Annotated in this window: 44 protein-coding genes, 1 pseudogene and 2 riboswitches (2 of these 47 cut by a window edge); of the genes and pseudogenes, 9 read left to right on the top strand and 36 right to left on the bottom strand. The window is 34.7% G+C overall.

The genetic code is table 11. From position 1 onward, the window contains the following. From obgE to NTZ27_13175, 5 genes are all read right to left on the bottom strand, one after another. Window positions 1-433, bottom strand: the 5' portion of a protein-coding gene (obgE, locus tag NTZ27_13155) for a GTPase ObgE (protein MCX6175694.1). It extends 554 nt beyond the left edge of the window; only the first 433 of its 987 coding nucleotides appear in the window; its start codon is at window positions 431-433; its stop codon lies off the left edge, out of view. Window positions 434-437: 4 nt separating this feature from the next. Then, complete coding sequence (locus NTZ27_13160) at window positions 438-2,048, bottom strand: hypothetical protein (GenBank protein MCX6175695.1); 1,611 nt, start codon at window positions 2,046-2,048, stop codon at window positions 438-440. A 120-nt stretch (window positions 2,049-2,168) separates the two neighbouring features. Then, window positions 2,169-2,939: a succinate dehydrogenase/fumarate reductase iron-sulfur subunit gene (locus tag NTZ27_13165; protein MCX6175696.1), complete on the bottom strand. Its 771-nt coding sequence runs from the start codon at window positions 2,937-2,939 to the stop codon at window positions 2,169-2,171. Then, a complete protein-coding gene (locus tag NTZ27_13170; protein MCX6175697.1) occupies window positions 2,939-4,849 on the bottom strand; it encodes a fumarate reductase/succinate dehydrogenase flavoprotein subunit in 1,911 nt (636 codons plus the stop codon). The genes NTZ27_13165 and NTZ27_13170 overlap by 1 nt, the downstream gene beginning before the upstream one ends. After that, window positions 4,849-5,508, bottom strand: a complete 660-nt coding sequence (locus tag NTZ27_13175) for a succinate dehydrogenase cytochrome b subunit (protein ID MCX6175698.1) — start codon at window positions 5,506-5,508, stop codon at window positions 4,849-4,851. The genes NTZ27_13170 and NTZ27_13175 overlap by 1 nt, the downstream gene beginning before the upstream one ends. A 237-nt stretch (window positions 5,509-5,745) precedes the next feature. Continuing rightward, window positions 5,746-5,994, top strand: a riboswitch (cobalamin riboswitch). Window positions 5,995-6,100: 106 nt separating this feature from the next. Between NTZ27_13175 and NTZ27_13180 the strand changes: the two genes are divergently transcribed. Beyond that, a complete protein-coding gene (locus NTZ27_13180) occupies window positions 6,101-8,029 on the top strand; it encodes a TonB-dependent receptor (protein MCX6175699.1) in 1,929 nt (642 codons plus the stop codon). A gap of 73 nt (window positions 8,030-8,102) precedes the next feature. Here the strand turns inward: NTZ27_13180 and NTZ27_13185 are convergent, their stop codons facing one another. The 3 genes from NTZ27_13185 to NTZ27_13195 all read right to left on the bottom strand — a co-directional run bounded on the left by NTZ27_13185 (window position 8,103) and on the right by NTZ27_13195 (window position 12,563). Beyond that, window positions 8,103-8,480: a hypothetical protein gene (locus NTZ27_13185; protein MCX6175700.1), complete on the bottom strand. Its 378-nt coding sequence runs from the start codon at window positions 8,478-8,480 to the stop codon at window positions 8,103-8,105. Between the two features lie 300 nt (window positions 8,481-8,780). Beyond that, a complete protein-coding gene (locus NTZ27_13190; protein MCX6175701.1) occupies window positions 8,781-11,360 on the bottom strand; it encodes a M14 family metallopeptidase in 2,580 nt (859 codons plus the stop codon). A gap of 15 nt (window positions 11,361-11,375) precedes the next feature. After that, on the bottom strand, window positions 11,376-12,563 hold the full coding sequence (locus NTZ27_13195) for a galactose mutarotase (protein MCX6175702.1): 1,188 nt from the start codon (window positions 12,561-12,563) through the stop codon (window positions 11,376-11,378). A gap of 243 nt (window positions 12,564-12,806) precedes the next feature. On the opposite strand from NTZ27_13195, the gene NTZ27_13200 reads away from it, so the two are divergent. Next, window positions 12,807-14,111: a hypothetical protein gene (locus NTZ27_13200; protein MCX6175703.1), complete on the top strand. Its 1,305-nt coding sequence runs from the start codon at window positions 12,807-12,809 to the stop codon at window positions 14,109-14,111. On the opposite strand, the gene NTZ27_13205 is transcribed toward NTZ27_13200, so the two are convergent. From NTZ27_13205 to NTZ27_13250, 10 genes and pseudogenes are all read right to left on the bottom strand, one after another. After that, on the bottom strand, window positions 14,108-15,478 hold the full coding sequence (locus NTZ27_13205) for a sigma-54 dependent transcriptional regulator (protein ID MCX6175704.1): 1,371 nt from the start codon (window positions 15,476-15,478) through the stop codon (window positions 14,108-14,110). The two genes, NTZ27_13200 and NTZ27_13205, sit on opposite strands and share 4 nt — an antisense overlap. Continuing rightward, window positions 15,471-17,360 (bottom strand): ATP-binding protein, encoded by a 1,890-nt coding sequence (locus NTZ27_13210; protein ID MCX6175705.1) that lies wholly within the window; start codon window positions 17,358-17,360, stop codon window positions 15,471-15,473. Before NTZ27_13210 ends, NTZ27_13205 begins: the two co-directional genes overlap by 8 nt. A gap of 3 nt (window positions 17,361-17,363) precedes the next feature. Next, window positions 17,364-20,816: a molybdopterin-dependent oxidoreductase gene (locus NTZ27_13215; GenBank protein MCX6175706.1), complete on the bottom strand. Its 3,453-nt coding sequence runs from the start codon at window positions 20,814-20,816 to the stop codon at window positions 17,364-17,366. After that, window positions 20,814-21,119, bottom strand: a pseudogene (locus NTZ27_13220) (2Fe-2S iron-sulfur cluster-binding protein). Before NTZ27_13220 ends, NTZ27_13215 begins: the two are co-directional and overlap by 3 nt. 21 nt (window positions 21,120-21,140) lie before the next feature. After that, on the bottom strand, window positions 21,141-22,904 hold the full coding sequence (locus tag NTZ27_13225; GenBank protein ID MCX6175707.1) for an NADH-quinone oxidoreductase subunit NuoF: 1,764 nt from the start codon (window positions 22,902-22,904) through the stop codon (window positions 21,141-21,143). After that, complete coding sequence (gene nuoE, locus NTZ27_13230; protein MCX6175708.1) at window positions 22,901-23,407, bottom strand: NADH-quinone oxidoreductase subunit NuoE; 507 nt, start codon at window positions 23,405-23,407, stop codon at window positions 22,901-22,903. Before nuoE ends, NTZ27_13225 begins: the two co-directional genes overlap by 4 nt. A gap of 36 nt (window positions 23,408-23,443) precedes the next feature. Beyond that, complete coding sequence (locus NTZ27_13235) at window positions 23,444-24,439, bottom strand: response regulator (protein ID MCX6175709.1); 996 nt, start codon at window positions 24,437-24,439, stop codon at window positions 23,444-23,446. 258 nt (window positions 24,440-24,697) lie between these two features. Then, window positions 24,698-26,704 (bottom strand): transketolase, encoded by a 2,007-nt coding sequence (tkt, locus tag NTZ27_13240; protein MCX6175710.1) that lies wholly within the window; start codon window positions 26,702-26,704, stop codon window positions 24,698-24,700. 35 nt (window positions 26,705-26,739) lie between these two features. Then, on the bottom strand, window positions 26,740-28,191 hold the full coding sequence (gnd, locus tag NTZ27_13245; protein ID MCX6175711.1) for a decarboxylating NADP(+)-dependent phosphogluconate dehydrogenase: 1,452 nt from the start codon (window positions 28,189-28,191) through the stop codon (window positions 26,740-26,742). A 140-nt stretch (window positions 28,192-28,331) separates the two neighbouring features. After that, window positions 28,332-29,489, bottom strand: coding sequence for a galactokinase (locus NTZ27_13250; protein MCX6175712.1), 1,158 nt, complete (start codon window positions 29,487-29,489; stop codon window positions 28,332-28,334). Between the two features lie 539 nt (window positions 29,490-30,028). Here NTZ27_13250 and NTZ27_13255 point away from each other — a divergent pair. Together NTZ27_13255 and NTZ27_13260 are read left to right on the top strand one after the other, a co-directional pair. Next, window positions 30,029-30,502: a hypothetical protein gene (locus NTZ27_13255; GenBank protein MCX6175713.1), complete on the top strand. Its 474-nt coding sequence runs from the start codon at window positions 30,029-30,031 to the stop codon at window positions 30,500-30,502. 23 nt (window positions 30,503-30,525) lie between these two features. Further along, window positions 30,526-31,257, top strand: a complete 732-nt coding sequence (locus tag NTZ27_13260; protein ID MCX6175714.1) for a hypothetical protein — start codon at window positions 30,526-30,528, stop codon at window positions 31,255-31,257. Between the two features lie 24 nt (window positions 31,258-31,281). Here NTZ27_13260 and NTZ27_13265 read toward each other — a convergent pair whose 3' ends face one another. From NTZ27_13265 to NTZ27_13285, 5 genes are all read right to left on the bottom strand, one after another. Then, window positions 31,282-31,497 (bottom strand): hypothetical protein, encoded by a 216-nt coding sequence (locus tag NTZ27_13265; GenBank protein MCX6175715.1) that lies wholly within the window; start codon window positions 31,495-31,497, stop codon window positions 31,282-31,284. A 14-nt stretch (window positions 31,498-31,511) separates the two neighbouring features. Further along, window positions 31,512-33,188: a sodium:solute symporter family protein gene (locus tag NTZ27_13270; GenBank protein ID MCX6175716.1), complete on the bottom strand. Its 1,677-nt coding sequence runs from the start codon at window positions 33,186-33,188 to the stop codon at window positions 31,512-31,514. A gap of 48 nt (window positions 33,189-33,236) precedes the next feature. Next, window positions 33,237-34,415 (bottom strand): thiolase family protein, encoded by a 1,179-nt coding sequence (locus NTZ27_13275; protein MCX6175717.1) that lies wholly within the window; start codon window positions 34,413-34,415, stop codon window positions 33,237-33,239. A 112-nt stretch (window positions 34,416-34,527) separates the two neighbouring features. After that, a complete protein-coding gene (locus tag NTZ27_13280) occupies window positions 34,528-35,148 on the bottom strand; it encodes a hypothetical protein (protein MCX6175718.1) in 621 nt (206 codons plus the stop codon). Between the two features lie 22 nt (window positions 35,149-35,170). Beyond that, window positions 35,171-36,016 carry an aminotransferase class IV gene (locus NTZ27_13285; GenBank protein MCX6175719.1) on the bottom strand — a complete coding sequence of 282 codons (846 nt, stop codon included), beginning with the start codon at window positions 36,014-36,016 and terminating at the stop codon, window positions 35,171-35,173. 212 nt (window positions 36,017-36,228) lie between these two features. On the opposite strand from NTZ27_13285, the gene NTZ27_13290 reads away from it, so the two are divergent. The 3 genes from NTZ27_13290 to NTZ27_13300 are packed head-to-tail and all read left to right on the top strand — an operon-like array spanning window position 36,229 to window position 37,087. After that, window positions 36,229-36,519 (top strand): EutN/CcmL family microcompartment protein, encoded by a 291-nt coding sequence (locus tag NTZ27_13290; protein ID MCX6175720.1) that lies wholly within the window; start codon window positions 36,229-36,231, stop codon window positions 36,517-36,519. A gap of 8 nt (window positions 36,520-36,527) precedes the next feature. Further along, a complete protein-coding gene (locus NTZ27_13295) occupies window positions 36,528-36,800 on the top strand; it encodes a EutN/CcmL family microcompartment protein (GenBank protein MCX6175721.1) in 273 nt (90 codons plus the stop codon). Continuing rightward, window positions 36,797-37,087: a EutN/CcmL family microcompartment protein gene (locus tag NTZ27_13300; GenBank protein MCX6175722.1), complete on the top strand. Its 291-nt coding sequence runs from the start codon at window positions 36,797-36,799 to the stop codon at window positions 37,085-37,087. The genes NTZ27_13295 and NTZ27_13300 overlap by 4 nt, the downstream gene beginning before the upstream one ends. A 7-nt stretch (window positions 37,088-37,094) precedes the next feature. Here the strand turns inward: NTZ27_13300 and NTZ27_13305 are convergent, their stop codons facing one another. Genes NTZ27_13305 through zwf form a run of 3 tightly spaced genes read right to left on the bottom strand, consistent with a single transcriptional unit; the run spans window position 37,095 to window position 39,780 of the window. Then, complete coding sequence (locus NTZ27_13305) at window positions 37,095-37,439, bottom strand: cupin domain-containing protein (protein MCX6175723.1); 345 nt, start codon at window positions 37,437-37,439, stop codon at window positions 37,095-37,097. Between the two features lie 44 nt (window positions 37,440-37,483). Beyond that, window positions 37,484-38,221 carry a 6-phosphogluconolactonase gene (pgl, locus tag NTZ27_13310; protein MCX6175724.1) on the bottom strand — a complete coding sequence of 246 codons (738 nt, stop codon included), beginning with the start codon at window positions 38,219-38,221 and terminating at the stop codon, window positions 37,484-37,486. A 35-nt stretch (window positions 38,222-38,256) separates the two neighbouring features. After that, window positions 38,257-39,780, bottom strand: coding sequence for a glucose-6-phosphate dehydrogenase (gene zwf / locus NTZ27_13315; protein MCX6175725.1), 1,524 nt, complete (start codon window positions 39,778-39,780; stop codon window positions 38,257-38,259). A gap of 278 nt (window positions 39,781-40,058) precedes the next feature. On the opposite strand from zwf, the gene NTZ27_13320 reads away from it, so the two are divergent. After that, window positions 40,059-40,637, top strand: coding sequence for a DUF2911 domain-containing protein (locus NTZ27_13320; protein ID MCX6175726.1), 579 nt, complete (start codon window positions 40,059-40,061; stop codon window positions 40,635-40,637). Window positions 40,638-40,670: 33 nt separating this feature from the next. Next, the gene (locus NTZ27_13325) at window positions 40,671-41,444 is read left to right on the top strand and encodes a class II aldolase/adducin family protein (protein MCX6175727.1); all 774 of its coding nucleotides are present in this window, start codon (window positions 40,671-40,673) and stop codon (window positions 41,442-41,444) included. Window positions 41,445-41,491: 47 nt separating this feature from the next. Here the strand turns inward: NTZ27_13325 and NTZ27_13330 are convergent, their stop codons facing one another. From NTZ27_13330 to NTZ27_13375, 10 genes are all read right to left on the bottom strand, one after another. After that, window positions 41,492-42,505, bottom strand: a complete 1,014-nt coding sequence (locus NTZ27_13330; protein ID MCX6175728.1) for an ABC transporter ATP-binding protein — start codon at window positions 42,503-42,505, stop codon at window positions 41,492-41,494. A 4-nt stretch (window positions 42,506-42,509) separates the two neighbouring features. Next, window positions 42,510-43,562, bottom strand: coding sequence for an iron ABC transporter permease (locus NTZ27_13335; GenBank protein ID MCX6175729.1), 1,053 nt, complete (start codon window positions 43,560-43,562; stop codon window positions 42,510-42,512). Window positions 43,563-43,565: 3 nt separating this feature from the next. Further along, window positions 43,566-44,744 carry an ABC transporter substrate-binding protein gene (locus tag NTZ27_13340; protein ID MCX6175730.1) on the bottom strand — a complete coding sequence of 393 codons (1,179 nt, stop codon included), beginning with the start codon at window positions 44,742-44,744 and terminating at the stop codon, window positions 43,566-43,568. Between the two features lie 110 nt (window positions 44,745-44,854). Then, a riboswitch (cobalamin riboswitch) is annotated at window positions 44,855-45,055 on the bottom strand. A 102-nt stretch (window positions 45,056-45,157) separates the two neighbouring features. After that, entirely contained in the window at window positions 45,158-46,780 is a 1,623-nt protein-coding gene (locus tag NTZ27_13345; protein MCX6175731.1) for an ATP-binding protein, read from the bottom strand. A gap of 278 nt (window positions 46,781-47,058) precedes the next feature. Further along, window positions 47,059-48,579, bottom strand: a complete 1,521-nt coding sequence (locus NTZ27_13350) for an AMP-binding protein (protein ID MCX6175732.1) — start codon at window positions 48,577-48,579, stop codon at window positions 47,059-47,061. Window positions 48,580-48,802: 223 nt separating this feature from the next. Continuing rightward, window positions 48,803-49,663: an SDR family oxidoreductase gene (locus NTZ27_13355; protein ID MCX6175733.1), complete on the bottom strand. Its 861-nt coding sequence runs from the start codon at window positions 49,661-49,663 to the stop codon at window positions 48,803-48,805. A gap of 10 nt (window positions 49,664-49,673) precedes the next feature. Next, complete coding sequence (locus NTZ27_13360) at window positions 49,674-52,295, bottom strand: glucosidase (protein MCX6175734.1); 2,622 nt, start codon at window positions 52,293-52,295, stop codon at window positions 49,674-49,676. Window positions 52,296-52,941: 646 nt separating this feature from the next. Then, window positions 52,942-54,210: a hypothetical protein gene (locus NTZ27_13365; protein MCX6175735.1), complete on the bottom strand. Its 1,269-nt coding sequence runs from the start codon at window positions 54,208-54,210 to the stop codon at window positions 52,942-52,944. A gap of 59 nt (window positions 54,211-54,269) precedes the next feature. Then, complete coding sequence (locus NTZ27_13370) at window positions 54,270-55,292, bottom strand: DUF5050 domain-containing protein (protein ID MCX6175736.1); 1,023 nt, start codon at window positions 55,290-55,292, stop codon at window positions 54,270-54,272. A gap of 48 nt (window positions 55,293-55,340) precedes the next feature. Beyond that, window positions 55,341-57,671 carry the 3' portion of a M20/M25/M40 family metallo-hydrolase gene (locus tag NTZ27_13375; GenBank protein MCX6175737.1) on the bottom strand. 1,059 nt of this gene lie beyond the right edge of the window, so 2,331 of the gene's 3,390 nt are visible here — the last part of the coding sequence; its start codon lies beyond the right edge, outside the window; it ends in the stop codon at window positions 55,341-55,343.

Consider the following 57,671-nt stretch of genomic DNA (forward strand, 5'->3'; position numbering starts at 1 on the left):
GTTTTCCAGGTTCTGCAAAACGCGGAGTTTGATTTGTCGGAGTAGCAAAGTTACTGTTCCCTTTACCGCCTTTGCCTCCTTTTACTGCAACAAATTCTTTTTGATCTTTATCCAAATCAAAAATTAGTTCATTTGTTTCGGCGTCTTTTATCAGAGTTCCAACCGGAATTTTTATAATAATATCCTGGCCACTCTTTCCATCTTTTAGTGAAGATCCGCCCGGGTCTCCATCATCAGCGATATATTTTCTTTTATATTGGAAATCTAAAAGAGTTGTAAAATTTCGATCGGCAAGGAATATTACACTTCCACCGGTGCCGCCGTTTCCTCCTGCCGGACCGCCTTTGGGAACATATTTTTCTCTGCGGAAAGCCACTGCACCATCGCCGCCATTACCGGCTTTTATATAAATTTTTGCGTAGTCTATAAACATTGTTTTATTTACCGCCGAAATATTCTGAAATGATTGATCTAAATGTTTCTGCCTCTTTTGAGTTGCGATTAATGCGGCGGGCTATCAGCGTTTGGTTGATCACCAAATGCGCATCATCTGCATTCTTGCAGTTTGAGATTTCATCAAGAGTTTTAGCAAAGTCTTCAATATCATAATCATAAATGACTTCAATTATTTTTGTCATCTCTTTATGCTCAAGAATTTCAGCAAGATCAACTTTGAAAGGTTCATCACTTTCCTGCTGTAAGTTTGTTGCTAACTCATTAATTTTATCTACATATTCAAATTCTTTTTCCGATTCGATATTATCATCGCTTTCAACAGAATTTTCATTATCGGTTGAATCTTCTTCATTTATCTTTTCGTTTTTAACTTCTGTTTGGTCACCATCTTTTTGTTTAAGTATTAATGAGAGGTGATCCGGTCCTTCGTTTTCTTCTTCAGAGTTTTCAGTTTCATCTGACAAATCTTCTTCGGACTCATTCAATTCATCATTGTCTTCTTCACTCTCCTCAGTTTCTTCTATTGTACTTTCAGCAACATTTGCGGTTTGTTCTTCATAAACTGGTTCAATTCTAATATCCTCATCCATTCTGATTCTCAGCTTAGCAGATTGAGGAACTGAAATTTCTTTTTCTTCAACAATATCTTCATCTGTTGATTCTTCTTTTTCTTCAGCATCAACTTCTTGATCTTGCTCAAGTTTTTGTTCTCGCTCGTGATCTTCTTCCAAATCTACTTCTGCTTCAACCTCTGCAACCTTTGGTTTTTCTTCTTCGATCTTTTCGGTCTCAAATTTCTCTTCTTCTATGATCTCAGATAATGGTTCTTCCTTAACAATCATAACATTTTTCATAACTTTTAAAATATCGCTGATTTCAATCTTTGTATTTTCATCCTTACCGAATGTTTCGTTGACTTTTTGTAAATGTGATAATAATTCTTTTTCTTCTAAAAACATTTCAACTGCCGAAAGAGGCACTTTCGATTTCTTGATCTCGCCGATATTTAAGAACTCAGCCATAGATTTAAGTGCATTAGATAAAATTGCCTCCAAGTAAGTCTCAACCCCAAGTTTATCGGCTTTATTCAGCAGTTCTTCGAACTCTTGTGAGTTCATTGATAAGATCTTTTTTGTGTTGATATATGATATTAGAATTCTGTTTGTGTATTTGCAATAATAAACATAATTCAGAATCTGTTTGATCTCATTTGTTGTTTTGGTTGGAGATTCATCAAATATAAATTTTTGCAATGTCCACTTTGGATGAATAAGATAATTTACCGTGAACGATGAAGCATGCAGTACCAACTTTGCAATGTACTCAAGTGCAAAACGTTTTGTCTTTTTAACTTCTTCCGATATCTGGTTAAAATGATAAGAGATTTTCTCACCCGAGTAATCAAAGACAGAATTTTTAAGAAGTTTCTGCCTGTCCTCAAAAATCAAGTAATCAATTTCTGCTGAAATATATTGAAGGATTGCCGGATGCAGATCGGAAGCAAGAAGTTGTTCGAATGTGAAAAAAGGTCCGAGTTTATTAACCTTATTCAGATTGAAATCATATATGAATTTTATTTCTCTTTCGAACATGAATCAGTAATTCTCCTTTAACAACATCGTAAAATCAAAGTGCACGGTCAATAATACCAAAAAGCCATAAAAAAATCCCGACTTAATTAGTCGGGATTTTATATCTAAACAATAACTATATCAAATATCAACATTTTGAGATTTAACCTTCGCCATAAAATATTCCCGGTTCATACGCGCAATGTTCTTAACGGAAATTCCTTTCGGGCATTCTGCTTCACATGCATAAGTGTTTGAGCAGCTTCCGAATCCGTATTCATCCATCACTTTTACCATTGTTTCTACACGCTGATAACGCTCCGGCATCCCTTGAGGCAGCAACGCAAATTGTGAAACTTTTGCACTTACAAATAACATTGCCGATGCATTTTTACAAGCTGCAACACACGCACCGCATCCGATACATGAAGCTGCATCCATTGCTTCGGATGCAATTTCTTTCGCGATCGGAATTGCATTTCCATCCGGAACACTTCCGGTATTTACAGAAATAAATCCGCCGGCTTCCATAATTCTATCCATTGCGGAACGGTCTGTCATTAAATCTTTGATGATAGGAAATGCTTTTGCGCGGAATGGTTCAATATAAATTTTATCGCCTTCGTTGAAATTTCTCATATGCAATTGGCAAGTTGCAATTCTTGGAATTGGTCCGTGCGGTTGTCCGTTGATTACTAATCCGCAAGTTCCGCAAATTCCTTCGCGACAATCGCTTTCAAAAGCAATCGGTTCCAGATTTTTACTTTCGAGATCATTATTAATATCATCCAGCATTTCTAAGAAGGATGAATCCGGTGAAACAGCAACTTTATATTCAACAAAACTGCCGGGTGTTTTAGGACCGTGCTGGCGCCAAATCTTAAGAGTTAGATTTATTTTTTTATGTTCCATTATTTATAACTCCTTGTAGCTAATTTAACAGAAGTGAATTCAAGAGGTTCTTTGTTCAATTCCCATTTACCAACATCCTTAAATTCCCAAGCCGAAACAAAAGCATAATTTTCATCATTTCTTAAAGCTTCGCCTTCTTTAGTCTGATATTCTTCTCTAAAATGTCCTCCGCATGATTCGTTGCGAGTTAGTGCATCAAGAGCTATTAATTCTCCAAGCTCAAGATAATCTGCAACTCTTGCACCGCGTTCCAGACATTGATTAACATCTTTCGAATCACCGACAACATTTACATCTTTCCAAAATTCTTGTCTTAAAGCTTTTATCTCAACCATCGCTTCTTTCAATCCTTTTTTATTCCTACCCATTCCAACTTTATTCCACATAATTCTGCCGAGTTGTTTATGTATATCATCAACGGTTCTTTTTCCTTTGATTGAAAGAAGTTTTGTAGTCATATCTTCAACTTCTTTTTGAACTTTGTTAAATTCTGCATGATCAGCTTTAACTAAAGAAGGTTTATCCCCAGCAAGATAATTTCCGATTGTGTAAGGAATAACAAAGTAACCATCGGCTAATCCTTGCATAAGAGCACTTGCACCCAGGCGGTTTGCACCGTGATCTGAAAAGTTTGCTTCACCGGCTACAAATAATCCGGGAATTGAACTCATCAAATTGTAATCAACCCATAAACCACCCATTGCATAATGCGGTGCAGGATAAATTTTCATTGGTGTTTCATAAGGATTTTCTCCGGTAATCGTTTGATACATTTCACACAAATTTCCGTAACGTTCTTCAATTACATTTTTGCCAAGACGGTTTATTGCATCCTTAAAGTCGAGATACACTGCTTCTTTTCCTTGTGCACCCCGTCCGTCATCAAATGCTTCTTTTGCGGCACGTGATGAAATATCACGCGGACTTAAATTACCATAAGTTGGATATTTTCTTTCGAGATAGTAATCGCGTTCTTCTTCAGGAATGTCATTCGGTTTCCTCATATCATTCTTTAATTTGGAAACCCAAATGCGTCCGTCATTTCGTAAACTTTCGCTCATTAAAGTTAGCTTCGATTGATTCTCTCCGTGAACAGGTAAACATGTTGGATGAATTTGTGTATAGCACGGATTTGCAAATGCGGCTCCGCGTTTGTGTGCACGCCAAATAGCTGTTGTGTTACAATTCATGGCATTTGTAGAAAGGAAATAAGCGTTCATGTATCCGCCCGTTGCAAGAATAACTGCGTGAGCAGAATGTTTTTCAATTTCTCCTGTTAACAAATTTCTGACTACAATTCCTTTTGCAATTCCGTCAACAACAACAACATCAAGCATTTCCCTGCGTGTATAAAGTTTTACTTTTCCTGTTTTGACTTGTCTATTCATTGCAGTGTAAGCTCCAAGAAGAAGCTGCTGCCCGGTTTGTCCTTTCGCATAAAAAGTTCTTGATACAAGAGCACCGCCGAAAGATCTGTTATCAAGCAATCCGCCGTACTCACGTGCAAACGGAACTCCTTGAGCAACACATTGATCAATAATATTATTGCTTACTTCAGCAAGACGGTAAACATTTGATTCTCGCGAGCGGAAGTCACCGCCTTTTATGGTATCGAAAAATAATCTGTAAACCGAATCGCCGTCATTCTGATAATTTTTTGCTGCATTGATTCCGCCTTGTGCTGCAATGCTGTGAGCACGTCTTGCACTATCATGAAAAGTGAATGCCTTAACATTATAACCAAGTTCACCTAACGATGCAGCCGCTGATGCACCGGCTAATCCTGTCCCAACAACAATTACATCGTACTTACGTTTGTTTGCAGGGTTAACAAGTTTCATATTGAATTTGTGGTTCGTCCACTTCTCTTCTAATTTACCCGCAGGTACTTTCGCATCTAATTTTATCATCACTTACCTCCGAAGAAAAATAAAAAGTAAATTGGAATCGAAGCAAAACCGATCGTTATAATCACTACGTAGATAGTTCCAATTCTTTCGATCAATGGAAAATATTTTTTATGATTCCATCCGAAAGTTTGAAACGCACTTTGGAAACCGTGATTAAGATGAAATCCCAAAAGTAATACTGCAATGAAATAGAGAGCAGCATACCACCAGACTTGCAGCCATTCGGTTGTAATGGTATAAAGATCCAACTCACTACCTGAGTAATTGAACTTATACCAAATTGTTTGCAGATGAATTACTAAAAAGATAAATATGATGCTTCCGGTTATGAAAGCAGTGCGTGAAAAAACAGTTGTGTTCTTTCGTGATCCATTGACGGAATATCCTTGCGGTCTTGCCTGCTTATTTTCAATCCATAGACGCGTACCATTAAAAATGTGGAAAATAAAAATTGAAGCGAGAATAATTTCGATAACTCGAATAAATGGTTTAATACGCTCGAGTAGTCCCACATAATTGTTGAACGCATCTTTACCGCCGTACAAACTCATGTTTCCGGCGAGATGAACGATTAAAAAAAGCATAAGAGTCACACCGGTAATTGCCATCACCAATTTTTTACCAATGGATGAATTCAAGCTTTTCCAGACCCAGCCCATTAATTTTCTCCTCTTTTAAGATAGTTTGTTTTTAGAATAGATGTGGTTTGCTGAAATAATTTTTTGAAATGACTTTTTTCTGAAAAGAATATTTTTGCCACAGCGCTGGACTATAATTTTTAATCTCTACTTTAAGATAAAGCTAATAATGTTTTTTTTCAAAGAAGAAGTAGCTTTGTTTAATATTTAATTTTCTATCATTGCACAATTTTCCTTTCTTTTCTATCTTGCATCCGAAGTTCTTAAACATTTTGCGGTGTTCGTTTTGAACTCAATAGGGAAACCGGTGAAAGTCCGGTGCTGCCCCGCAACTGTAAGAGACATAAAAAGTCGTTTGACATAATGCCACTGGTACTTCGAGTGAAGAACGTAGAACGAAGAGTATTAAAATACTCGGAACTCTACACTCATCGTTCTACACCCAATCCGGGAAGGCGTTAAACGATGTCTCAAGTCAGGAGACCTGCCGCAGATATCACAAATTTATAAACCTTCGCGGGTAGAGGTTTTGGTTCATGAGTCTCCAGATCAATATTTCGAATCAATCTTAACATCACGCGAAGTTACAACTTTCTTAAAAGGAGTAACTTCTATGAAATATCTTCATTCATTTTTACTAATCTTTTTTCTGTTTCAGATTTTTATCTCAGCACAGCAATCAGATTCTGTTAAAACAACTTTATCGGAAATTGTTGTAACAGCTAATAAAACAGAAACCCCGTATTACGCTCTTGGCAGTTCTGTTTCAATTATTACTTCAGAAGAAATATCACGCCAAAATTTGCGAACTGTCGTTGATGTTCTTCGGGAAATGCCGGGACTTACCGTTACACAGCAAGGTGGACCGGGAAAACTTGCATACGTTTACATAAGAGGATCAAATTCAAATCATACGCTGGTAATTATTGACGGCGTTAAAATGAATGATGCTTCTTCTCCAAATAATGCATTTGATTTTTCTACGCTTAATACCAATGATGTTGAAAGAATTGAAATTGTTAGAGGTCCTCAAAGTACATTGTATGGTTCAGAGGCTATAGCAGGTGTAATAAACATAATTACAAAACGAGGAACTGATAAACCACAATTTAATTTTTCTGAAGAAGGCGGCTCCAACAATTATTACAGAGGAAATCTTTCCGCACAAGGGAAATATGGAATTCTTAGTTATGCAGTTACAGCAACCCGAAATGGAAGTGATGGTGTTTCTGCAAGCGATGCCCGTTTTGGTAATACAGAAAAAGATGGATACACGAACAATTCAATCTATTCACGTTTAGGTTTAGATCTATCATCAACTGCAAAGCTTGATATGATCTATAAGTTTACAAAAATGGAAACGGCGCTGGATCAAAATGAAAAATTTGGAGATGATCCTAATTTCAATTTTAATATTGAAGAACAACTTTTCAAAAGCGGATTAAATTTATCTTTCTTTGAAGGAAGATGGCAGCAGCAAATCAATGCTTCATTAGTAAAACGATTCAGCCATTCACTTGATCTTGTGGATCAAGCTCATCCTAATCTATCTTCAGACGGATTTAATAAAGCAGATCGTGTAAAATTCGATTGGCAGAACAATCTTCGTTTCATTGAAAATAATTTGGTTACGTTTGGAATTGAAACTGAAAATGAAAAAACAAATTCCAGTTATGTATCTACAAGCGATTGGGGACCGTTCGAAAGTATTTTTCCGGAACAATCCATAAGAACAACTGGCGTTTATTTACAAGATCAATTCAGTTATGAAAATTCATTATTTATCTCAGCCGGAGTTAGATTAGACAACAATCAAAAATTCGGAAGTGTAGCAACTTACAGAATTGCACCCGCTTATTATTTCAATTCAACAAACACAAAACTTAAAATGTCCTTCGGAACCGGCTTTAAAGCGCCCTCTCTCTTTTATCTTTTTGATCCGGTATTTGGTAATCCGGATTTACAGCCCGAGAAAAGTATCGGTTGGGATGCGGGTTTTGAACAATATTTTTCACAAGGAAAATTCAGCATTGCACTTACATATTTTAATTTGAAACTTGAGAACATGTTTGGATTTGATGCTAACTTTAGAACAGTAAATATTGCAAAAGCATCTTCACAAGGTTTTGAAGTTGTGGCATCGGTTTTTAATCTCAATAATTTTTCGGCAAATGCTAATTACACTTTTACAAAAACAAAAGATGAATATGAATTAAGTGCCGATTACGGAAAAGCTTTATTGCGAAGACCAAAACATCAAGCTTCTTTCAATATAAATTACAAGTTGAATGCAAATATGAATTGGAACATGCAGTTCCTTCATGTGGGCGAACGGGAAGACAAAGATTTTTCAACTTTTCCCACAGAACGGGTTGTTATACCTGATTACACTTTAGTTAATTTATCAGTATTGTATAAATTATTTAGTTACTTAGAATTAACAGGTAAGATCGAAAACCTATTTGATAAGCAGTATGAAGAAGTGTTGTATTATGGTACGCTCGGAAGAAGTTTTTATGTGGGACTGAATTTAAATTTATAATTAACTACTGATACTAGGTACTTGATGCCGGTATTTTCCAGCATCAAGTATCCTGTATCTAGTACCAATAAAATTAACCTCGACCCATTCCTTGTCTTCTTTGAGCCGCTTCTTCTTGAATCTTTTTAAATTCTGCTTTTTGTGTATCATCCAGAAGTGTTTCAATTTTCTTATTAGTTTTTTCTCTTAAACCCATCATTGCTTCTCGCATTGACTCCCTATCACCGCCGCTATTATCTCTAAGTTTCTGCATTTCGCCCATTTGATCTTTAAGAATAGTATCAACTTTATTGAATTGAGCATCTGTGAGTTTCAGTCTTTCTTTGTAGTTTTGGAGTTGCTGCTTCATTCGTTCTTGCGGATTCATACCTCCCATACCCTGAGAAAATGATTGAGTTGTAAAACCGAATAAGAAGAGTACCGACAAAATAACTACGAATTTTGCTTTCATGTTGCCATCCTATTTGTTGTATGTGATTAAAATAATTAACGTGATCTATTCAAACAATTTAAAAAGTGTTAAATCTATTTAATAAGAATCATCTTTTTAACAATTTCTTCGGAACCAGCTTTTAGTTATTCTATGATTAATTGACATTTGATGTTAACAGAAAGTTTAATCACGTTAGAGATAAATTATTATAGACGTTTAAAAATGTGATGTACATTAATTTTTCAAAGATTGAAAAGTATTGTTTTAATAGAATCAGTTGCCCGAGTCGTAATAACCCGGGCAATTAATCATTAACAATTATTGCTGCATACCTGCTAAGTGAATTGCGTTGAAGAGTAGTTTAAATGTCCCGAATGTTTGATGACGATTCTGAACTTTGAAACCAAATAAAATTACATGGCCATTTTTTTGTTTAACATCAACTACTGCATTTCGTTTGAATAGATAATCTTCGCCTAACAAAAATCCAGACTTTAATAAATTACTTGCTGGATACCTTGCTATAACGCTCCGATCAAAAGGTCCGAACGGTGTTGATGTTGTAAAAGCCATATTATCACTTAAATAACCGATTGACTCTCTATCCATTCCGTAACCAATTGGGTTTGTATTATCAACACTAATTCTAATTAAAGAACCGGGACAATAAAAATCATCGCTCTTAACATTTCTTAAAACATTAGTTACTTTCAGACCCAAGTCTTCAATTGCAAAATTACACGCCTGTCCAAGAGTTAATACATAACCGCCGTCTTTTTCAATAAATGTTTTTAGATTTTCAACTCCCTCTTTTTCAATTCCTCCTTCATATTCCGGCGGTTTTGGTCTGGAGAAACGTGCATTGTCACCACTTGGTTTTCCGGTTTTAATTATGTCTCCGGACATATCGGGAAATATGATAACATCAAAATTATCTTTTAGTTTTTTATTCTTGAAATCTTTGTTCACGATAGATGAAAATTCAAACTGATAATTTTCCAAAAGTAATCTTGTCCATCCTTCATCCATACTTGCAGAATAAGATTTATACAATCCTACGCGAACTTTTTTTAATTCTTTTAATTTTGATTTATCAGTTATATCTGTAGAAATTAGTTTTAAGTGAAGTTCATTTGCTAATTCTTTAACTGCTTTTGTTGATTTATCATTTACAGGAACAAAAACAGATCCGTCATCAAACTCGTTTGAACCGCTCTTGATTTTTTCGTTATTCCAATAGACTTCAATATTTTCTTTTTGAAGTCTGTTAATAAAAGTCGAATTTGCATTTAATCCTGCTGGAGAGACAAAGTAATTCCCCTCCGAAGGTATTATTGCTGATTGATATAGAGGACCATTTATAATTTTCGCATCAATTTGAACTGGATCATTAACTGTAAAAAACTTTACACCCATTTGATATGGAAGCGTCCAGCCGGCAACATCATAGGGACGCAACGGGGTTTCGTTTCTTGTTCTTCTAAGATCGGGATAAGTTTGTTCTTCGAAGAGATCTTTAACATATCTTCCATTCGGTTGTGCTAAAAATATTAAATAACTGTTTGCCGGATAGATTGTGTTACCAACTTTAAATTCCTTTTCAGAAAATTGAACTTCAACACCTCCCATTTGAAGTTTTTCGATCATCAACGAAGTGGTAACGGGATCTTTTTGATCTCTTGGAATTATATACGCATAAGGATTTCCTTCTTTTCCTTTTTCAATTGCATCTTTACACATTGTATAATAAGTTTTTAGTAAATCTTCCTTGAACATAGCAGATGTTTCAAGCAAACTGTAAGTAAGACCAAGTTCATAATCAACGATATCAAGCAGCCGCCACCAGCCGCCGCGCCATGGCGAAGGATAATTTGTTCGAATATCATAAGTTGTAATTTCTTGAGTTGCTTTTACTTCGGATGAATCAATAAAGATTGGACTTGCAACATTACAGCTTGCCATTTCTGATAGCATTCCGATTTGATTATGCCACAAAGAATTCTCAGTTGCACCTTCCCAGTATGCATCATATAAAGCTTGATCTATCACGCCGGTATATTTTTTCTTTTCTAGATCAAGTGCAGACATTCCGCCAAGAATTTTTTGCCATCTCCAAATAAGCGGATTCACATTTGGATTTATCGGATCTTTATAAGGTACTACAAAAAGTCTTGCACCATTACTGCCCATTTGATGTTCATCTAGCCAGATCTGCGGAAACCATTCTTGAAATGCAACCTTAACAACATTTTGTGTTTCTTTTAGATTGAACATAAACCAATCGCGGTTGTCATCATGCCCGGCATAAGGATGATATAAGAATGGTAATGAAGCTCCGTCATATTCGGTATTTAAATATTTGTTATACCAATCAACAACCATCGTAGTACCATCGGGATTTATTGAAGGCATTATGATAAAGATAACATCGTTAAGAGCTTTATTGGATTTTTCCGGAGCCGTTCCGCTTGCAAGTGTGTATGCAAATTCCATAGACATTTGTGATGAAGCAATCTCCGTAGAGTGGATGTTGCAAGTAACTAGTACTACAACTTTTCCGTCTTTGGTTAACTGTATAGCATCAGCATCATTTATTTTGCGAGGATCGGAAAGTTGTTGAATTATTTTTTTGTATTTATCAATTAACTTTAAATTCTCGGGCGAACTGATTATAGCCATGAACATTTCTTTACCGAGAGTTGTCTTACCGATAACTTGATAAAGAATTTTATCGGAGTTTTCGAAAAGGTGCTTAAAATATTTTGTGATCATTGCATAGTCAGCAATTTTATAATCAGCGCCAACTTTGAATCCAAGAAATTCTTCTGGTGATTTTAAATTCTGTCCGATTACAAACGAGAAAGAAACAAGTAACAAAACTGATAACAGCTTTCGCATTATTCCTCCGTCTAATTATTTCGTTGAGAACTTATAAGTAGTTGACTGTCTATAAGGTAATATCTTACTTGCTTTCAAAACAGTTGAAGGCCAATCCGGTTTGTTTGGAGAATCCGGAAAATGCTGGGTTTCTAAACACAATCCAGTTCTATATTGATACATAACTCCATTCTTACCTTTTACTTTTCCGTCAAGAAAATTACCGCAATAGAATTGAATGCCCGGCTGATTTGTCCACACTTGCATAAATCTTCCGGAAGTTGGTTCATATACAGTTGCAATCATCGGTTCAAGTTCTTGATGTTTATTCAAAACCCAATTATGATCGTAGCCAAGACCAAATTTTAATTGTTCATAATTTTCATTTATACGTGCACCAATCTTTGTCGGTTTGCGGAAATCCATAGGTGTATTAGTTACATCGGCAAACTTACCTGTAGGAATCAAACCTTTATCAACAGGAGTAAATTTATTGGCATCAATCATTAATTCATGATCAAGAATTGTTTTGTTTGGATCTCCAGTTAAATTAAAATATGAATGATGTGTGGGATTTATGATCGTGTTCTTATCACTCAATGCTGTATAGTTGATTGAAAGTTCATTGTCTTTAGATAGATTATAATTAACTGTTATTTCAACTGTACCGGGATATCCTTCTTCACCATCCTTACTTATATATTTCATTGCTATAAAAGAACCGCCCATTAAATTATTGTACTTAATATTACTATAACCAAGAACTTGCCAAACTTTTTTATTAAATCCGTTCGTTCCACCATGAAGATGATTTTCTCCATTATTGATTGAGAGTTGATATTCTTTTCCATCCAATTTGAATTTACCTTTTCCAATTCTATTTCCATATCTGCCAACAATCGCACCGAAATAAGATTTGTCAGCTTCATATCCCTCAATGTTATCATACCCTAAAACAACATCTTCATATTTTCCATTTCTATCCGGTGCTGTTAATGAAACAACCGTTGCACCGTAATTAGTAATTTTCACCGTCATACCGTTTTTATTCGTAAGAGTGTAGATATAAACAGTCTGTCCGTCAGCAGTTTTACCAAATAATTCTTTCTTCACTTCCATTTCTGCACTTGTCTCCTTATTCTTGCATGATGTTGAGAAAAGATTAACTAATAGAAAGAAACTTACCAAAGCATAATTCATAAATATTTTTGAAAATGATTTCATAATTATCCCTCGCCATTTTATTTATTTAAGAAAGATTTTTCACTGAGAATAATCATTTTTTGCTGAAAGATGAAATGTTAAGTTATCAATGTATTTACTTTCATGAGCTTTCAGAAATATATTTTCTCTTAGTGAACTTCCTATTACCCCTACAAAAATAATGATTTAATTAAAATCCGCTATGCATTTTCCCGATTTATTTTCTTTTGATTATCTTTAATCTTAATAAAACATTGAATACAAATGAAGTCACAAAGCAAAATTTTGTTGATCTTATCAGTAGCAGTATTGTGTTTTCTCTTTCTATTAATACATTTGCTTAATATCCAGCCGATTATAACTTACTCAATCATTTATATATTTTCCTCCATTATTTTTGTTTTCATTAGTTGGCTGATTCTAAAAAACGAGATCCCTTTCAGTTATGTCGTCGGGCTGGTTGCGGTTGGAATTTTGCTTAGAGTAAGTTTTGTTTCGATTAATCCAATTGGTTCTGATGATTATTACAGATACATGTGGGATGGAAAAGTTCAGTCAAGCGGAATCAATCCTTATCTTTATTTGCCAAATGATCCTTCATTGCAAAACCTCCATTCAGAGACTATACCAAAATTTGTCAACAATCCTGATATGAAAACAATTTATTTCCCTTTGAGTCAATGGTTGTTTTATGCGAGCTACTCATTAAGCGGAGAAGCTATCTGGGGATATAAATTATTATTGCTCATTTTCGAATTGATAACTTTATCAGCTCTATTTCTTTTAATAAGGAAAATGAATCTCCCCGATAAAAATATTTTACTTTATGCATTATGTCCTCTGCCCATTATACAATTTTCCCTCGATGCTCATCTTGATGGTTTTGGATTACCTCTTTTAATCCTTGCATTATTCTTCTATTTGGATAATAAAAAAATACTCTCATTAATTTTTCTCGGATTATCTTTTTCAATAAAACCTGTAGGACTTCTTTTTCTTCCTATTCTCTTTTTCTACGAAAAAAAATTACCGGGAAGAATTAAAGTTATATTTATTCCAGCAATTGCATTTAGTGTCCAGTTTATACCCTATATTTTTTCTTCCAATCCATTTGAAGCATTTTTTATTTACGCTAAGCATTGGACATTCAACGGAATTGTATTCAATATCATAGATTCATTCATTCAGAATAATCAAACGACAAGAATTATCTGCGGAATACTTTTAGTGATTTGCCTACTTCCGTTTATTTTCAATAAACTTGATTTGCTACAAAAATATTATTATTCGTTATTACTTCTTTTCATTTTCTCTCCGGTTGTTCATCCGTGGTATATTGCTTGGCTTGCAGTGCTGCTTCCTATACTTCCAAGATGGAGTGGAATTTTCTATGTTGGTTTGAGTTCTTTAACTGTGTTTACAGTTTTGAGTTACCAACTAAATGGTCTGTGGAAGGAATACCCGATTGTATTGATATTGGAGTACATCCCAGTCATTTCAATTTTTATTTACGAACTAAGGAAAGAAACGAAATTGTTTTTTGGAAGGCAAAATAAATTAATCGGCTAATGCTCAATTTTATACTTTTTGATTTTCGAAATTAAATTTACTCTTGATATATGCAGTATCTCCGCTGCTTTTGAACGATTCTTGTTAGTAAATTCTAGAACATGCTTAATATGATTTTTTTCCATTTCTTCTAAAGATTGTGGTATAATTTCTCCGTCTAACTCACCATAGGAATTATTATTCTCCAAGAAGTAATTCGGAAGTGACTTTTTATGCAGTTCGTTTGTACTTTCAACAATTATGGCGCTGTTAATTAAATTCATTAGCTCTCGAACATTACCCGGGAAAGAATAACTCATAAAACAATTTAATACTTGTAAAGAAATTTTTTCTACATTCTTTTTGTACTTTTCATTGAACATATTAAGAAAATAATTTGCCAATAATTCGATATCACCTTTTCTTTCTCTTAACGGAGGAAGGTTGATCGAATTAATGTTCAGTCTGAAAAATAGGTCTTTTCTAAAATTTCCTTTTTTAATTTCTTCAAAAAGATTTTTATTAGTTGCGGCGATGATCCTTACATCTGCCTTGATATTCTTTATTGAACCGAGCCGATAAAATTCTTCATCCTGCAGTACTCGCAGAAGTTTCACTTGAATAGGTAAAGACAGTTCGCCAATCTCATCTAAAAATAATGTGCCTCCGTTAGCATCTTCAATAAAACCGACTTTATCACTAGAAGCTCCGGTAAATGCGCCTTTTTCATGACCAAAAAATTCTGATGAAAATAGTTCTTGAGCAAATGCGCCGGCATTAACGGCTACAAATTTTTTATTCCGTCTGTTGCTAATTTTATGAATTGCTTGAGCAATCAGTTCTTTCCCGGACCCGCTTTCTCCCCAAATTAAAACGCTGTTATCTGTTATGGCAAATTTTTCAACGTAATGAAAAATTTTAACCATCTTTTCATCTTTAGTTATTATATTTTCAAAAACATCTTTATAAGCTAGTGTATTTAATGATAATCGCTGCGTTATGCCGCCTTCGTTCAATTCAAGTTTTCTCTTATCTAACGCTGTCTCGATAGTTTTGATTAATCTTTCTTCCTCAATTGGTTTAAGCATGTAATCGTAAGTTCCCAACTTCATTGCGGAAATAGCAAGATCAATATCTTCAACGCCTGTAAGTACAATTGTTGTTATGTTAATTTTATTTTCAGTGATATGTTTTAAAATATCTAGTCCGGTTATGTTCGGCATATCCATATCTAATAATAATAGATCATATTTCCCGGAATCCAAAAGATTAAAAGCCAGTGTGCTGTCTTGCAAAGTTTTTATTTGATACTTTCTGGTTTGCAGCAAGAAAATATTTAAGAAATTAAGAACTGCTTGATTATCATCAATAACTAAGATTTTATTCATCTTTTTCTGCATATGTTTTGATTGGGAAATGAATTGTAAATGTAGTACCAACTCCTAATTTTGAATCTACATTTATATATCCGTTATGATCTTTAATTATTCCATAAGTGATTGATAATCCTAATCCAGTACCGCCTTTATTTCGCTTAGTAGTAAAAAACGGGTCGAAAATATTTTTTATTGTAGTTTCATCCATGCCGCAGCCGTTATCCATAATAGTCAATAATACTTCTTTTTTATTTTCTTCATAACCGGTTTTTATTACAATTTGTCCTTCACTTTTTTCAATTGCTTCAGAAGCATTCATCACTAAATTTAATATCACTTGCTCAATCTTATTAATATTACCCTTAAACGCTGGTAAGTTTTCTGCAAGAATCATTTCCAACTCTGCGTATTTCTTTACATGTTTTCTTGTGAGAGTAAGATTATTTTTAATGATATAATTCAGATCAATATTATCAGTTAGCGTTCCATCATCTTTTTTGGCAAAGTTTCTCAAATCACCAACGATTTTTTTTGTCCTGTTGGCACCATTAATCATATCCGTAATTAATGTAGAAATGTTATCCTTAAAAACATCGTAATCTAATCGTGCAATTTTTAAATCCCTTTTAGTTGAATAATAATTATCAAGAACCGGAAAGATATCATCTAATGCTTCTTGTATGATTTTTAAATTTCCAAGTATAAACGTATTCGGATTGTTGATTTCATGAGCAACTCCGGCAACAAGTTTACCCAGTGATGCTAATTTATACGATTGTAAAAGTTGGGCTTCCATTCTTTTCTGAACTGTTATATCTCTGCAAACTTCCAAGACTCTATCAACTTTGCTGTCCTGATCGAAGATTGGATATGATCTTAGTGTATAATAAATATCGCCTCCATCCTTTTCTTCCAAACAATTTTGTGCGGATTTAAAAGTATTTAAAGCCGGACAATTTGCGCATTGTTCGTTTTGTCCAAACAATTTATTATAGCATTTGCCTGAATCGCCTATATCATCTTTATTCGACATTATAATATTGAACTCATGATCTATAACAACTATGCGGTCTGAAATTGCGCTGAAGAAAGTACGAAGTTTCTCTTGTTTCTGATGGCACTCTTCTGTTAACCTTAATAAGGTTTCATTTTTGGCAAGTAATATTTTTTTCTGTTTTTCAAGATTTATTGTTTTCTCCGATTCTTCTATAGCCCTTGCAAACTTACCTGCGATCTCATTTATCATACTCTGTTCTTCTTCGAGAAAACCAACATTACTTTTTAGTAATACTTTAATCTCTCCATGTTTTTTATTATTAACATTTATATCAGAAAAATAAATCGAATTAATTGTTTTGGGATTCCACGAAGTATCACCAAATATCTTTTTACCAATTTCAAAATTGATTATCACATCATTAGGAAATTGAAAGGCGGCTTGAACATGCCTAATACATTTTTCCAACGCTTCGTTAATTGATTGAGGGGCTTCTAATTCCTTGCTAACATTATATAGGCAACGTAATTCTTTTACTCTTTCTTTCAGATCATGTTCGATTCTTGTTATCTCTACAACTTTATCTTTCGGTGTTAAAAGAATGTGCGGGTCCAAATCAAAATTAAGAGGGAATAAAATATATTCTTCTTTAATTCCGTTTAATTTAATTGTATGCGGTTCTAGATCAGACTTGACTTGTTCAATAGTTTCAAAAAGTGTTTTCGATTTATAGTTAGATTGGTGAGAATCATATAATAAACCGGTAATATTTTTTTCAGAAATATTTAATAACCGTTTAAGAGCATTACCTTCAAATACTACTTCATTGTTCCGATCGAATATTAACACATGATCAAATAATTCGTAAATCAATTTGTAGCTGGTTGTTTTTAGCATAATCTAAACTAATTGCATTTTGACATTTGAAACATAATAATTCTCTGGGAAATGAATTACAGGTTTGATCGCTTCAAAAGTTGTTAAGTCTGATTTGTTTAATGAGAATTTTAATTTCTTTTGCGTAAAATCATTATCAGTCACGTTTTCAATCCATGATTTTTCAATTTCAATTGAACTGTAAAATTTATTTACTCTTTTTATTTCATCAAAAATTTCATCTATTGTTCTATGCTGAAATCCCGATGAAAAGTGGTTGGCCAGTTTCTCAATTATTTCCCAATTCATGATTTCATTATTATCAATAAATTTTTTCGCTTTTTGCAGTGTATTATCGCAGCGTGTGAAAGTTCCATCTTGTTCCAGATATGTCCGAGCAGGCAATACTACATCAGCTTCATAAACGGAGTCGGTGTAAAATGAATCACTTACAAGTAAAAATTCTAAATTGCTTAGGAATTTTCTATTGATATTAAATGCAACCGGGTCTTCTCCAAAAACTATTGCAGCTTTTATTTCACCATGATTCATTTTATTTTCAAGATCAACTTTTTTGAAAATTGAATTCAGATTTACTCCCCACTTATTTCCGATCCTTTCTATCTCACCTAATTCATCATGTTTTACGTAACCGGGCAAGTAATTAGGATTAACACCCATATCTAAAAGTCCGGTTGAGTTACAATTATCTCTTAGTAAAATTATTCCGTTGTTTTCCCGATTAATTCTTCCAGTCATTAATAAGAAATTGCCAATTGCTCTAAGATCATTATTTGATTTCTCCCTTGTAGAATCCTGATTATAAATGAAAACAATATTCGAATTTATGTTTTTGGTTATATCAAAAAGCTGATTGAATTTATCACGATCAATATTTATCAATTCCATAGCTTCATCCAGATTCATCATCTCGAGTTTGTTTTTAAATTTATCGAAATGTTCTGTTTTAGAATTAATAAAATTGTTGTCAATTGAATCACATTCAACAAATAATTTCATTAAAGCATCAAGTAAAAGTGTATTTGTTCCTTTTGTGCTGTCTAACCAAAGGTCAGAATGTTTAACTAATCTCATCTCTGATGAATTTATAACAACTAATTTTGTCCCTCCTTTTTGAGCGTCTTTTATCTTCAATTCCATAATCAAATTTTCTTCGGAGAGATTTGAATTTATTACCACAATCACATCAGCATTTTTCAAATTGTCCATGGTAGTTGTTGAAATAGTATAATTTAGAGACTCATCAAGTACATCTAATTCTTTATTCTGAAACAGATTGGAAAAACTGGAGATATTGTTATTCTTTAGACTAACACGTGTAAATTTTTGAAGTAGATATAATTCCTCATTAGATAAATTCGGAGATGCAAAAACCGCAACAGAATCTTCTCCATATTTATTAATTATTTCTTTTATTTTTTTCTCTGAATAAATAATTGCTTCGTCAACTCCAACTTCGTGCACCAAATTATCTCTTCTAATAATTGCGTTGTTCACTCTATTTTTATTCATCAAATAACGGTGTCCGAATCTTCCTTTAACACATAGATAGCCTTTGTTATGAGTATTTATTATTTCCTCTGTAGAATTGGATACGTAGAAAATATCATCATTAATTTTTTTGAAATTGACTTTGCATCCGACAGAGCAAAAACCGCAAACAGTCTCATGATTTTCTTTTGGTAATGTTCCCATAACTTTAAATGGGAATTTTTCGCTGATCGCCCCGGTCGGGCAAACATCAATGCAGTTACCGCAAGTAATACAATTCGTATCCAGCAGCGGTTTTTCCATTGCGGGTTTAACCACCGATTTGAATCCTCGGTAAACAAACCCAAGTGCAGATACTTTTAAAATTTCCGTACATGTTCTTACACATTTGCCGCAGTTAATACATTTATTCGGATCTAAAGAAATAAAAGGATGTCTGTTGTCAACTAAATATTTTTTAGTTTCACCAATGTATTCCGAAATGTCCAGATTAAATTCTTCCGAATATTTTCTAAGGGCGCAGTCGTAATATTCTGCACAGCCGCATTCCAAACAACGCGCACATTCATTCAGCGACTGCTCTTCAGTAATTCCCAAATCAACCTCATCAAAAGTGTGAATTCTATCGGTCACATTTAACTCTGCCATTTTTTCTCGTGCTAACTTTTTGATCTGAGAAAATTCCCTTTCGGATAATTCACCAAATCTATTTTTCGAACTCAAGAAATTTTTTTCAAATATTTTTACCGTTCCAAATTCTAAGTAACTCATAATTGATTGTGCCGCTTGTTTGCCTTGAGCAATAGAACTGATTGCAGTTAATGGACCCGTTACTGCATCACCTCCGGCAAATACTCCGGGAATTGAGGTGGCGAGAGTTTTTTTATTTACCGTTATGGTTCCCCATTTTTCAAGTGAGCAGTTTTTATCAAGATTTACAAAAGCTGTATCCACTTTCTGACCAATCGCACCGATAAGAAAATCGCATTCAACAATAAATTCCGACCCTTCAATCGGAACAGGCTGCGGCCGCTCTCCGGGTTTTGCTGCTTCAAGTTTTTGCCTTAAGCATTCTATTCCTTTTAATTTTTTATTCTCAGCAACAATTGCTTTAGGATTTGTTAAAAATAGAATTTCAATTCCTTCTTTTTGTGCTGCTTTAATTTCTTCATGATGTGCAGGCATTTCTTTTATACTTCTTCTGTAAACGATTTTTACTTTTTCAGCACCGCATCTCAACGCAGTTCTAGCAGCATCAATTGCTGTGTTGCCGCCGCCTACAATTACAACTGTTCCATTTAGTTTAGGAACATTTCCATTTTCAACTTCACGCAAGAAACCTATTCCGTCAAAAACTCCTTCGGTTTCATTTTCACCTTTAAGTCCCATTGTTGATGCTTTGTGCGCACCGACTCCGACAAATACAGATTCAAATCCTTTATCCATCAATTCTTTTATTGAAATATCTTTACCTAATTCAATTCCGGTTCTTACATCAACACCAAGATCAAGAATCCAATTGATCTCGTCATCAAGAACTTTTTTCGGCAGACGGTATTCTGGGATTCCGTACCGCAGCATTCCACCAAGTTCAGGAAGTTTTTCAAAAATTGTAGGAGAATAACCTTCGAGGGTAAGATAGTATGCGCAAGTTAATCCCGCCGGACCACCGCCGATGATTGCAACTTTTTTATTCTTTCTTGGTTTTAATTCAGGAATCCATTTGTCGCTGCTGTCAATATCCGCTATATATCTTTTCAAATAATTACAGCCGACCGGTTCATCAACAAAATTTCTGCGGCAGGCAGTTTCGCAATCTCTAACGCAAACTCTTCCAATTGATTGAGGCAGCGGATTATTTTCTTTTACCAATTTGATTGCATCTTTGTATTTACCGACAGAGATTAATGCGATGTATGATTGCGCATCAACTCCTGCAGGACAATTACTTTTACATGGACCAATACAATCTGCATAATGATTTGAAAATAGAAGTTCCAGCGCAGTTTTTCTCGCGCTCAAAACACTTTGGCTGTTTGTGTGAACTTTCATTCCATCGCGAACAAATGTCGCACATGATGGAGCGTGCTTATTCATTCCTTCAACTTCAACAACACAAAGATAACATGATGTAAAATGTTCAAGACGTTTATCGTGGCAGAGTGTTGGAATCTTATCTATTTTATTTTCATGAACAACTTCTAATATTGTCTTATCCGGAGTTGTTATAATTTCTTTATCGTTAATAATTACTTTTACATTTTCCATAATTCAGTCCTTAGAAGAATTTCAGTTTTTTATTACCGCGTCTAAATTGCATACATCGAAACAGCGACCGCACTTAATACACAATTCTTGATTGACGTAGTGAACCGCTTTCTTGCTTCCGGTAATTGCATTGGATGAACACGCTTTGATACAAAGTCCGCATCCTTTACAATTCACTTCGTCAATGGTATAATCAATTAATGCTGAGCAGCTATGCGCAGAACATTTTTTGTTTTGTATGTGTGCTTCGTATTCTTCCCTAAAATATTTGATAGTTGTTAAAACCGGATTTGGTGCAGACTGCCCCAGTCCGCAGAGACTGTTCTTTGTAATTTTGCTGGCTAAGTCTTGAAGTATTTCAACATCATTTTCTTTTCCTTTACCGATTGTAATTCTTTCTAGAATCTCCAGCATTCTTTTTGTACCAACTCTGCAGAATGTGCATTTACCGCAAGATTCATTTTGTGTAAAGTTTAGAAAGTAACGTGCTAGATCTACCATGCAGGTTGTTTCATCTAGTACTATCAATCCACCGGAACCCATTATTGCACCGGTGCGGACGATCTCATCATAATCTATTTTAAGATCTCCCATACTTGCCGGAATGCATCCGCCGGATGGTCCTCCCATTTGTACAGCTTTGAATTTTTTATCGTTCTTAATTCCGCCGCCGAGATCAAAAACAATTTCATTGATCGTCATACCCATCGGTACTTCTGCAAGCCCGCTTCTTTTTATTTTTCCAGCAAGCGCAAAAACTTTTGTCCCTTTACTTTTTTCAGTTCCCAGAGAAGAATATTTTTCCCATCCGTTATTAATTATCCATGGTATATTAGCAAATGTTTCAACGTTGTTGATGTTTGTCGGTTTATCCCATAAACCTTTGCTCGCAGGAAACGGAGGACGAAGCCGGGGAACTCCGCGCTTTCCTTCTATCGAAACCATCAGCGCAGTTTCTTCGCCGCAAACGAATGCACCGGCGCCTTCTTTAATTTTTATTGTGAAGTTGAACTTCAAGCCTAAAATATTTTTTCCTAAAAATCCTTTTAACTCGCATTGTTTTATTGCTGTCCGTAATCTTTTAATTGCAAGCGGATATTCTGCACGGCAGTAAATGTATCCTTCATCCGAGCCGATTGCATATGCTGCTATCATCATTCCTTCAAGGACAGAATGCGGATCTCCTTCCAAAACACTTCTATCCATAAATGCGCCGGGGTCACCTTCATCGGCATTGCAGATAATATATTTCTTTTCGCTTTTTTCTTGATTAGCAAATTTCCATTTCATCCCCGTTGTAAATCCGGCACCGCCTCTTCCGCGCAAACCGGATTTAATAATCAAATCAATAACCTCCTGTTGTGTAAAATTTTTCAATACTTTTTCTAAAGCTTTGTACCCGTCGTGTCCAATGTATTCGTCTATTGATGTTGGATCTATTACACCGCAATTACGAAGAACAATTCTTTTTTGATTTTTAAGAAAAGCATCTTCTTTTGAAACATCATTGCTTTTAATAATCCATTCAATAACAGGTTTATTATTTATTAAATGTTCATTTACTATTCTACCAACTTTATCAACAGTAACGTTTGAATAAAGGAAGCTATCGTTATCATCTACAACTTCAACCAACGCTTCTTCGTAGCACATTCCCATACAACCGGTTTCGTTAATCTCGATTTCAAGATTTTTTGTTTTTATCTCTTCTTTGAGTTTATTGAAAACCAATTCTCCGCCAGCAGAAATTCCACAAGTACCTAACCCAACTTTTACTTTTTTCATGACGCGATCCGGATTTTTTCTTCTGTTTTGTACTTCTTCAATATTTTTTTGACCTTATCCATTGTAAGATTTCCGCGCGTATCATCGTTTATCATAAGCACAGGGGCTAAAGAACAGCAACCTAAACATGCTACTGATTGCAAACTGAAAATGCCGTCATCGGTAGTTTCTCCAACAGTAATACCTAACTCATCTTGAAGAGCAGTTAGAATACTTTTAGCACCGTTAACATGGCAGGCTGTACCTTCGCAAATTCTTATAAGATTTTTACCGAGCGGTTTTAACCGGAATTGTGAATAGAAAGTTATTACGCCATAAATTTCTGCGGCGGGTATCCCAACTAATTCACTTATATAATAGATAACTTTTTCCGGAATATATCCGTATGAATCCTGCGCAGCTTGAAGCAGCGGAATGAGCGAACCATTTTGATGTCTCTTGTTAACAAGGTCAATTTTAAAATTTACAATGCTTTTTTTCTCTTGAACTTCTGTATCGTTCATGATTTTCACTCACATTAGTAGTTGATTAAGTGATTTTTACATTTCATAAATATTGATGATCGGATATTTTTTAATTTTTACAACGCCATCCAAGTTGACTAATTTATTTTCGAGAAATTTATCAATCTGGCCAAAGTGAGTTCCGCTTACCATCATTATTAAATTGAATTTCCCGGAAATGAAATCACAATAAACTACATTTTCCGTGAGTTTCAGTATTGGATAAATATCTTCGATCTTCTCTTTTTCAACTTCTACTAATACATATGAACAGACAGATTGACTTGAATCCCTTGCAGCACCAAGACTGGGAATCTCATTTGAAAGAGATATACCCGCCGAATTGATTATTTCTTTAATATTATCTGTCATCATCGGTACACTAACAGGAAGAAATTCAGCTTCTTTAATTCCATCCAGAGTTTGAATCTCTTTCTCAAATAGCTCTTTACATTTTTCGATGGAGTCAGATTGTACCAATAAAAAAATATCTACGTCGCCTTTTGTAGCATCACAATACAATACGTTTTCCATAAAGTATAATTTTTTATAAACTGCAAAGAAGTCGGCTTTAGGATCAACCTTCAAGAGCATATAGGCCGCAATTGTTTTTTCTTCCTTCTTTTCATGAATCTCTTTGTTTGGAGATTTCGGCTGCTTCTCAAGTATTCGGTTAATCTCAGCAGTTAGATCATCTACATCAAATGGTTTTTCGAGAAATGCATCTACCTTCAAATTATCAATCTCAGTCTCTTCAAGTTTATTAGCATAACCGGTAATGTAAATCATAGATGTGTTTGGATATTTTGATTTAATAATTTTACCGAGTTTGATTCCGTCTATATCCGGCAGTTGAATATCAAGTACTACAGTATCGAGTACAATATCATTCTTTTTGTAGAGATCAATTTTCTTTAGGGCATTAATACCGTTTTCGCTCAGATCAACATCAATCCCTCTCTGATTTAATCCGAGAGAAAGTGATCGCCTTAATGAGGGCTCATCATCAATTAATAAAATTCTCTTTTGCATTTTAGGTTTCTCCTTGTTGAATAATTGCACTTATTCAAGCAAGGAACATACCAGCTTGTAATACACAAATTGAGTTGATAATGAGAAGTTCTTGATGATGATGATTTTCAGGAGTGTTAAAATATTTTGCAGTTATTCTGTAAGACTAATCATGTCAATAAGATAGATGATGTAAAATAATTTTACATCGTGTAAACAAAAAAGCCCGACTAATTATGTCGGGCTTTACAAAAAATGAAATGTTCATTTTATCAAATCTTATTTAAGCCATTCTTCAATTTTCTTAGCTACTTGTTCCCCAGTAAAGCCAAATTTTTCTGCTAAAGTTTGATAAGGAGCCGAAGCACCGAATCCAGTCATTCCAATGGTTAATAATTTATTTCTAAACAAATCTCCCCAACCGGTCATAGATGCAGCTTCGATTACTACAACCGGAACATTATCGGGAACAATTTTCTTTTTGTAATCTTCATTATGTCTTTCAAAAATTTCTTTTGAAAGAATAGAAATGACTCTAACTGATAATTTGCCTTCCAGTAATTTTTGTGCAGCAATAGCGACTGGCAGTTCAGAGCCGGTAGATGCAATAACCAAATCAACATTCTTTCCATTTTCTTGTGATACCACATATCCGCCTTTCAAAACTTCTTTAGGATCAAAATCTAGTCCTCGAACAATCGGATCAATTTTCTGTCTTGTAAGAATTAATGCAATCGGTCCACCTTTATGATATAAAGCATAATACCAAGCGGCGGCAGTTTCAATTCCGTCTGCCGGTCTTAAGACGGTAACGTTTGGAATTGCACGAAGTACAGCTAAATGTTCAATCGGCTGATGAGTAGGTCCGTCTTCACCGAGAAAAATACTATCGTGAGTAAAAACATAAACAACGGGTAATCCCATAATAGCAGCAAGTCTAATTGAAGGGCGCATGTAATCTGAAAAAACTAAAAAAGTTGCACCAAAAACTTTGAAGCCGCCGTAAAGTGTAATGCCGTTAAGAATTGAACCCATCGCATGTTCACGGATTCCAAAATGAAAATTTCTTCCTTCAAATTTTCCGGGAGCGATTGCGCTGTAGTTTTTCATTAAAGTATTTGTTGAAGGAGCGAGATCTGCAGAACCGCCGATAAAATTAGGAACAAGCTCTGCAATTTTCTGAATTACCTTACTTGATAATACGCGTGTTGCATTTGCTTCCTTACCAGCGGCATTTAATAATTCTTCATAAAGATTTTCAGGCAACCATCCATTCTGATATTTGTTAAACAATTCTGCTTTGTCGGGATTTTCTTTTTCCCACGATTCGAATTTATCAGTCCAATTATAGTATTCATTTATTAATAACTTTTTTGTCGCTCCAAATAAATTTTTAACTTCATCAGGCACATAAAAATCTTGCTCGTAATTCCATCCCAAATTCTTTTTGGTTTCAGCTAATTCTTCTTTGCCTAAAGGTGAACCGTGAACTTCAGGCGTATCAACTTTATGCGGACTGCCAAACCCTATGTGAGACTTTGTTATGATGATAGTTGGTTTTTCTTTTTCGCTCTGTGCAATTTTAATTGATCGGCGAATACCATCATGATCATAAGCATCAATCTGCAGAGTTTGCCATCCGTAAGCTTCAAATCTTTTTGCAATATTTTCCGAAAAAGTTAGTTCAGTATTTCCTTCAATTGTTATGCTGTTATCGTCATAAAAGTAAATTATGTTACCGAGTTTCAAATGTCCGGCAATCGAAGCAGCTTCGTGAGAAATTCCTTCCATCAAACCGCCGTCACTAACAATTCCGTAGATGTAATGATTTCCAAACAATTGATTTTTATCATCGTTGAATCTAGCGGCAATCATTTTTGATGCGATCGCCATTCCGACACCGTTTGCAAATCCTTGTCCCAACGGACCAGTTGTAGTTTCCACTCCTGGAAGATGATTGTACTCGGGATGACCCGGTGTTCTGCTTCCCCATTGCCTGAAAGATTTTAAATCATCAATTGTTACAGCATATCCGCTAACATGTAGTAAAGAATATAAAAGCATTGAACCATGACCTGCAGACAAAACAAAACGGTCCCTGTTCACCCATTTAGGTTCATCGGGATTATGTTTTAAAAATTCGCTCCATAAAACTGACGCAACATCAGCCATACCCATCGGCATTCCGGGATGACCTGAATTTGCTTTTTGAACACCTTCAGCCGCAAGGAGTCGAATTGTATTCGCAGCTAATTTTTCTACACTCCCATCTAAATAATTTTTCATTTCCATAAAAAGTTAACCTTGTTTTGGATTTAAAATTAAACTGAATAAGTTGTTGATGCGGTTTTTCCGCCGTGTCCCGTCCAATTTGTATGGAAAAATTCTCCGCGCGGTTTATCAATTCTTTCATAAGTATGCGCACCAAAAAAATCCCTTTGCGCTTGCAACAGATTAGCGGGTAATTTTTCAGTTCGGTAACCGTCAAAATAATTTAACGCTGTTGTCATGGAAGGAATCCAAATTCCATTTAGAACAGAAGCGGCAACGACTCTTCTCCAAGCTTCTTGAGAACTTTCAATTTTCTCTTTGAAGAATGGATCTAACAATAAATTTGAAAGTGCCGGATTTTTATCGAATGCTTCTTTGATCTTGCCGAGAAATACTGAACGAATGATACAACCGCCGCGCCACATCAAAGCAATTCCGCCATTGTTTAAATTCCATTTGTATTCTTCCGCGGCAGCTTTCATCAACACGTAACCTTGAGCATAAGAAACTAGCTTCGAAGCAAATAACGCTTTGCTAATATCTTCGATGAACGCTTTTTTATCACCTTCAAATTTCGGTTTTGGTCCGTGTAATATTTTTGATGCTTCAACTCTTTCATTTTTCATTGCAGAAAGATTACGGCCAAAAACTGCTTCCCCGATTAAAGTTAAAGGAACACCGGCATCAAGCGAAGCATTCACAGTCCATTTACCTGTTCCTTTTTGTCCTGCCGTATCTAAAATTTTATCAACCAACGGTTTTCCGTCTTCATCCTTGAATGCAAGAATATCTCTTGTAATTTCTATTAGATAACTATTCAACTCGCCTTTATTCCATTCCTTAAAAACTTCATGCATTTCATCTGCAGACATTCCAAGCAAGTTGCGCATAATTAAATATGCTTCGGTAATTAACTGCATGTCGCCGTATTCAATTCCGTTGTGAACCATTTTAACAAAATGTCCCGCACCGTCTTCACCAACCCAGTCACAGCACGGAGAACCGTCTTCAACTTTTGCAGCGATTGATTGAAAGATAGGCTTAACAAATGGCCATGCAGCTTTTGAACCACCAGGCATAATTGACGGACCTTTTAATGCGCCTTCTTCTCCGCCGGAAACTCCAGTGCCGATGAACAACAAACCTTTGCTTTCCAAATATTTTGTTCTTCTAATTGAATCCGTAAAATGTGAATTACCGCCATCAATAATAATATCGCCTTTATCAAGATGAGGAACTAGCATTTCAATTAGATCATCCACGGCTTGCCCGGCTTTTACCATCATCATAATTTTTCTGGGTGAGCTTAAACTATCAACTAATTCTTCAATCGAATGAGCACCAATAAATTTTTTTCCCTTACCGCGTCCGTTTATAAAATTATTTACCTTGTCAACAGTTCTATTATATACAGCTACAGTAAAGCCATGACTTTCCATATTTAATACAAGGTTTTCTCCCATTACGGCAAGACCTATCAAACCTATATCTGCTTTATTCATATTATGTTATTCCTGTTTCTAAATTAAATAATAAAATTCAACCTTTGTCCCACAAAGTTTAAGTATAAAAATTTTTGCAATCAAATATTCAATGACCAGAGGTGTTTTATATCTTTTTAAATATATTTATTAGTGGGTTTTTAATTCGATTCTATCACACTTGTACCATTACCAATTGAAGTAATGTATGTTTTCAAATTCAGATTAAATTTTTGTTTATACTTCTCAGAAATAATTTTCTTAGTCTCATCTACAACATTATTTTCTATCAGATTAATTGTACACCCACCAAATCCTCCGCCCATCATTCTTGAACCGTAAACACCGGGATTATCCGTTGTAAGCTCTACCAAATAATCTAATTCTTTACAGCTTACTTCGTAATCTTTGCTTAATCCTTCATGAGTTTGATACATTAACTTACCGAACGACCTTAAATCTTTTTTATTCAATGATTCACATGCTTTCATCATTCTGTCATTTTCTTCCACTACATATTTGCAACGTTGGAATATTTTTGAATCCAATTTATTCTTATAATCGTTTAACATCGTTAAAGTTACATCTCTCAAGCTTTTAATTTGAGAATGATCTTTTTTTATTAACTCAACTCCTTCAGTGCATTCCTTTCTTCTTTGATTATATTCTGATGAAGCTAAAGAGTGTGAGACGCCAGTATCAAATAAGACAATAGAAATATCTTTGTAATCGAAAGGGAAATAATCATACTCAAGCGAGCGGCAATCAATGCGAAGTACGTTCCTGGACTTTCCAAAAATATTTATGTACTGATCCATTATACCGCAATTAACACCAACAAATTCATTCTCTGCTTTCTGAGCAAGTTTAACAAGGGAAAGTTTATCTAATCCTAAATTGAAAATGTGATTGAGTGCGAATGCTAACCCCGCTTCAATAGCGGCTGAAGAAGACATACCCGCCCCGATCGGAATATCCCCGCCGAAGACACAATTGAATCCTTTGAGATTACAGCCAAGTTTTAAAATCTGATCAACAACACCCATCAAATAATTTGGCCAATGTCTTTCTGTAAACTGCAAACTGTTGACTGCAAACTCAAAATTTTCATTCATATCAAGAGCAAATAAATTACACTTCTTATCATCACGCGAAGAGATTGCAAAATAAATTGCTTTATCTATTGAGGCGGGAAGAACAAATCCTTCATTATAATCAGTATGTTCTCCTATTAAATTTACTCTTCCGGGTGAGCGGACAAGCAGCGGTTTCTCATTAAATAATTCTTGGAATTTTTGCGAGACAAGTTTGGATAACATAATTTCTTAAATTTTAGTTATTACAACTTATTTAATATCTGTTTTGATTACAATTATTTCATGAAGATGCACAACAAATTAAAATGTAGAGACGGGATATATCCCGTCTTTACAACATAGATTGTTTCGTCGTCAAGGATTTTTTGATGTTAAGAACCTCACCCCATCCCTCTCCTTATAAAGGAGAGGGTGCCCGGTTAATCCGGGCGGGTGAGCTTGCCCGCGTCTTTTTGGCTGGGTCAAGAAAACGGTTGACTAAAATTTTCTTTTACACTAAGTTGAAGCAGTACCAATAACGCTTCTATAAATGGGGTACTTTGTTTGGGAAATTGAGAACAAAGAAAATAGATTTCTGCAAAGGTTAATAGGTTAAAAAAGCTGATTGTGCAAAGGACGATAGATATGCACACACTATTTTTAAATTGTAAGAAATTAGATTGTTTTGTAATAAATTGGAACGTAGATATGCAACTGCATGCATATCTATGTTCTTTGGCTAATAATTTCATGCAGTATAAGTAATAGTTAGGCATTACATTATGAATAAGGTTTCTTTTTTATTAAAAGTAAAAAAACACAGCATTTTAATTGTGTCTCTCGTCAGCATTTGTTTGCTTATAACAGAAGCAAATCTTGTTTCATTTTCATTGTGGCTTATTTTGCCAGCTTGGATTACTCTTGGTATTTGTATTGCAATCCGTTTCAGTTCAATTCCAAATGAAAGTCCTTATAAAAAAGCATTTTACTTATTGTGTTTACCATTACTTTTCTATTTTGGGTTTTGGGAAACAGCATTTCGCGATTTGCTAAATTTGATTTTTGAACCATCTTTTCAACACTTATTAAATTTTATAACAAATAAACCATTCCTTGTTTTAATTATACTTTACCTTGCCTTCGTATGTTTTTTCCAAAGCATCGAGCTTCAAAAACAACGGGATAGTCTTGAGAGATACAAAAAGCAATTTATGGAACAACTTCATCAAGACTTCACGGAAAAAAATATTGAATAATATCATTTATTAAATTGTGCATTATGAAAGATCCTAAAAATGAGTTGAGAGACTACTTACAAAAACTTATCCGACGGTTGCTTTATATAAAGGGCTTGAATAAGCAATTAATATTATTAAAAGAATGGGAGACACCATCTAGAATAGTTGCGTTAGAGATTGGTTCATATTTTTTTAAACTCGTCGGATATAGTTTCTATCGAACTATATTAATTGAATTATGTATGCTTCTTGATGACCGAGAAGAAAAGTGTATTGTTGATTGGTTAAATAAAGCTAAAGAACACGCGAAAGCACTTGAGCCAACCATTTATAATTCCGATAGTGGGAAAAGGGAAATAATAAATCCAGAACCATATCATAAGATTATAATTGAGCAGCAAGAATTAATTAATTCAATAATGGAAATAATCAGTAATATCAAAGGGCGACGAGATACTACTTTAGCTCACTCTGACGCAAAATATTTTAATAATCCTGAAGACACCTATGAGAAATTTCCTTTAACTAATACTGATATTGAACGTGTTATAGAAACAGCAACTCAAATATTACGAATGCAACACGTTTATTTGTTTGAATCCGATTTAGATATTCAAGTTCACGCAACCAGCAATATAGATACTATTTTATGGCATACACGTGGATTTAAAAGAGTTTGGCAAGACAAAAGAGCAAAATCACTTTATCCATATTTTTATAAACTTGATGATTATGAAGAAAAATTGAAAGAACATTTAACTAAAAAAGCGTAAACGCCTAACATGTTCTTCAAGCTGTTACACAGTCTGCTTTCTTGTTTTCCAAAACATTAATCCGCCGAATAAAAACATTACCGCACCCCACCAAATATTAGGATGTGTTTCACTAAGAACAGTTGCTCGTTCCGGCGGATTAATAATTTGAAATATCCCGGTTAGAAATATTATTCCGCCCATTGCTAATAAAATTAATCCAACAAAAAACCAGATCGGTTTCATTTTATGTTCTGTCATTTTATAATCTCCTTTTACCAGAATAATAAGTTTAAGATAACTAAAACTATCAAAGCAATAATTGCAACAAACTCGGGACGTTTTACAAACGGCAAATGCTGATCGTGTTTTTCATCAGTCAATCCTTTAACTAAACCAACCAATTCCTCTTTCGGTTTTCTCTTTGTGAAGAGACTAATTACAATTGTAACAACTGCACAAATAACCCAAGCCCACCAAGCCCGCCAAAAATTTGCAGCCATATCACTTTGAACGCCGGACATTGTAATTATACTTTCATGGAACCAATGAAACTTTACAGCCATCCACATAAAAAATGATGAAGTCATTCCTGTTACAAGTCCCCAGAAAGCGCCGTTAGGTGTTATCCACCATACAAACATTCCAAGAAGCATTGTTGCAAATAGCGGTGCGTTCACCCAAGAAAAAATTGCCTGCATGTAATCCATTATACTTGGAAAACTTTTTGCCCAGTATGCTGTGCCGAGAGAAATTAAAACTCCAACAATTGTAGAAACGCGCCCCATCCAGAGCAAATGTGAATCCGTAGCTTTTTTATTCAAAACTGATTTATAAATATCGTAAGTCCAAACAGTGTTGAACGCGCTGATGTTCCCCGCTTGCCCCGCCATGAACCCGGCTAGCAATGCCGTTACACCTAATCCGACCAAACCGGAGGGATAATATCGTGCGATCAAAAGAGGAAGTGCAGAATCATAATTTACTTGTCCTCCATCATTTAATAATTTAAATCCGCTGTTAGGATCAATCGAAAGTGCAATAGCTATTAATCCGGCAAGTATAACTAGAAACGGTAAAGCCATTTTAAAAAATGAAGCAAGCAACGGTGTCATTCTTGCTGACCGCAAATCTTTTGCAGAGAATGCTCTCTGCACAACAAGAAAGTCTGTAGTCCAATAACCGAACGATAAAACAAATCCAAGTCCAAGGACTATTCCGCCCCAATGAATGAACATTCCGTTTTGCATTGGGTTGGAAGATGTTGACCAAAGAGTTGTTAATGAGACTTGAGAACTGTATTCATTTATCCTTGCCATAATTTCTTTTAAGCTTCCTATCTCAAGAATTCCAAAAATGGAAACGAGAAACAATCCAAACCAGATCAAGAAGAATTGAATTATCTCAGTAAAGATTGCGGACATTAATCCGCTTAATCCCACATAACATGCGACAGTAATTGCAGAAGCCCACATGGCGTAATCCCAATTCCAACCGAGAAATGTATGAAGCACAAGAGCCATTGCGTAAAGATTTATTCCGGAAACAAGCAGCGTCATAATTGCAAAAGCAATTCCGTTAAGCACTCTTGTCTTTTCATCGAATCTTAATTTTAAATAACCCGGAACTGATTTGATCTTACTACTATAATAGAAAGGCATCATGTAAATACCGAGGAAGAGCATTGCAGGAATTGCACCGATCCAATAAAAATGCGCAACGTACATTCCGTATTTAAAAGTATTGCCAGTCATTCCTAATAGTTCAAGTGCCCCAAGATTGGCTGAAAGAAATGCGAGACCGGCAACCCAGGAAGAATTTTTCCTTCCGGCAAGAAAGAAATCTTCTTCGCTCTTTGTGAATTTCCTTAGATACCACCCGATGCCGAGAACAAATGCAAAGTAGATCAGGATAATTACCCAATCAATAAATGTTAGCCCAATTGCTTGCATAGATTTTCCTTATAGCGTTGAAAGAAATTATTATTCTAATGTTTACAATTATTGATAACGTTTAACTATAACGGCAGAAGCTTCTCCTCCGCCAATACATAAAGAAGCTAATCCATATTTTGAATTTCTTTTTTTCATTTCGTACAGAAGTGTTGTCATTATTCTTGCACCGCTTGCGCCAATCGGGTGACCCAATGCAATTGCACCGCCATTAACATTTACATTATCAGAAGATAATCCCAATAATTTACTAACTGCTAATGATACAACTGCAAACGCCTCGTTTATTTCGAATAGATCAATGTCGGTAAGTTTTATCTTTGCTTTTGCCAAAACTTTATTAATCGCATCAGCCGGAGCTGTGGTAAATTCAATAGGCAATCTTGCGGCTGAACTCTGAGCAACTATCTCTACTAAAGGTGTATATCCAAGTTCTTTTGCTTTTTCTTCACTCATAATTAATAAAGCCGCAGCACCGTCATTTAACTTCGATGCATTCGCAGCAGTAACCACTCCATTTTTATCAAACGCGGGACGTAGTGAAGATATTTTTTCAAAATTTACTTTTTCAGGTTCTTCATCTTTTGTTACAACAGTTTCTCCCGTCTTCGATTTTATTTTTACTCCAACAATTTCATCATTAAACTTTCCTTCTTGCTGAGCATTGATTGCACGCTTGTAGGAGAGAACAGCAAATTCATCCAATTGTTCTCGTGTAAAGTTGAAATCTTTTGCACAAGCTTCAGCACAATTACCCATATGAATATTGTTATAGACATCAGTAAGTCCGTCAACTAAAATGGAATCATAGATAGAAGAATTACCTAAGCGGTAACCGTTGCGAGCATTCTGTAAAATGTAAGGTGCATTAGACATACTTTCTTGTCCGCCTGCGATAATTACATTTGCATCTTCACAAATAATTGCTTGATGAGCAAGCATAACAGCTTTCAATCCGCTGCCGCACATTTTATTTATAGTTAAACATTCTGTTTTTTCAGGAAGACCTGCAAACAACGCCGCTTGGCGTGCTGGTGCTTGACCTAATCCGGCGGCTAAAACATTCCCCATAATAACTTCATCAATATTATTCTTATCTATTTTAGATTCTTCAAGAAGAGATTTGATAACAATACTTCCTAACTGCGGCGCACTGAAACTGCTTAACGATCCGTTAAACGATCCGACTGGAGTTCTCTTAGCGTGTGTAATAACTACTTTTTTCATGTTATGCCTATTTTATGTTTATATAATTTAGAACCGATTTTAACTGGTTTAATTTAAGTAAAGTTGATTTTTTATTTCACAATAATTTTTCTCTTTCGAGGATACAATAACTTTAATTCTTTCTACTCTTTTTTGGTTTGAACAATCCGTCTTCAATTGAACCGCTGAAACATAGATCAACAACTTCTTTATCGGCAATATTTAATGATCGTATAGATTTTGAATTCAAAATCTTATGGTGTTTAATTGTATAAAGGTAATCTCCGATGAATTCTAGGTCATCATCGGTTGTCATCCAATTATATTTATCAAATCTGGAAAGATTAACCGGATTAGAATAAGAGCGCAAAGATTTTTCACCTAATGTGTTAAAATAAAATTCGAAGTAAGAAATTATTAATTCTCTTAAAGAACGGTAAACCGGTTCTCTGAACCGCAAAAGGGTTGTGTTTGATTTTGCAACTGCACCAAAACAATTGTTCTGTTTATAAATTGCGATTACATGGTCATCGTCATTTTCAGCAACAAGATCTACGATAAGCGGTTTATGTCCCATTGATCTTAAAATCGCTGCAGCAAATAGAGCTCCCTCAAAACAATTTGCTTTTTGTTTTAAGAATACATTCTTAGGAGAGTTCGTTACATATTCTGAATTGTAAAGTGACCCATTTAAGAATATTTGTATATCAATCGGTTTCTTAAATTGTTTTGCAAAATTCAATTTGTTATTCATTATTCCCTATAGTTTAAGATTATCAATTTTCAGTATTATATAATTTTTGATATTCACTTTGAAGTAAACTACAAATTGGACCCGGAACACCGCCATTAATAATATTTCCGTCAATCTCAATAACAGGAGTTACCTCAGCCGTCGTACTAAGCAGAAGTATTTCATCAAAATGGTTTAGTTCGGATAGTTTAATATCTCTTTCCGTATATCTAATTCCTAACTTCTTACATAATCTCAAAACAATTCCGCGGGTGATGCCGGGAAGTATTAAGTTACTAAGAGGTGGAGTGATCAACTCACTATTTTTGATAAAGCATACATTCGTTTGAGTTCCTTCAGTTATGAAACCATTGCGGTGCCAAATAATTTCAGTCAATCCATTCTTTACTGCTCTTTGTTTTGTTAAAATATTCGGTAATAAGGAAATTGTTTTTATATCACAGTGCATCCATCTTATATCTTCTTCCAGTCCAACTCTAACACCGTTTTGCATCTCTTCATGTCTGGCAGGAAATTTTTCAACATACATAAAAACTGTCGGTTCCATATTATCGTTAAAATAATGTCTGCGCGGAAATTGTATCCCTCGTGAAATCTGGATATATGCTATTGATAACTGATCATCCAGATTATTCTTCTGAATAAGTTCGTATAAAATTTTTTCTACGTTTTCAAAAGCCGAAAAAGAAATTTCAATTTTCTTCAAGCTGCTTTTTAGACGATCAAGATGTGTCTTATATTCAAAAAAGAATTTCGGGTAATATCTTATTACTTCGTAAACTCCATCTCCAAATTGAAAAGCTCTGTCAAATGGAGATACTGTAACATTTTCCAGATCTAAAATCTTACCGTTATAAAATACCAGCATACTCTACCGGACATCAGTTGTGTCATAATGAATTAACTAAGTAATTCTAAGAATAAATTAAGCTATACTTGATTATAAATTCAAATGGTTTGATCGAATTTTTAAGAACCGTTATCTTATATAATCTGTGATTAGATTTTCATTGTTAACAAAACAATTGAGTTTTGTATCAGAAAAAGTTAATTATAGATAGAAAAATAAACGGTGATTAAATGGAATTAGCAAAAGTTGAAGGAACAATTGTATCCACAGCAAAATCGGAAAAACTTCACGGCTACAAATTACTTTTACTTAATCTGATTAATCCGGATATGAGTTCATCAAATAATTATGTTGTAGCGGTTGATGCTGTTGGTGCAGGAGAAGGCGAAGTTGTTATTGTTGTTCGCGGAAGTTCTGCCCGTCAAGCGGAAAAACTTACTAATGTTCCAACCGATTCGAGTATTGTTGCAATTGTAGATTCAGTTGAATTTAAGGGTAAAGTAGTTTTTAGAAAAAGTTGAGCTAATTTATGAAACTCGGTAGAATTCAAGGAAAAGTTTGGGCAACTGTAAAAGATCCTAAATTAAATAATTGCACTCTATACATTCTTCAACCGGTTGACGAAGATGAAAATCCAATTGGTATGGCACAAGTTGCAGTTGATACCGTGAGCTGCCGCGAAGGTGATTTAGTTTACTGGGTTGGCGGTGGAGAAGCAACATTCGCTTTCCCTGATAGACAAATACCAAGCGATGTTACAATTGTTGGTTTAGTAGATAGACTGGATTTGAAAAAATTATGATCCTCGGCAAAGTAATCGGAAGTATTGTTTCTACAATCAAACACGATTCCTATAGAAATAAAAAAATCATGCTTGTTCGTCCTATAACTCCAGATGGTAAATTGAAATCCGGAACAATGGTTGCAATAGATACTGTCCGTGCCGGTGAAGGAGATACTGTACTTGTAATGTCTGAAGGAAGAAGCACAATGGATATTCTTGAATTAAAGAATCGTGAACCTTTAAGAAGTATAATCGTTGGAGTTGTTGATAGAGTTGATATAATTTCAAGTCAAAATAAAAAATAGAATAAGATCAAATAAAATCTTCTCTGTAAGGTGTAAACACATCTATTAACATACTTTCTTCTAATGCAGTAACACCGTGATCAAGATTTGGCAGCACAAGAAATACATCGCCTTCTTTCATAATTTTCTTCTCATCATTTATAGTAACTTCAAACGAACCTTTAACCAAATAACTAATTTGTTTATGCGGGTGTTTATGAAGGTTACCTACACCTCCTTTTTTAAATTCAACAGCAACAAGCATAATATCTTTTTCATAACCTAATATTTTTCTTCTAACTCCTTCGCCTACGTTTTTCCATTCGTGATCTTTGCTAAAAATAAATCCGGTCATTCCGAACTGATATTCCATGAAGTTCTCCGTTATTAAGAAATATTTCTTATCAAAAGTAATGATTAAAGATTCAATGCCGCATCTTTATCTAAATACCAATTCAGTTTTCCATTAATTGGTTTAATATATGCGGCAGGAAATGAATTTGATATTTGTGCACTATTTATTATATCTGAAACAACTTTTGATTTATTCTTTCCGGTAACAAAAAAAATAATCTGCGATGAGTTGTTGATTATTGTCCCGGTTAGTGTAATTCTTTTTTGAAATGTCAACGGATGAATTGCTGTCTCACAAATCCTTTCAGACTTAATCAAATGAAGTTGGTCCGGAAAAATTGATGCAGTATGTCCATCGCTTCCTATTCCAAGCATTGTTAAATCAAATGATGGTAAGTTATTTCTTTCCGGAACAATATTTTTTATAACTGAAGAATATCGTTCTGCTTCTTTCAACTGATCATTCTCACCTTGAATTCTGTAAATATTTTCTGCCGGTATTTGAATTTTGTCAAGCAGATATTGTTTTGTCATTCTGTAATTGCTGTCGCTGTCGGTCGGTTGTACACATCTCTCATCTGTCCAGAAAAAACAAATGTTCTCCCATTTGATTTTCTTTTTATATTTTTCTACAAGTTTATTAAAAAATATTTTAGGAGTATTCCCGCCTGAAAGAGCTACATAAAAATTTTTCTTATTGCGGAGATATTCTTCACTCATTCTAAAGAAATCTTCAGCTAAACATTCAGCAGCGTTTTCAGTAGTAGAAAATATTTTTATGTCTGGGTTTTTAGAGATCATTCATTAAAGATGTTAGAAAAGTATTTCAAAAATTATTATAGCTCGCAATAATTTCCATCATCAGCAAGATTTTTACATGGATAGCGCCATGTTTTATCTTCAGCAATCAAATCGTCTGCTTTATCAGGTCCCCACGTTCCTGCCGGATAGCCATGGATTTTTATGTTACTATTATTTCCCCAAGCTTTTTGAATCGGTTCTACAAATTTCCACGCAGCTTCAACTGCATCTGCTCTTGTATACAAAGTTGAATCACCAACCATAGCATCATAAAGAAGTCGTTCGTACGCACCCGGAACATGAACATTTGATAAATCCGAATAATGAAAATCCATGTTCACATTTTTAACATTGAAACCGGCACCGGGAACTTTCATTCCAAATTTTAACAGAATTCCTTCATCAGGTTGAATACGAATTATAAGTTGATTACTTGAATTACCCTCTTCTTCTTTTGAAAATAAATAATGCGGTGTTGGTTTGAAATGAATTACGATTTCTGTAACACGTGTAGGAAGTCTTTTGCCTGCGCGGACATAGAATGGTACTCCGCCCCATCTCCAATTATCAATATAAAATTTGACAGCAACAAATGTTTCTGTTCGGGATTTCGAATCAACGCCTTTTTCTTCTCTGTATCCGGCAACTTTTTCACCTTTTATTTTTGAAGAAATGTATTGACCCCGTATAACATTTTTATCAACATCTTCTTCTCTAAAAGGACGGAGTGATTGAAAAACTTTTAATGTTTCATTTCGAATTGAGTTTGAATCAAATGTTGAAGGCGGTTCCATAGCTGTTAAACCGACCATCTGCAGTAAATGATTTTGAACCATATCACGAAGAGCACCGGATGAATCATAATATCCGCCTCGGCTTTCAACTCCAATACTTTCGGCGGAAGTTATCTCGACATATTGGACATAATTTCTATTCCAGAGCGGCTCAAATATTCCATTTGCAAATCTTGTAACTAATAAATTTTGTACAGTCTCTTTTCCAAGATAATGATCTATTCTGTAAATCTGTTCTTCATTAAACGTTTCATGTAATTTTAAATTTAATTTTATTGCCGAAGTTAGATCATAACCAAAAGGTTTTTCAAGAATTAGTCTTCTATACCCATCACATTCTTTTTGAAGCTCAACCGATCCAAGATTCCCGGCTATTTGTTCATACAAAATTGGCGGAGTTGCTAGATAGAATAAATAATTTCCGCCGGTTTGATGCTCAGAATCAAGTGATTCTAATTTTCTTTTTAATAATTCAAAATCATTAACATACTCTGTATTTATAGAAACATAGTATAATTTTTCGAGGAATTGATGAAGTGTTTCATTGTTATAATTTTTATTCCCGGAGAAATTCTTTAAACCTACTTCCATTTTTTTCCGGAAACTCTCATCAGTCATTTCTGTTCTCCCCACACCAAGAACTACAAATTTATTAGGAAGAAGATTTTGGTTTAGCAATTCAAAAATTGCCGGAATTAATTTCCGATTGGTAAGATCGCCTGAAGCGCCAAATATTACTAAAATACAATCAGCAGGTTTTTCCATAACAATTTTTCTTCCAAGTTAATACTTTAATAAATTGCTCTTTTTCATCAGTTTGTACAACTTGATCTGTAAATTTTCTCTGTTTTATTAAGTCTTAATTTATGGATTAAAGTTATAACTTATAAATGTTAATTTGAAGAACTAAACTATTGAATTAAAACAATGATATATTTCCATTAATACGGTAAAAAAAGTAATGTATATTATTATATAAACTGATTTTGTTTGAATCAAAAATCTAATAAATTCAATACATAAAAAAAAACAAAGGTGAAAATATGAGATTTAATAAATTCTTTATAGCAGCAATTTCATTTCTAATAATTCTTTCAATTACAACAATTGCTCAACAAGAAAATAAACCGAGACAAAGTCTTAAAGCCAGTGTCTCTCAAAGAATTGGAGTTGACAACGATATTACAATCATTTACAGCAGACCTGGTGTTAAAGGAAGAAAAATTTGGGACGATCTTGTTCCTTATGGATTAGCTCCGGGTAATAAAAACTCCAACAATAATCCTTTTCCATGGAGAGGCGGCGCTAACGAAAATACTACAATTGAATTTGGTAAAGATGTAACTGTTGAGGGAAATAAATTACCGGCAGGAAAATACGGTCTTCATTTTATTCCGGGAGAAAAAAATTGGATAATTATTTTTAGTAAGAATAACTCAAATTGGGGAAGCTTCACTTACAATCAAAAGGATGATGCTCTTCGAATTACCGTTACTGCAGCTAAAGCCCCGTTTGAAGAATGGCTTACTTATGGTTTTGATGATTTAAATGGTAATTCTGCAACAGCATTTCTGAAATGGGAAGAATTAAAAGTTCAATTTAAAATTGCGACAGTTAAATAAAAATTAATTCCTAATATTTTAATTAAGATACATATGAGACAAAGTTTATTTACACTTAAGCAAGATATAGTTGAGGTTGGAAGAAGAATGTATGCCCGCGGGTATGTTGCCTCGAATGACGGCAATATAAGTGCGCGTCTTGATGAAAACAAATTTTTAGTTACTCCAACAGGCGTCAGCAAAGGGTTTATGAAACCCGAAGATCTAATTGTTGTTAACATGGAAGGAAAAGTATTATCAGGAATTAAGAAACCTTCTTCTGAAGTTTTCATGCATATCCAAGTTTATAAAGACAGGCCCGATGTTAACAGTGTTTGCCATGCTCATCCACCTTATGCTACAGGATTTGCAGTTGCCGGAATACCATTAGATAAATGTGTTCTTCCCGAAGTGATTATAACGCTAGGATCAATTCCACTTATTGAATACGGCACTCCGGGAACGGAAGAACTTTACCGTCCGGTAACAAAACTGTTAAAAGATTACGATGCATTTCTTCTTGCAAATCACGGTGCACTTACAGTAGGTACAGATGTAATTAATGCTTATCACAAAATGGAAACGCTGGAACATTTCGCACAGATTGCTTTTGTTGCTAACCAGCTTGGTTATCTCAATACACTAAATAAAGAACAAGTGCAGAAACTGAAAGATCAAAGAGAGAAATTTGGAATAAGAACTACAGTCGGATGTGTTACCAGTGAAGATGACTCGCGCTCTACAGAACATACGCCGCAATCAAATATGATGAATGATGATCTCATAAAAAAAATAACAGATGAGGTGTTAAGACAAATTCGTAAATAATTTTTTAAGAGTCGTATTACTTCTTTTAATAATAAATGATTCTGAGCTTATTTATTTTTTAAGTATTTAATTAATCCACCAATAGAATAAAATAAAACTGATTGCGAATTAAGATTGAGATTCCAAATTAATTTTCCATCTTTATTATCAATTTGAATTAAACCATTTACTTTTTCATTACCATCGGTTGCAATCCCGATTCTTTCGAGTGCGCGTTCAGTCCAAATCACATCAATTTTACTTCCCAGTACTTGAATCCTTGTGTCTGCTACCCGATTCATTTTGAACATTCCCCGCAGAGGATGGAATTTAATTTCTTTTTTGTTAAAAGCTTTTTCAAAATGCCCATTCAGCACCAGATCTTCGGGAGAATCAACTTCTATTTTTTGATCTTTTGTTATGAGCCAAATTACATCAGCAGTTTGTAATGCAAGATCGAGATCATGAGAAGAAAAGATAATTGATTTATTAAACTGTTTAATCAAATACCTGAGCATATTCAAAATTTCAATTCTGGTTGGGATATCGAGAAATGCAGTTGGTTCATCTAAAAGAATTATGGAAGTATCTTGGGCAAGAGCTCTTGCAATCATAACTTTTTGTTTGAACCCGTCGCTAAGTTCGCTAAACAATTTTTCTTTGTAAGGAGTTAAGCCGGTTATTTCTAAAACATTATTAATTACCTTATGATCCTTCCCGCTTAACATTCCCAGCCAATTGTTGTGAGGATAACGACCCATACTAACAACAGAATGAACAGACACCTCTCCAATATTTAAATTATCAGTCAGCACAATGCTCAGGGCTTTTGCCAGTTGAGATCTTTCGTATGAATTGATTGATTTTCCATTTATAAAAAAATCACCTTTGATTGGTTTTTGAACTCCGGTTAAAGTTCTTAATAATGTTGATTTCCCAAAACCATTTTGTCCGAGCAGACAGATTAATTCTCCACTTTCAACTGACAGATTTAAATTATCTAACAATATTAAATCGGTAGATTTTTTTCTCTTATAACCAATAGCTAAATCTTTTGTATATAATATTGTAGTGGATTCCATCATATTATTCCATTGCAAAAGAGTGTTTAACTTTTCTCTGTTGAATAATAATCCAGATCACTACAGGTGCGCCAACAAGTGAAGTTACTACGTTAATTGGAATGGTCTGTTCGTGCCAGATTAATTGTGAGATGATATCACAAAGAAGTGCAAGAATACTTCCAACGAGGCAGACAGCTGGAATTAATATTTTATGATCGAACTCACCTAAAGTTTTTCTCGTAATATGCGGAACAGCTATTCCGATAAAAGCAATCGGACCGCAGAACGCAGTAATAACACCGCCGAGAATGCCAACAGCAATAACAATTAATAATCGTATTACTTTTATATTGACTCCCATGCTTATTGCATAATTCTCTCCGAGCAAAAGAAGGTTCAATGATTTTGATAAAAGGAAAGCTATAACAAGACCGATTAAAATTATTGGGATTAGAAGGAATAAATCATTCCAGATTACATTCCCAAAATTACCCATGCCCCATATTACATATCCTTGCAGATTTTCCGGCGAGCTAAAATATTTTAATATACTTTCCAACGCGCCGATTATATATCCGAGCATCAAACCGAAAATTAGTAATGTAATATTGCTGCTTACTTTCTTTGAAACAAAAGTTATTAATAATAATATCACTGCCGCACCAATTCCAGCGGCAATAGTAATACCAATTTTATTTAATAATCCGCTTAAGAAAAACAGATTTATACCTATCGAACCGGCGGTTAATACTACTAACGCAACGCCAAAGCTCGCACCGGAGCTTATCCCAAGAACAAATGGATCTGCCAACGGATTTCTAAAAAAAGTTTGCATTAATAATCCGCTAACCGAAAGAGCACTTCCCGCAAGAATTGCTGTTATTGCTTTTGGAATTCTAAATTCGATTATGATTGTATTCCAAACTGGATTTCCGGAAGATGAACCTGTTAATATGCTCAACGCTTCACTAAACGGTATTCTCACTGAACCAAGAACTATATCAAAAAAGAAAGATAGCCCTAGTAATAGAAAAAGAAATGCAGCAATATTTTTTTTTCTTTTTAGAATAGACATTAATTATTCCGAAATTCTTTTATAATATTTGAATTTATATTCCCGCAATAGTTCAGGGTGAAATATTTTTATTAGATCACTTAATACCAGATCGCAATTGATAACACCTGTTTCCCAATATTCATAAAAACCGAATTTGTTTAACGAAGCGTTGTTGTTATAAATATTTTTTGTACGGAACGCTTTAAATTTAGAATTACGCGGATCATTTTTTAGAACATCACTTTGTTTATTCCAAAAAAGAACGTTCACCCAAAAATCAGCATCGTGAGCTTTTTCAAAAATTTGTTCATAATTCAGTTTAAGACTTCCTGTTGATTGATCTTGTTTCCACAAATATTCCGCACCTGCATCGTTTAATAATTTTGACATATAACTATTCCCGCCGGGTTCGTACCAAACTCCTCCTAATTCTGCTTCGGTAAACACCGTAGGTCTGAAAGTAATATTTTGAGTAAGCTTGATCAGTTTGTTGTAACGTTCCGAAATACCATCAAAAACATCGTTGGCTTCTTTTTCTTTATCGAAAAATGCTGCTATAAATTTTATCCATTCAGCTCTTGCCAAGGGAGAATTTTCTAAATGAAATGTCCCCGATGCAATATGAATTCCATTTTGAATTAGTTTTGGATCGCCATCAACATTTGGATTGCCATTACCATAAGTGAACAACAAATCAGGTTTGAGACTAAAAACTTTTTCAATATTTAGACTGCGAGAATCGCCAACTTCAGTAATTTTTCCGCTCTCAATTAATTCTCTTGCTTTTGCTGAACAGATATATTTTGAATTATCTACTGCGAGAATTTTGTCTGTCAGATTTAGTTTATCAAGAAATCCAACATAAATAGAAGTTAAAACTATTGCGGTATTGATAGGCGTCCTAATTACTTGTGCATGTTCATAACCTTTAGGGATACTAACATTTTTAGGAAGTAGGAGATATTGAAATATTTCTTTTCTGCTTATATCAGGGGCAAAAACATTAATTACTTTTGCACTATCAAGATATTTTATTTCAAAACTTTTAGAGTATTCAATCTTTAACTGATCCTTGTAGATTGATTTATTGTTCTGTTTATTTTTAATTGAGTTGTCGGAAGTTTTTGAATCGGTACAAGAATTGAAGAAATAAATAAGACCAATAAGAATTACAATTCTAATATTTCTGAAAAGATTCATATTACTTTAATCACTTTAAGAATTCAAAAAAAATCGCTGGTATAAAGTTTTAGAAGGATTTAAGTATGTTGTTAAGATATAAATCATTCTTAGCTTTTTTACCCGAAAGCATTCGATTAAACAATAACGGCAGGTCTTCTGACTCGCTTCCTTTTACCGGCCTTCACATTCCTTAAATGGAACATTGACCAAGGTTGGTAAACAGTTTCGATGAAGCTTACAGCAGCGGGTACTGTTAAGGATTTTCACCTTATTCCCTTTTAACTCAATTGCAAGAAATGCAATGGACGACCATTATTTGTATGCGAAATATATATTTATCTTATTCTTCGAACAAATACTTTTAATTTCATCTTACTTTACTTCTTGCTTTTTTTTATTCAAAAGAAAAATGATCGATCGCTTTTTTGACTTTACAATAATGGAAGCGTGAAAATAAATTTACTTCCTTTCCCGGGTATGCTTTCAATCCATATTTTACCATTGTTCCGTTCAACAAACTCTTTACATAGGATTAATCCTAATCCAGATCCACTTTCGTTTTCTGTTCCGGTTTTAGAGCGAGTTAAGTCCAGCCTAAAAAGATTATCAATTGTATTTTGATCCATTCCAACGCCGGTATCTTGTACCCCGATTTGTACAGAAGTTCCTTGTCGAATTGCATGAACATTTATTGATCCACCTTTATGACTAAACTTAATTGCATTTGTTAAAAGATTTCGCATCACTGTATTGAGCATATCTTCATCTGCAGTAACAAATAAATCGGATGCAATTTCGTGGAAAAGCTGAATCTGTTTTTTTTCTGCGGTCTTGCTTAAAAAAACTAAATTATCATCTACAATTTTCTTTAGTTCAATCTTTTGAGGATTAAACTCTATTCTTCCAGTTTGGGATCTTGACCAATGCAAAAGGTTTTGCAGTAAATGATGAGACATCTCGGCAGATTTTTTCATCTCCTGAATATAGAAAAGTCTTTCTTCATCAGAGAGATCAGAATAGTCAGAAAGCAATAAATCAGAGAACCCAAGAATTGTTATGAAAGGATTTTTGAGATCGTGGGCAATGATCGAGAAAAATTTGTCTTTGGTTTGGTTGAGCTGCTTAAGTTCATCCGAATATATTTTTATATCATCAGCACTTCTTTTTCTCTCTATTACCTGAGCAATTTGTTCCGATACGAAAGTTAGGATCTGCATTTCTGCTTCGCCATAGGCTTTTTCGTTTTCGTAATCTTGTACTACAATTACTCCAATAGTTTTGCCGCCAATTTTAAGAGGTACACCAAGCCAAACGGGTGATTGTGAACCGATTAATTCTATTTCTCCCGATTTTCTTAACTCGGTATCCTTTTGAAAATCAACAAGAACTGCTTGACCGGTTCTGAGAACATATTCTGTTAATCCTCTTCCTAGTTTTTTAGGTGGTAAAGGAGGATCGTACTCATCAACCCAATATGGAAAAGAAAGTTGTACATTTTTCTCATCATATAGAGCAATGTAAATATTTTTTACTTGCATTAAAGAGGCGATAACTTGATGAATTTTTTTATAAAGGGCGTACATATCAGAAGCAGTATAAGCAGCTTCAGAGATTTCGAAAAGCGCTTCCCGAAGTAATTCCGCTCTTTTACTTTCAGTAATATCAGATGCAATTGCAACCACAACATCTTTGTTCAAGTATCTCCCACGAGTAAGGCTGACCTTCTTGGGGAATATCTCACCATTAAATCGTTTACCCCAAAACTCAAATTGCTGCGGTTTTCCAGAGAATGTTTTTTGAACGTGCCCAAATATTTGTTCCAAGTTGTTCAATCCCGGTGCAGAAAGGAACTCGGGAGTTTTACCAATAAAATAGTCGCGAGGATACCCGTACATCTTTACAGCACCATCGTTAACATCCAAGAATTTTCCATCTATATCTTGAATATAGATTGCTTCTGTCACAGCATTGAATAATCCTCTATAAGATTCTTCAATTTCCTTCAATGCTTTTATATCAAGCGGAACGTTTTTACTATTTTTTTTAGGAGCCATAATAAACTCCAAATTAGTGGATTTAAACTCAGATGAATATAGATTTTCGCTTTGTGATAAGCAAAGAGAAATACTAATTGGATAATGTTCAGGATATTTGTTAATAAAACAGATCCATAAGCTGTATAAAGAATTTGGAAATGTTTACTAATTTTTACTCAACTTTAAATGAATGAACTTTTCGATAAGGACAATCATCAGATCAGTTTTAGAATTTCCTGGCATTCGAATAGAGTTATAGTTAAAACAGTTGTTTTTATTTCATTTGAAATAAATGGTCAATTAGTTTGAACAATATCTCTTACTTTATCAGTTATAGTTCTAAAATCAATTTTACCACTGCCTGTTTTTGGCATTTCAGGTAAAACCACAAACTTGTAAGGTAAAGCAATACTCGGAAGTTGTTCAGACATTTTTTTCAAAATTGTTTTTTCATCTAGTGCTTGTGTAACTGCTGCAACAATTCTAGCGCCACGAATTGCATCCGGTACTTCAACAACACAGCATTCAATTTCCGGTGGTAATAATTTTTCGAGAACGTCTTCAACTTTTATTAATGAAATCATTTCTCCGCCAATTTTCAAAAACCGTTTTAATCTTCCGACATGCCACAAATAACCATCAGGATCCATATAGCCCATATCACCTGTATCATACCAGCCATTACGAATGCTTAGAGAAGTTTGTTCAAAATCATCAAAGTAACCTTTCATAACATTATCACCTTTAACTAAAATTTTACCAATCTCACCAGATTTGCAAGCAGCACCGGTTTCATAATTCTCAACTCTAACTTGAACACCTTCAATAGTTCTGCCAACGCTTCCGGGTCTATTAAATTCAAAATTATTTACAGTAATAGCAGGACTGGTTTCTGTTGCACCATATGCTTCAAGTAATACTTTATTGTGTCCTCTAATAAATCCTTCTCTTAGAGAATCAGGACATTTATCAGCCCCTGTTAAAAGAATTCGTACCGATTCAAAATCACCCGGTTTTGAATTTCGAAGATAACCCCAGAAGAATGTTGGTGTGCCGGCAACTAAAGTTGTTTTTTCTTCACGTATTATGTCGCAGATTTTTTTAAAGTCGAGTGGATTAGCATAAGTGACTATCGTCATTCCTATAGCCATCGGTACCCAAAGATTTGCTGTCTGTCCAAATGAATGAAAATACGGAAGGTTAGCCAGGAATATATCATCAGTTGAAAAAGCAAAAGCTTTTATAAGACTTTCATAATTAGAAGAAATATTTTTATGTGTAAGCTGAACTGCCTTTGGATCTTTTTCACTGCCGCTTGTAAACAGTATTACCAATGTGTCGTCTTCATTTCCTTCATGAATACTTTTGAGTATCCTTTCTGTTGACGCACCTGCTTTAATAGCGGCTCTTAATTTGTTAAATATAGTAACCGTCTTCATGATATCTTCGATGTAAACCATTCCTTCTATATGAGGACAATTAATTTTTTGACAAAGTGCTCTTGAAGTTATGATTGTTTTAAATGCACATTTTTTTTGAGCATACAGACAATTTAATCCAGCACCAGTTGAATAATTAATCATTACCGGAATTCGTCCGCTCATAAGAGTAGCAAGAACTGAAAGAACAGTTCCGGCGGAATTGGGCATCATGATACCTAAAAAACCCGCCGGATAATTTTGAAATTTCTTTGTGAGAATCAAAGAACCGATGAGTGCCTTCTTGTATGTTACCCGGCGGTTAAGAGTTTTATCAATAATAGCGAGTTTTTTTTCATACTGTTTTGCAATTCTTACAAACTGTTGATGAAATAACATTGTCACTCCATTTATTTTTTTGAGTTACAAATAACTAAAACAGTAATTCTATATCTATTACGGTACAATCAGTATAGATTTTATCATACCAACTCAGGTTAGATAAAACATAGAGATGGACTAACCCAGTACCGCAAGACACATTTTTTTTCCCTCTAAGAATTGTAGGATCAATATGAGATTTTAATTTTAAGTTAGCAATAAGGGAAATCAGGAAAAAAATTTAACCACCGGTAGCAAAACCAGGATACAATGTCATTCCGCCATCAACATAAATACTTGTTCCATTTATATAGTCCGCATAATCAGAAGCGAGCCATGCAGCAACTCTGCCAATGTCTTCAACTTCCCCGATACGTTTGTAAGGAATTAATTTCATCAATTCATTATAAGCTTCCGGCGTATTCCATGCGCTGGTATTTATGGGCGTTCTTATTGCACCGGGAGAAATACTATTTACACGGATTCTAGATGGGGCAACTTCTTGAGCTATACTTTTCATCATCATCATAATTCCACCTTTAGAAGCCGCATAATTAACGTGACCTGCCCAAGGTATAACTTCGTGAACTGAACTTATGTGAATAATTTTTCCGGCAGCACACGAAATTTCGGGAATTATTCCCCTTCTTTTAAATTCCTTCACAGCTTCACGCGCACAAAGAAATTGTCCGGTTAGATTAACACTAATTACCTTATTCCATTGATCGAGAGTCATTTCATCAAACGGCGCATCTCTTTGAAGTCCCGCATTATTGATTAAAATATCAATCGTGTTAAATTCCATAATCATTTTTGCGAACATTTCTTTAACATCATCTTCATTCGAAACATCCGCGTAATGTGCGTATGCATTTACTCCGCAATTTGTTTTTAATTGTTCGACAAGTTCAAACGCAGCTTTTTCATCGCCAACATAATTTACAACTACATCCGCTCCGGCTTTTGCAAGTTCAATTGCAACTCCTTTTCCAATACCTGAATTAGCGCCTGTTACTAATGCTCTTTGTCCCTTTAGCATTTTTACTTCTGAACAAGCGGGCATTACTACTTGTGGTAATTTTTCATTTTTTTCGTTTGTCATAAAATCCTCTTTACTTTTTCTTTGGCTGAAGAATTTTTGCTATCAATCCGGTCCATCCGGTTTGGTGTGAAGCACCGACGCCTCTTCCGTTATCACCGTGAAAATATTCATGGAATAAAATGTAATCTTTAAAGTGAGGATCGTTTTGAATTTTACTATTGTAACGGAATACCGGACGCAATCCGTTTTCATCATTCAAAAATATTTTTGATAATCTGATTGCAAGCTCATCCGCAGCGTCTTTTATCGTAACAAAATTTCCGGAGTTTGTCGGGCATTCTATTTTAAAATCATCACCATAGTAATGATGAAATCGGTAAAGTGATTCAATGATTAAAAAATTTACAGGGAACCAAACTGGTCCGCGCCAATTTGAATTACCTCCAAATAATCTACTATCGGATTCTGCCGGAGTATATTTAACTTCAAATTTTTCCCCGTCCAGATTTAATTCATAAGGATTTTGTTCGTAATATTTTGAAAGAGAGCGTATTCCATAATCCGAAAGAAATTCTGTTTCATCCAGCATCCTCTTTAACAATTTTTTCATCCGATGACCACGAAGTAAGGAGAGAAGTCTTCTTTGACCTAAACCCGGCTCATTCCAATGAGAAACTAATTCTGCCATTTCCGGTTTATTGGTAAGAAACCAATTAAGTCTTGCTTCAAACTCAGGTACGTGTTTTAATAAATCTGGATCCAAAACTTCGACGGCAAATAATGGAATCAAGCCAACCATAGAGCGAACTTTTAAGCGGTGAATTGTATCATCTATGTGGAGTGCATCATAATAAAATCCATCTTCGTCATCCCACAGGCCAATACTTTTGTTTCCCATATTTGTCATTGCTTGAGCGATGTATAAGAAATGTTCTAAAAATTTTGTAGCCAAATCTTGATAGATCGGTTTGGTATTAGAAAGTTCAAGAGAAATGCGAAGCATATTAAGCGAGAACATTGCCATCCAGCTTGTGCCATCTGATTGATCTAAACGGCCGCCAGTTGGAATTTGAGAACTTCTATCAAAAACACCAATGTTGTCTAATCCTAAAAATCCGCCTTGAAAAATGTTGTGCCCATCGTGATCTTTTTTATTTACCCACCATGTAAAGTTCAAAAGAAGTTTATGAAAAACTCTCTCAAGAAAATCAATATCGCTCTTGCCTTGTAATTTTTGATCAATCTTATAAACGCGCCAAGTTGCCCAAGCGTGGACGGGCGGGTTAACATCAGAAAAATTCCATTCGTATGCCGGAAGCTGTCCGTTTGGATGCATATACCATTCACGTGTAAAAAGCACTAACTGTTTTTTAGCAAATTCGGGATCAATCATAGAGAAAGGAATGCAGTGAAAAGCTAAATCCCAAGTAGCATACCAAGGGTATTCCCATTTATCTGGCATGGAAATGATATCAGCATTATTCAGATGAAGCCAATCTTTATTTCTTCCTTCTTCTCGCTGCTTAGGCGGTTTAGGTTGCCCTTTGTCCCCGTTAATCCATTCTTCAACATCATAATAATAAAACTGCTTACTCCATAACATTCCTGCAAAAGATTGCCGTTGAACATTCTTAGCGTCTTCACTTTTTATTTCTATTTGAATATCAGTATAGAATTCATCGGCTTCATTTTTTCTCTCGTCAAATATTTTGTCAAAATCTTTGAATGGGTTTAGAATAGAATTCTTAACTAATCTCAGATTTACTGATTTGAATGAACCGCCTTCAATTTCCAAAGAATAATTACAAGCCGCTTTAGTTCCGGTTTTAGATGGATTAACAGAAGCTGTATTCTTTTGTGTGATGTAGTCGTTGATTCCATCTTTGGGATAATCTGTGATATTTTCTACTCCATACAGACATTTGAAATTTGTTTCGTTTTCACAGAACAATATTTCCGGATTTTCATCGTAATATAAATTGTATTCCCCTAATTCTTGGTGAACCAGTTTGATAGAATTATTTTCGGTTAAGAACAATTCCGGTTTTCTGTTATCTTCTCCCCATAGCCAAGTATTTCTAAACCAAATTTGCGGAAGAAGATTAAGTTCAGCTTTTTCCTTGCCGCGGTTGTGCGAAGTAATTTTTATTAGAATATCTTCCTCAGAATTTTTTGCGTACTCAACAAACACATCAAAATATTTATCTTCATTGAAAATTCCAGTATCTATTAATTCATATTCCGGATCAACTTTTGTTCTTCTATTATTCTCCTCAACAAGTAATGAATAAGGAAATTCGGTTTGCGGATACTTATAGAGCATCTTCATATATGAATGAGTGGGAGTATTGTCGAGATAGTAATAATACTCTTTCACATCCTCGCCGTGGTTTCCTTGATCTCCTGTTAAGCCGAAGTATCTTTCTTTAATGATTGGATCTTTTTTATTCCAAAGTGCGACTGAAAAACAAATCAATTGGCGGTTATCGCTTATACCGGCAATTCCTTCTTCTCCCCAGCGGTAAGCTTTGCTGCGCGCGTCACTGTGAGATATATATTCCCATGCTGTTCCATTTGGACTATAATCTTCTCTTACTGTGCCCCATTGTCTGTCGGTTAAATATGGTCCCCATTTGCGCCATAGTTTCCCGTCACTTTTAATTGACTGTAATCTTTCTTTTTCTTTTTTCATAAGTTTTTATTTTCAAATTAACAATGAGTCCTAAAATGTTTGTCTATTTTTGGACTGTGCCTATCCAAAACTTCATCTAAATATAAAGCACTTAATTCGTGCTTAATCTATATTTTTGTCCTCCTTAAAACACATATCATAAATCATTATGCTCAAATCTTTACTCTATTTTTTTGCCTCTGTTGATTCAAATCTAAGACTCAACTACAACTTGAGATGAATTTACTCGGGAAGATAATATAAATATTAACTCTCTTCCTTTCGAAGCCTTTATTATTTTTTAGGATAATTTTTGTGTGGGTTTATTTGGAGACGTACTACTAAATATTTTAAACTTTTTATATGTGGGGATTTGGTTGTCGTAGGGAATAATTTGTTCTCCATCAGTCTCTTCTGGTAAGCAAAATAAATGTTTTATGTACGACACTCACCAAATTGCGCCCAATAAAGAATTTTTCTATCTATTATATAGGCTTCGATCAGTAATAAATTTTCAGAAAAATCTAGAAAACAAAATTCACTTGCTATAGTAGAGGTTTTATTTTTTCTGACGGAGAGTCTGGGATTCAACTACTTCACTAAATTATATTTGATTTTAGCATACAAACAAAATTTCCAAAAGCAATCATTATTTAAATATCAAAAATCATTTCATTAAAAAAGATAATGCTAATGTCCACTCGCCTCTGGATGGTGTATTAATTATGTTAAGAATAAAACTATCATAAAAAGTTATTCCGGCTTGAAACGACCAGAATGTTGATTGCTTGTCAATAAATTTGTGAAACATCGCATTGAATTCCGGTTCAGTTTCCTCATTATAGAAAAGACCGATAACAGGTTTGGAGAAAATTGAAAATTTTACTTCACTGAAAATTTTGAACAATTGGATTGCTCTGAATCCCACATGATTTATAGAACCTGGAATCATTTCAATTCCTTGATCAAGATAAATATAAAACAAAGTAAAATCGGAATTACGGTAATCATCGGTTATGCTCATTAGCTGCCCTTGTCTAAGTTCACTGTTTTCTCTCAACGCCGCACTACTTATAAACATTCCTTGGCTCATACCGATAGCAGCAGGGCGAACGAAAAGATTATTCCCGCCCCAAAATATTCCGCCTAATTGAAAGTCATAGTTGTCCCTATGTTTCCAGATAAAAACTGTACTAGGTAAACCATCGGGACGGAAAGGAGCCCAGCGACCAATTGCAAGCGTTCGTACGTTTTCTTTTGGCTCATCACTCTTAATGTAACCACCCAGAATAAACGTATTGAACGGGCCTTCTAAAATTCCGGCAAAACCAAAACGAGTATTTTGTACATCATCAATTTTTCCTTTTCCTAAAAGTCCAACTAATGAGAACTTATTTACATTTACTTTCCCGACAAAATAAAATGAATTTAGAACTGTATTTCTATAAAGTGTATTGTGTCCGGCAGTCGAACCATCAAAATATTCTGCACCAATACGAAACCAAAGATTTGGCTGCGGTCTTAATGTAACTCTTGAATAAAATGCCTTGCCGTATAAAGATGTATCTTTCATTTTATCATACGTCCCACCAATATCGAGTTGATAGCGATCATCATCATTTATTGGAAAGAGAACAGCTCCTCCTGTCAATTCTTGAACGCGAAATTCATTTCTGTTATTCAGACCATTATCCGATATTTTAAAAAAGAGTGTTTTATTGCGCTGATCCTTTTTATAGAAATTGAATGATGAAATATTATTAGTCCCTTCGTTCATGTAAGATAATTGAAATTCCCAAACAGCGGGTTGTGGCGGGCCAAATACCGAATGACTCAGATCTTCACTAGTGTTTGTTCGTGAGTGTTCATCCTGGGCAATACTAATTGTAATTAGAGAAAAAAATGAAAGTAATAACAATAAATAGCTGGATTTCATATTCAGGAGATGTCCTTTCGTATTTCCTTTTTCAAAAGTTTGATTCAGCTTTCAATTAATTATTTTTTTAAACCCAGATGTAGAGATGAAATATCCATTAGATAAGGCCTAAGTTTTCTATCTCCATTTTTAGCATCCCGATTTGAATCAAAAGAAAGCAAATTTCCATCTGGTGAAATAACCGGAAAGCCGTCAAATGCATCGTTAAAAGTTAGGCGTGTTTGTTCGCCGGTTTTCAAACTCATAAGATATATTTCATAATTATGCGGAGGCAGGACTTTAACAAATACAAAATGATCTCCATCAGGAGCGGGATGAGGAGCCCAATTTGTACCGTCATCGTTTGTAATTTGTTTTCTATCGGAGCCGTCACTTTTCATAGTAAAAATACTCATGGGCATTCCGCGTTGAGCTTGATCTTTAATATTCCATGCCCGGCATATAATTGTTTCGTTATCAATAAAAAATGACCCTCCTTCCTGCCATTCCGGCGTAAATGTGATCTGTTGCTGCTCGCTTCCATCGGGACGCATTTTCCATAAATCCAACTTGCCATCTACTTGACGTGAAAACAATATCCACTTTCCATCTGGTGAGACTGAAACTTCTGCATCGTAGTATTTATTATCAGTTAATCTTTTCACTTCGTTTCCATCTAAATCGCACGAATAAAGCTCTGCACCTTGCGGATAATTATTCGGATCGGAATAATTTCCCTTTGGCAAATCGAGATTGTCTTTTGTTGAAGTATAGATCAAGTGATTTCCATCAGGAAAATAAAATGAACAAGCGTCTTCGCCTTTATCGTTAATCCGTTTAATGTTGGTTCCGTCAATATTGAATGTATAGACTTGATGAACTGGATCGCCCTTAAATTTTGCGTTTCCGATCATGCTTTTACCATCCGGTGAGAAATAAAATTCCGCTCCTTCATCTACATTAGGAATCTGCCAGACTTTAAATTCTTTTTGTTCTTGAGTTTGTCCTACGCTCTCGCTTGGAGAAAAATAAATTATTACGGCTAATACTATAAGCAACCGTGCAATAAAAGTTGTTATCGAAGTCAATATGTTCTTTTCCAAATTAAACTCCTGTAAATTTTATTGTTTAATCTATTATCAAAAAATTTGTCACTTAGCCATTAATTCAATTTGAGTCTTATTCTCTTTCCCGTCTCGCAAATAAATTAATTCAACAATATTACCGGGCTGGAAATTTTTTAATGCGTCCGAATAATCTCGCAAACTGGTAACATTATATTGTCCAAGTTTTGTAATAACATCTCCTATTTGTAAACCTGCTTTAGCCGCAGGGGATTCTGGCGATAGATCAGCAATACGAACTCCCTTGCCAGAGAAAGCAAAATCAGGAACACTCCCTGTAGAAACTTTTCTTTCACCTGCAGTTGTTTGAGGTTTCTTTGATTCAGTAACTGCCTGTCCTTGGAAAGTGAGTGGTTCAATTCTATCGGCTAAGTAAAGAATTCCTTCACGGGCGAACGTGGCAACTTTAACTAATCCCGCCGCATCAATTTTATCTGCCGTATCTGATGGTTTATGATAACCTTCATTTGCACCGGCAAAGAATTGTACACCGGGAACACCAATGTTTAAGAAACTACGTTGATCACTTGCATCAAGATCTTGTGTTACCATTTCCGATTCAACTCCGGTAACATAACTTGCCCCCATAAAAATAAATCTCCATTCTCTTGCGCTATTACTGCTGAGTACAAATAATTTTTTTTCACCAAGCCGTCCAACAGTATCAAAGTTCAGAACACCGATAACTTTCTTTGCCGGAAACCGTTTCATGTTTTGCACATAATATTTTGAACCGAGCAAACCGCTTTCTTCAGACGTGAAAGCAACAAAAATAACAGTACGCTGTGGTTTTAAAGTTGTGCCGAGTAAGTTTGCCAATTCAAGCATTACTGAAACTCCGCTTGCATTATCATCGGCGCCGGGATGTATCTTACCTTCATTTCCTTTGTTTGCACCGGGCCATCCTAAACCTAAATGATCGTAGTGTGCACAAACAATTACCGATTCATCTTTTAGATTTGGATTTGTTCCGGGAATAATTCCAATAATATTTTTAACCGGAGCTTTATTTCCTTTAGCATCAACCACTTCGTCCCAAGTTTGAAAATAACTGCCGTCATCAGCACCCGGTTGTAAACCTGCGCTTTTAAATTTTTCAACAATGTAATCGGCTGCTTTTTTAATGCCTTCGGTTCCAGGTCCACGCCCAGCAAGTTCTTTACTTGCAAGATATTCTACGGACTTCATCATTCTTTCCGCAGAAAAAACCGGAGATAAAGTAGCTAACGCATTTCTTCGCGGTAAATTTGTAAAAATTGTTGCCGGAGAAGTTTTATCTACCGAAGGCACCTTTGCCATCAAAGGAGAATTAACTGCTTCCCATTCGCCTTTTGCAATGTTGGTTGGTTCAGTTCCTTCAAAAACCAGGTAACTATATTTTCCATAATGAGGAAGTTTTCTCGCAAGTCCCTGCACTGCTTCTTTATTATCAATAGAAAGTAATACAAGTACTGAAGCCGGATTCTTAGGATGACAAACGGAAATTATAACACTGCTCTTGTTGTTCTGGAATGAAGTCTTTCCAAATCGAACCGATTCATTTGTTAATTCTGCATCGTAATCTTTCAAACCTTCTTTGATCAATTTGGTAAATGAATTTTCTATTCCGAAGATCCAAACACTTTTATCAGCAGGAAGTTCGGAGACATCACTATCCAACATCACTTTGATTTTCTTAGTACTATCTGCAGCCCAAGTACTTGCTAACTCTTTATAATATTCCAGACTTGCTTTATCCGCTTTTGATGGTAGAAGAATTAATAAATCTTCCGAGCCAAATATTTTTGATAACGATGGCGGAATTTCATTGTAGTGAAGTTTACGGAACAAATTAAATTGCGGATCAACCTGAACCAATAATGGATCTTCTGGAAAAATCATTTCGTAGGTTTGCTCTTTTTGAGTCATAGCAACTTTTTTCATTTCAGCTTTTTTCTCAAATGAAACGGCAACCGGAACATCCAACACAAAAGCATCATCATTCTGTATTTGCTTTAAAGTAAATTTAAGAGCATATCCGGTTGATTCTTTTTTTACAGAAACGTTCGATATACTTAATTCCGGAGCTCCTTTTCTATTGACCCATTGATCAAAAAATTGTTTCAGATCTTTTCCGGAAACAGATTCAAATGCTAGACGAATATCATTATATGAAGCCGCTTTAAATTTGTTGTCACGATAAAATTTTTGAAACCCTCTAACGAATTGATCATCACCTACAAGTTCTCGCAGCATATTCCACATCATCATATTTTTCCCATATCCGATTGCTTCGGATGGAGCGTTATACCGCGATCCAAATTTGTTCAGCGGAAAATCATTTGACGGGTTAACATAGTCCGTAAATTTTTGCAGTGT

The organism is Ignavibacteriales bacterium (genome assembly GCA_026390775.1).
In the GTDB taxonomy this organism is placed as follows: domain Bacteria; phylum Bacteroidota; class Ignavibacteria; order Ignavibacteriales; family Melioribacteraceae; genus Fen-1258.

Excerpts from the sequence above, each read along its gene's own strand:
- NTZ27_13305 (MCX6175723.1), bottom strand. The coding sequence starts at position 37,439 with ATGGAATATCAGTTCGGAATGACCGGATTTATTTTTAGCAAAGATCAC.
- NTZ27_13175 (MCX6175698.1), bottom strand. The coding sequence starts at position 5,508 with ATGGGCTGGGTCTGGAAAAGCTTGAATTCATCCATTGGTAAAAAATTG.
- NTZ27_13280 (MCX6175718.1), bottom strand. The coding sequence starts at position 35,148 with ATGAATAACAAATTGAATTTTGCAAAACAATTTAAGAAACCGATTGAT.
- NTZ27_13340 (MCX6175730.1), bottom strand. The coding sequence starts at position 44,744 with ATGAATCTTTTCAGAAATATTAGAATTGTAATTCTTATTGGTCTTATT.
- NTZ27_13350 (MCX6175732.1), bottom strand. The coding sequence starts at position 48,579 with ATGTTATTTCATCAACAGTTTGTAAGAATTGCAAAACAGTATGAAAAA.
- NTZ27_13225 (MCX6175707.1), bottom strand. The coding sequence starts at position 22,904 with ATGAAAAAAGTAAAAGTTGGGTTAGGTACTTGTGGAATTTCTGCTGGC.
- NTZ27_13190 (MCX6175701.1), bottom strand. The coding sequence starts at position 11,360 with ATGCGAAAGCTGTTATCAGTTTTGTTACTTGTTTCTTTCTCGTTTGTA.
- NTZ27_13235 (MCX6175709.1), bottom strand. The coding sequence starts at position 24,439 with ATGCAAAAGAGAATTTTATTAATTGATGATGAGCCCTCATTAAGGCGA.
- NTZ27_13165 (MCX6175696.1), bottom strand. The coding sequence starts at position 2,939 with ATGGAACATAAAAAAATAAATCTAACTCTTAAGATTTGGCGCCAGCAC.
- NTZ27_13360 (MCX6175734.1), bottom strand. The coding sequence starts at position 52,295 with ATGAAAAAAGAAAAAGAAAGATTACAGTCAATTAAAAGTGACGGGAAA.
- NTZ27_13330 (MCX6175728.1), bottom strand. The coding sequence starts at position 42,505 with ATGGAATCCACTACAATATTATATACAAAAGATTTAGCTATTGGTTAT.
- NTZ27_13255 (MCX6175713.1), top strand. The coding sequence starts at position 30,029 with ATGAATAAGGTTTCTTTTTTATTAAAAGTAAAAAAACACAGCATTTTA.
- NTZ27_13365 (MCX6175735.1), bottom strand. The coding sequence starts at position 54,210 with ATGAAATCCAGCTATTTATTGTTATTACTTTCATTTTTTTCTCTAATT.
- NTZ27_13185 (MCX6175700.1), bottom strand. The coding sequence starts at position 8,480 with ATGAAAGCAAAATTCGTAGTTATTTTGTCGGTACTCTTCTTATTCGGT.
- nuoE (MCX6175708.1), bottom strand. The coding sequence starts at position 23,407 with ATGAACGATACAGAAGTTCAAGAGAAAAAAAGCATTGTAAATTTTAAA.
- NTZ27_13355 (MCX6175733.1), bottom strand. The coding sequence starts at position 49,663 with ATGACAAACGAAAAAAATGAAAAATTACCACAAGTAGTAATGCCCGCT.
- NTZ27_13195 (MCX6175702.1), bottom strand. The coding sequence starts at position 12,563 with ATGAAATCATTTTCAAAAATATTTATGAATTATGCTTTGGTAAGTTTC.
- NTZ27_13260 (MCX6175714.1), top strand. The coding sequence starts at position 30,526 with ATGAAAGATCCTAAAAATGAGTTGAGAGACTACTTACAAAAACTTATC.
- NTZ27_13170 (MCX6175697.1), bottom strand. The coding sequence starts at position 4,849 with ATGATAAAATTAGATGCGAAAGTACCTGCGGGTAAATTAGAAGAGAAG.
- NTZ27_13275 (MCX6175717.1), bottom strand. The coding sequence starts at position 34,415 with ATGAAAAAAGTAGTTATTACACACGCTAAGAGAACTCCAGTCGGATCG.
- tkt (MCX6175710.1), bottom strand. The coding sequence starts at position 26,704 with ATGAAAAATTATTTAGATGGGAGTGTAGAAAAATTAGCTGCGAATACA.
- NTZ27_13205 (MCX6175704.1), bottom strand. The coding sequence starts at position 15,478 with ATGAATAAAATCTTAGTTATTGATGATAATCAAGCAGTTCTTAATTTC.
- NTZ27_13345 (MCX6175731.1), bottom strand. The coding sequence starts at position 46,780 with ATGGCTCCTAAAAAAAATAGTAAAAACGTTCCGCTTGATATAAAAGCA.
- NTZ27_13300 (MCX6175722.1), top strand. The coding sequence starts at position 36,797 with ATGATCCTCGGCAAAGTAATCGGAAGTATTGTTTCTACAATCAAACAC.
- NTZ27_13320 (MCX6175726.1), top strand. The coding sequence starts at position 40,059 with ATGAGATTTAATAAATTCTTTATAGCAGCAATTTCATTTCTAATAATT.
- NTZ27_13210 (MCX6175705.1), bottom strand. The coding sequence starts at position 17,360 with ATGCTAAAAACAACCAGCTACAAATTGATTTACGAATTATTTGATCAT.
- NTZ27_13180 (MCX6175699.1), top strand. The coding sequence starts at position 6,101 with ATGAAATATCTTCATTCATTTTTACTAATCTTTTTTCTGTTTCAGATT.
- NTZ27_13265 (MCX6175715.1), bottom strand. The coding sequence starts at position 31,497 with ATGACAGAACATAAAATGAAACCGATCTGGTTTTTTGTTGGATTAATT.
- NTZ27_13160 (MCX6175695.1), bottom strand. The coding sequence starts at position 2,048 with ATGTTCGAAAGAGAAATAAAATTCATATATGATTTCAATCTGAATAAG.
- gnd (MCX6175711.1), bottom strand. The coding sequence starts at position 28,191 with ATGAATAAAGCAGATATAGGTTTGATAGGTCTTGCCGTAATGGGAGAA.
- pgl (MCX6175724.1), bottom strand. The coding sequence starts at position 38,221 with ATGATCTCTAAAAACCCAGACATAAAAATATTTTCTACTACTGAAAAC.
- zwf (MCX6175725.1), bottom strand. The coding sequence starts at position 39,780 with ATGGAAAAACCTGCTGATTGTATTTTAGTAATATTTGGCGCTTCAGGC.
- NTZ27_13290 (MCX6175720.1), top strand. The coding sequence starts at position 36,229 with ATGGAATTAGCAAAAGTTGAAGGAACAATTGTATCCACAGCAAAATCG.
- NTZ27_13285 (MCX6175719.1), bottom strand. The coding sequence starts at position 36,016 with ATGCTGGTATTTTATAACGGTAAGATTTTAGATCTGGAAAATGTTACA.
- NTZ27_13295 (MCX6175721.1), top strand. The coding sequence starts at position 36,528 with ATGAAACTCGGTAGAATTCAAGGAAAAGTTTGGGCAACTGTAAAAGAT.
- NTZ27_13250 (MCX6175712.1), bottom strand. The coding sequence starts at position 29,489 with ATGTTATCCAAACTTGTCTCGCAAAAATTCCAAGAATTATTTAATGAG.
- NTZ27_13325 (MCX6175727.1), top strand. The coding sequence starts at position 40,671 with ATGAGACAAAGTTTATTTACACTTAAGCAAGATATAGTTGAGGTTGGA.
- NTZ27_13335 (MCX6175729.1), bottom strand. The coding sequence starts at position 43,562 with ATGTCTATTCTAAAAAGAAAAAAAAATATTGCTGCATTTCTTTTTCTA.
- NTZ27_13270 (MCX6175716.1), bottom strand. The coding sequence starts at position 33,188 with ATGCAAGCAATTGGGCTAACATTTATTGATTGGGTAATTATCCTGATC.
- NTZ27_13200 (MCX6175703.1), top strand. The coding sequence starts at position 12,807 with ATGAAGTCACAAAGCAAAATTTTGTTGATCTTATCAGTAGCAGTATTG.